General features: G+C 72.9%; 52 protein-coding genes (2 of these 52 running past the window's edge). 19 read left to right on the forward strand and 33 right to left on the reverse strand.

From position 1 onward, the window contains the following. Positions 1-523: the start of a PucR family transcriptional regulator gene (locus tag ACZ6R9_RS19735; RefSeq protein ID WP_465539225.1), read on the reverse strand. It extends 584 nt beyond the left edge of the window; 523 of the gene's 1107 nt are visible here — the first part of the coding sequence; the start codon lies at positions 521-523; its stop codon lies off the left edge, out of view. A 181-nt stretch (positions 524-704) separates the two neighbouring features. Here ACZ6R9_RS19735 and ACZ6R9_RS19740 point away from each other — a divergent pair, with 181 nt between their 5' ends. The 6 genes from ACZ6R9_RS19740 (at position 705) to ACZ6R9_RS19765 (ending at position 5028) form a co-directional block, all read left to right on the forward strand. Further along, positions 705-1379 carry a phosphatase PAP2 family protein gene (locus ACZ6R9_RS19740; protein ID WP_380482569.1) on the forward strand — a complete coding sequence of 225 codons (675 nt, stop codon included), beginning with the start codon at positions 705-707 and terminating at the stop codon, positions 1377-1379. 86 nt (positions 1380-1465) lie between these two features. After that, positions 1466-2551, forward strand: coding sequence for an S-(hydroxymethyl)mycothiol dehydrogenase (locus ACZ6R9_RS19745; protein WP_380482571.1), 1086 nt, complete (start codon positions 1466-1468; stop codon positions 2549-2551). Then, positions 2551-3180 (forward strand): MBL fold metallo-hydrolase, encoded by a 630-nt coding sequence (locus tag ACZ6R9_RS19750; RefSeq protein WP_465539227.1) that lies wholly within the window; start codon positions 2551-2553, stop codon positions 3178-3180. The genes ACZ6R9_RS19745 and ACZ6R9_RS19750 overlap by 1 nt, the downstream gene beginning before the upstream one ends. Before the next feature lie 146 nt (positions 3181-3326). Next, a complete protein-coding gene (locus tag ACZ6R9_RS19755) occupies positions 3327-3872 on the forward strand; it encodes an RICIN domain-containing protein (RefSeq protein ID WP_465539229.1) in 546 nt (181 codons plus the stop codon). Between the two features lie 23 nt (positions 3873-3895). Continuing rightward, positions 3896-4450 (forward strand): RICIN domain-containing protein, encoded by a 555-nt coding sequence (locus ACZ6R9_RS19760; RefSeq protein ID WP_465539231.1) that lies wholly within the window; start codon positions 3896-3898, stop codon positions 4448-4450. Positions 4451-4473: 23 nt separating this feature from the next. Further along, a complete protein-coding gene (locus ACZ6R9_RS19765; RefSeq protein ID WP_465539233.1) occupies positions 4474-5028 on the forward strand; it encodes an RICIN domain-containing protein in 555 nt (184 codons plus the stop codon). A 69-nt stretch (positions 5029-5097) separates the two neighbouring features. On the opposite strand, the gene ACZ6R9_RS19770 is transcribed toward ACZ6R9_RS19765, so the two are convergent. The 11 genes from ACZ6R9_RS19770 to ACZ6R9_RS19820 all read right to left on the reverse strand — a co-directional run bounded on the left by ACZ6R9_RS19770 (position 5098) and on the right by ACZ6R9_RS19820 (position 13540). Beyond that, a complete protein-coding gene (locus ACZ6R9_RS19770; RefSeq protein ID WP_380482580.1) occupies positions 5098-5724 on the reverse strand; it encodes an AAA family ATPase in 627 nt (208 codons plus the stop codon). 60 nt (positions 5725-5784) lie between these two features. Further along, positions 5785-5988, reverse strand: a complete 204-nt coding sequence (locus ACZ6R9_RS19775; protein WP_380482583.1) for a ferredoxin — start codon at positions 5986-5988, stop codon at positions 5785-5787. Between the two features lie 47 nt (positions 5989-6035). Continuing rightward, complete coding sequence (locus ACZ6R9_RS19780) at positions 6036-7235, reverse strand: cytochrome P450 (protein ID WP_380482585.1); 1200 nt, start codon at positions 7233-7235, stop codon at positions 6036-6038. Between the two features lie 282 nt (positions 7236-7517). Further along, positions 7518-7892, reverse strand: a complete 375-nt coding sequence (crcB, locus tag ACZ6R9_RS19785) for a fluoride efflux transporter CrcB (RefSeq protein ID WP_380482588.1) — start codon at positions 7890-7892, stop codon at positions 7518-7520. Continuing rightward, positions 7889-8248 carry a DUF190 domain-containing protein gene (locus ACZ6R9_RS19790; RefSeq protein ID WP_465539236.1) on the reverse strand — a complete coding sequence of 120 codons (360 nt, stop codon included), beginning with the start codon at positions 8246-8248 and terminating at the stop codon, positions 7889-7891. Before ACZ6R9_RS19790 ends, crcB (ACZ6R9_RS19785) begins: the two co-directional genes overlap by 4 nt. Continuing rightward, on the reverse strand, positions 8245-8694 hold the full coding sequence (crcB, locus tag ACZ6R9_RS19795) for a fluoride efflux transporter CrcB (protein WP_380482780.1): 450 nt from the start codon (positions 8692-8694) through the stop codon (positions 8245-8247). The genes ACZ6R9_RS19790 and crcB (ACZ6R9_RS19795) overlap by 4 nt, the downstream gene beginning before the upstream one ends. A 212-nt stretch (positions 8695-8906) precedes the next feature. Then, positions 8907-10601 carry a SulP family inorganic anion transporter gene (locus ACZ6R9_RS19800; protein ID WP_380482591.1) on the reverse strand — a complete coding sequence of 565 codons (1695 nt, stop codon included), beginning with the start codon at positions 10599-10601 and terminating at the stop codon, positions 8907-8909. Between the two features lie 62 nt (positions 10602-10663). Next, a complete protein-coding gene (locus ACZ6R9_RS19805; protein WP_380482593.1) occupies positions 10664-10867 on the reverse strand; it encodes a hypothetical protein in 204 nt (67 codons plus the stop codon). Between the two features lie 171 nt (positions 10868-11038). Continuing rightward, a complete protein-coding gene (locus ACZ6R9_RS19810) occupies positions 11039-11407 on the reverse strand; it encodes an ArsR/SmtB family transcription factor (RefSeq protein WP_380482595.1) in 369 nt (122 codons plus the stop codon). 133 nt (positions 11408-11540) lie between these two features. Continuing rightward, positions 11541-11897 carry a zinc ribbon domain-containing protein YjdM gene (locus ACZ6R9_RS19815; RefSeq protein WP_380482597.1) on the reverse strand — a complete coding sequence of 119 codons (357 nt, stop codon included), beginning with the start codon at positions 11895-11897 and terminating at the stop codon, positions 11541-11543. A 47-nt stretch (positions 11898-11944) separates the two neighbouring features. Continuing rightward, on the reverse strand, positions 11945-13540 hold the full coding sequence (locus ACZ6R9_RS19820; RefSeq protein ID WP_465539239.1) for a M4 family metallopeptidase: 1596 nt from the start codon (positions 13538-13540) through the stop codon (positions 11945-11947). A gap of 199 nt (positions 13541-13739) precedes the next feature. On the opposite strand from ACZ6R9_RS19820, the gene ACZ6R9_RS19825 reads away from it, so the two are divergent. Beyond that, entirely contained in the window at positions 13740-14234 is a 495-nt protein-coding gene (locus ACZ6R9_RS19825; RefSeq protein ID WP_465539241.1) for a pyridoxamine 5'-phosphate oxidase family protein, read from the forward strand. A 26-nt stretch (positions 14235-14260) separates the two neighbouring features. After that, positions 14261-14872, forward strand: a complete 612-nt coding sequence (locus ACZ6R9_RS19830) for a CBS domain-containing protein (protein WP_465539243.1) — start codon at positions 14261-14263, stop codon at positions 14870-14872. A gap of 18 nt (positions 14873-14890) precedes the next feature. Here ACZ6R9_RS19830 and ACZ6R9_RS19835 read toward each other — a convergent pair whose 3' ends face one another. After that, the gene (locus ACZ6R9_RS19835; RefSeq protein WP_465539246.1) at positions 14891-16795 is read right to left on the reverse strand and encodes a VWA domain-containing protein; all 1905 of its coding nucleotides are present in this window, start codon (positions 16793-16795) and stop codon (positions 14891-14893) included. Between the two features lie 125 nt (positions 16796-16920). On the opposite strand from ACZ6R9_RS19835, the gene ACZ6R9_RS19840 reads away from it, so the two are divergent. The 3 genes from ACZ6R9_RS19840 (at position 16921) to ACZ6R9_RS19850 (ending at position 21155) form a co-directional block, all read left to right on the forward strand. Continuing rightward, positions 16921-17580, forward strand: coding sequence for a DedA family protein (locus ACZ6R9_RS19840; protein ID WP_465539248.1), 660 nt, complete (start codon positions 16921-16923; stop codon positions 17578-17580). 130 nt (positions 17581-17710) lie between these two features. Further along, positions 17711-18481 carry a sigma 54 modulation/S30EA ribosomal C-terminal domain-containing protein gene (locus ACZ6R9_RS19845; protein WP_380482610.1) on the forward strand — a complete coding sequence of 257 codons (771 nt, stop codon included), beginning with the start codon at positions 17711-17713 and terminating at the stop codon, positions 18479-18481. A gap of 475 nt (positions 18482-18956) precedes the next feature. After that, the gene (locus ACZ6R9_RS19850; RefSeq protein ID WP_465539388.1) at positions 18957-21155 is read left to right on the forward strand and encodes a M4 family metallopeptidase; all 2199 of its coding nucleotides are present in this window, start codon (positions 18957-18959) and stop codon (positions 21153-21155) included. A gap of 115 nt (positions 21156-21270) precedes the next feature. Here ACZ6R9_RS19850 and ACZ6R9_RS19855 read toward each other — a convergent pair whose 3' ends face one another. Then, the gene (locus ACZ6R9_RS19855) at positions 21271-22902 is read right to left on the reverse strand and encodes an AMP-binding protein (protein ID WP_380482612.1); all 1632 of its coding nucleotides are present in this window, start codon (positions 22900-22902) and stop codon (positions 21271-21273) included. A gap of 197 nt (positions 22903-23099) precedes the next feature. Here ACZ6R9_RS19855 and ACZ6R9_RS19860 point away from each other — a divergent pair, with 197 nt between their 5' ends. Together ACZ6R9_RS19860 and ACZ6R9_RS19865 are read left to right on the forward strand one after the other, a co-directional pair. Beyond that, positions 23100-26660: a right-handed parallel beta-helix repeat-containing protein gene (locus ACZ6R9_RS19860; RefSeq protein ID WP_465539251.1), complete on the forward strand. Its 3561-nt coding sequence runs from the start codon at positions 23100-23102 to the stop codon at positions 26658-26660. Between the two features lie 248 nt (positions 26661-26908). Next, positions 26909-31870: a CHAT domain-containing protein gene (locus ACZ6R9_RS19865; protein ID WP_465539253.1), complete on the forward strand. Its 4962-nt coding sequence runs from the start codon at positions 26909-26911 to the stop codon at positions 31868-31870. Between the two features lie 9 nt (positions 31871-31879). Here the strand turns inward: ACZ6R9_RS19865 and ACZ6R9_RS19870 are convergent, their stop codons facing one another. The 5 genes from ACZ6R9_RS19870 to ACZ6R9_RS19890 form a co-directional block, all read right to left on the reverse strand. Beyond that, positions 31880-32071 (reverse strand): hypothetical protein, encoded by a 192-nt coding sequence (locus ACZ6R9_RS19870; RefSeq protein ID WP_380482618.1) that lies wholly within the window; start codon positions 32069-32071, stop codon positions 31880-31882. Then, entirely contained in the window at positions 32034-32768 is a 735-nt protein-coding gene (locus ACZ6R9_RS19875; protein WP_380482621.1) for a DUF6338 family protein, read from the reverse strand. Before ACZ6R9_RS19875 ends, ACZ6R9_RS19870 begins: the two co-directional genes overlap by 38 nt. 140 nt (positions 32769-32908) lie before the next feature. Then, positions 32909-33658 carry a hypothetical protein gene (locus ACZ6R9_RS19880; protein WP_465539256.1) on the reverse strand — a complete coding sequence of 250 codons (750 nt, stop codon included), beginning with the start codon at positions 33656-33658 and terminating at the stop codon, positions 32909-32911. 116 nt (positions 33659-33774) lie between these two features. Next, positions 33775-34296 (reverse strand): DUF7919 family protein, encoded by a 522-nt coding sequence (locus ACZ6R9_RS19885; protein ID WP_465539258.1) that lies wholly within the window; start codon positions 34294-34296, stop codon positions 33775-33777. A 67-nt stretch (positions 34297-34363) separates the two neighbouring features. Next, positions 34364-35209, reverse strand: coding sequence for a hypothetical protein (locus ACZ6R9_RS19890; protein WP_465539260.1), 846 nt, complete (start codon positions 35207-35209; stop codon positions 34364-34366). A gap of 233 nt (positions 35210-35442) precedes the next feature. On the opposite strand from ACZ6R9_RS19890, the gene ACZ6R9_RS19895 reads away from it, so the two are divergent. The 4 genes from ACZ6R9_RS19895 (at position 35443) to ACZ6R9_RS19910 (ending at position 38124) form a co-directional block, all read left to right on the forward strand. Next, positions 35443-36033 carry a histidine phosphatase family protein gene (locus ACZ6R9_RS19895; protein WP_380482629.1) on the forward strand — a complete coding sequence of 197 codons (591 nt, stop codon included), beginning with the start codon at positions 35443-35445 and terminating at the stop codon, positions 36031-36033. 65 nt (positions 36034-36098) lie between these two features. Next, on the forward strand, positions 36099-36584 hold the full coding sequence (locus ACZ6R9_RS19900; RefSeq protein WP_465539262.1) for a hypothetical protein: 486 nt from the start codon (positions 36099-36101) through the stop codon (positions 36582-36584). 411 nt (positions 36585-36995) lie between these two features. After that, the gene (locus ACZ6R9_RS19905) at positions 36996-37691 is read left to right on the forward strand and encodes a type 1 glutamine amidotransferase domain-containing protein (protein WP_465539264.1); all 696 of its coding nucleotides are present in this window, start codon (positions 36996-36998) and stop codon (positions 37689-37691) included. A 46-nt stretch (positions 37692-37737) separates the two neighbouring features. After that, the gene (locus ACZ6R9_RS19910) at positions 37738-38124 is read left to right on the forward strand and encodes a transposase (protein WP_465539266.1); all 387 of its coding nucleotides are present in this window, start codon (positions 37738-37740) and stop codon (positions 38122-38124) included. Between the two features lie 17 nt (positions 38125-38141). On the opposite strand, the gene ACZ6R9_RS19915 is transcribed toward ACZ6R9_RS19910, so the two are convergent. Together ACZ6R9_RS19915 and ACZ6R9_RS19920 are read right to left on the reverse strand one after the other, a co-directional pair. After that, positions 38142-38867, reverse strand: a complete 726-nt coding sequence (locus ACZ6R9_RS19915; RefSeq protein ID WP_465539268.1) for a DUF6159 family protein — start codon at positions 38865-38867, stop codon at positions 38142-38144. Positions 38868-39191: 324 nt separating this feature from the next. Then, entirely contained in the window at positions 39192-40556 is a 1365-nt protein-coding gene (locus ACZ6R9_RS19920) for an NAD(P)/FAD-dependent oxidoreductase (protein ID WP_465539270.1), read from the reverse strand. Between the two features lie 212 nt (positions 40557-40768). Between ACZ6R9_RS19920 and ACZ6R9_RS19925 the strand changes: the two genes are divergently transcribed. After that, complete coding sequence (locus ACZ6R9_RS19925; RefSeq protein ID WP_465539272.1) at positions 40769-42082, forward strand: ricin-type beta-trefoil lectin domain protein; 1314 nt, start codon at positions 40769-40771, stop codon at positions 42080-42082. Positions 42083-42140: 58 nt separating this feature from the next. Here ACZ6R9_RS19925 and ACZ6R9_RS19930 read toward each other — a convergent pair whose 3' ends face one another. From ACZ6R9_RS19930 to ACZ6R9_RS19985, 12 genes are all read right to left on the reverse strand, one after another. Next, the gene (locus ACZ6R9_RS19930) at positions 42141-42926 is read right to left on the reverse strand and encodes a hypothetical protein (protein WP_465539274.1); all 786 of its coding nucleotides are present in this window, start codon (positions 42924-42926) and stop codon (positions 42141-42143) included. Beyond that, positions 42923-43360: a hypothetical protein gene (locus ACZ6R9_RS19935; protein ID WP_380482647.1), complete on the reverse strand. Its 438-nt coding sequence runs from the start codon at positions 43358-43360 to the stop codon at positions 42923-42925. Before ACZ6R9_RS19935 ends, ACZ6R9_RS19930 begins: the two co-directional genes overlap by 4 nt. A 117-nt stretch (positions 43361-43477) precedes the next feature. After that, complete coding sequence (locus ACZ6R9_RS19940) at positions 43478-44944, reverse strand: MFS transporter (protein WP_465539277.1); 1467 nt, start codon at positions 44942-44944, stop codon at positions 43478-43480. Between the two features lie 178 nt (positions 44945-45122). Then, on the reverse strand, positions 45123-45725 hold the full coding sequence (locus tag ACZ6R9_RS19945) for an endonuclease (RefSeq protein ID WP_380482652.1): 603 nt from the start codon (positions 45723-45725) through the stop codon (positions 45123-45125). Beyond that, complete coding sequence (locus ACZ6R9_RS19950) at positions 45722-46585, reverse strand: Rieske 2Fe-2S domain-containing protein (RefSeq protein ID WP_465539279.1); 864 nt, start codon at positions 46583-46585, stop codon at positions 45722-45724. Before ACZ6R9_RS19950 ends, ACZ6R9_RS19945 begins: the two co-directional genes overlap by 4 nt. Before the next feature lie 75 nt (positions 46586-46660). After that, complete coding sequence (locus tag ACZ6R9_RS19955) at positions 46661-47119, reverse strand: SRPBCC family protein (protein ID WP_380482657.1); 459 nt, start codon at positions 47117-47119, stop codon at positions 46661-46663. 27 nt (positions 47120-47146) lie between these two features. Further along, on the reverse strand, positions 47147-47317 hold the full coding sequence (locus tag ACZ6R9_RS19960; protein WP_380482658.1) for a hydrophobic protein: 171 nt from the start codon (positions 47315-47317) through the stop codon (positions 47147-47149). A 73-nt stretch (positions 47318-47390) separates the two neighbouring features. Next, positions 47391-49667, reverse strand: a complete 2277-nt coding sequence (locus ACZ6R9_RS19965) for a SpoIIE family protein phosphatase (protein ID WP_465539282.1) — start codon at positions 49665-49667, stop codon at positions 47391-47393. Between the two features lie 4 nt (positions 49668-49671). Further along, complete coding sequence (locus ACZ6R9_RS19970) at positions 49672-53526, reverse strand: HAMP domain-containing protein (protein ID WP_465539390.1); 3855 nt, start codon at positions 53524-53526, stop codon at positions 49672-49674. A 169-nt stretch (positions 53527-53695) separates the two neighbouring features. Continuing rightward, positions 53696-54199, reverse strand: coding sequence for an ATP-binding protein (locus tag ACZ6R9_RS19975; RefSeq protein WP_465539284.1), 504 nt, complete (start codon positions 54197-54199; stop codon positions 53696-53698). 23 nt (positions 54200-54222) lie between these two features. Further along, positions 54223-54720 carry an STAS domain-containing protein gene (locus ACZ6R9_RS19980; RefSeq protein ID WP_465539286.1) on the reverse strand — a complete coding sequence of 166 codons (498 nt, stop codon included), beginning with the start codon at positions 54718-54720 and terminating at the stop codon, positions 54223-54225. A gap of 81 nt (positions 54721-54801) precedes the next feature. Further along, the gene (locus ACZ6R9_RS19985) at positions 54802-55671 is read right to left on the reverse strand and encodes a SigB/SigF/SigG family RNA polymerase sigma factor (protein ID WP_465539288.1); all 870 of its coding nucleotides are present in this window, start codon (positions 55669-55671) and stop codon (positions 54802-54804) included. Between the two features lie 503 nt (positions 55672-56174). On the opposite strand from ACZ6R9_RS19985, the gene ACZ6R9_RS19990 reads away from it, so the two are divergent. Then, positions 56175-56474, forward strand: the 5' portion of a protein-coding gene (locus tag ACZ6R9_RS19990) for a plasmid stabilization protein (RefSeq protein WP_380482667.1). Its footprint extends 24 nt past the window's final position; only the first 300 of its 324 coding nucleotides appear in the window; it begins with the start codon at positions 56175-56177; its stop codon lies beyond the right edge, outside the window.

Below are 56474 nucleotides of genomic sequence, written 5' to 3' on the forward strand. Positions count from 1 at the left end.
TGAGTTCGCGTTCGACCCGCCGCACCACGGCGTCCACGTGCCCGTACGGCTGGGCGGCGGCGGCGACCGCGACGGCGTGGGTGCGGGCCAGGCGCAGGCCGAAGCGTTCTGCTCGTTCGGCGAGGGTGCCGAGGTCGCTGCGGCCGTACAGCAGGTCGTCGATGAACTCGCGGCGCGCTGCCTCTTCCTGGCGGACGGCCAGCCGTTGGGCTCGCTCGTGGCCTTCGCCGAGGGCGGCGAGGGCGGTCTCGGCGGCGATCAGCAGGGCCTCGCCGACCTGGCGGAGTTCGCCGACGGTGCCGGCTCCGGCTGTCCCGGGGAGGGTGGGCCAGGCCCGGCGCCCGGCGCCCATGCAGTGGGCGATCAGGTCGCGCAGGCCCTGGCCGGTCTCGGCGCCGCGTTCGCCGAGGGCCCGGAGCGATTCCACCTCCGCCCGGGTCAACCGCCGCCCGGTGCGCGACACTTCGGCGAGCATCCCGACGTACCGGTCGCCGAGTTCCGCGGCCACCGTCTGCTCGGCCATCCTTGACACTCCTTCACCTGCTGTTCGACCGCCGCATCCTAGGGCCTGTCCGACCGGTCCTGCCGGACGGACCCGGCGATCGCCGAGTGGTTCCGACCCTCGTTGTTCGGACCCGTACGATGTCTTCTGCGGTGCGTGGGTTTCCTGCCGGTGCGCCGCTGCGACCTGGGGAGATTCCACGATGGCGGCTGGCCGGAAGGCAGCGGTGGCGCTGGGCTGCTGCTGGGCGGCTTTCGCGGTGGTGGCGGGGCTGCTGGCCGCGCACGGGTGGGCGCCGTTCGGGTTCGAACAGGCCGTGCTGGACTGGTGCGTGGGGCACCGGCCGGGCGGTGCGACCACGGTGGCGACGGTGGTGACGGCGCTGGGTTCGGCGCCGCTGCCGTACCTGATGGCGCTCGCGGCGGGGGCGCTCGCGGTCCAGCAGGTCCGGTGGGTGCGAAGACCGCCGGCGGTGGTGCTGTTCGCGCCGACGGTGTGGCTGCTGCTGGGCCAGGGGCTGCGTCAGCTGCTGATGCACGGCTTCGGCCGGCCGCGGCCGCCGCTCGCGGACCGGGCGGTGCACGCCTCCGGTTTCTCCTTCCCGTCGGGGCACGCGTTCACGGCCGCGGCCGGTGCGGGGCTGCTCGCGCTCGCGGTGGTGCTGGCCCGTCCGGCCGCCGCCCGCCTGGCGACGGTGTGCGCGGTGCTGTTCGCGGGGGCGGTCGGTGCGAGCCGGGTGTACCTGGGGGTGCACTGGACGCTGGACGTGCTGGGCGGCTGGCTGCTGGCGGCGGGGTGGCTCGCGCTGGGTACGCTGCTGGCACGTCAGGGCCGGGAAAGTGGCGCTGTGCTGCTGGATCGTCGGCCCGGAGGCTGAACGGTCCGCCGCGCGGGCAGATCGGCACAGGTTCGGCACCGGCGCGTTTGCGCCGCGAATGCCGTAGTGAAAAGAAGGGTTTCGGGATGGCTCAGGTTGTGCGGGGTGTGATCGCTCGGGCGAAGGGCGCGCCGGTGGAGGTGGTGCCGGTGGTGGTGCCCGATCCGGGTCCGGGCGAGGCGGTGGTGAAGGTGCAGGCGTGCGGGGTGTGCCACACCGACCTGCACTACCGGGAGGGCGGGATCAACGACGAGTTCCCGTTCCTGCTGGGCCACGAGGCGGCGGGCGTGGTGGAGGCCGTCGGCGAGGGGGTCGACAATGTCGTGCCCGGTGACTTCGTGATCCTCAACTGGCGTGCGGTGTGCGGCCGTTGCCGGGCGTGTCGGCGGGGCCGGCCGCAGTACTGCTTCGCCACCCACAACGCGAAGCAGAAGATGACGCTGGAGGACGGCACCGAGTTGTCGCCGGCCCTGGGCATCGGCGCGTTCGCCGAGAAGACCCTGGTCGCGGCGGGCCAGTGCACCAAGGTGGACCCGGCGGCCTCGCCGGCCGCGGCGGGCCTGCTGGGCTGCGGTGTGATGGCCGGTCTGGGCGCGGCCATCAACACCGGCCAGGTGGGGCGCGGCGACAGCGTCGCGGTGATCGGCTGCGGCGGCGTCGGCAACGCCGCGGTGATGGGCGCCCGGCTGGCGGGCGCGTCGCGGATCATCGCGGTGGACGTGGACGAGCGCAAGCTGGTCACCGCCCGCGGCCTGGGCGCCACCCACACCGTGAACTCGCGGGAGACCGACGCGGTGGAGGCGATCCGCGAGCTGACCGGCGGCAACGGCGCGGACGTGGTGATCGACGCGGTCGGCCGCCCGGAGACGTACAAGCAGGCGTTCTACGCCCGCGACCTGGCGGGCACCGCGGTGCTGGTCGGCGTGCCCACCCCGGAGATGACCCTCGAACTCCCGCTGCTGGACGTGTTCGGCCGCGGTGGGGCGCTCAAGTCCTCCTGGTACGGCGACTGCCTGCCGGAGCGGGACTTCCCGATGCTGATCGACCTGTACCTCCAGGGCCGGCTCGACCTGGACGCGTTCGTCAGCGAGACCATCCCGCTGGACGGCGTCGAGGAGGCCTTCGCCCGGATGCACCGCGGCGAGGTGCTGCGCTCGGTGGTGGTCCTCTGATGGCGGCCCGGATCGAACAGCTGGTCACCGCGGGCGAGTTCAGCCTGGACGGCGGCACCTGGCAGGTCGACAACAACGTGTGGCTGGTCGGCGACGACCACGAGGTGATCGTGATCGACGCCGCCCACGACGCGGACGCGATCGCCGCGGCGGTGGCCGGGCGCACGCTGGTGGCGATCGTCTCCACCCACGCGCACAACGACCACATCGACGCCGCGCCGGAGCTGGCGGCCCGCACGGGCGCGCCGATCCTGCTGCACCCGGACGACCAGGTGCTGTGGGACCAGACCCACCCGGACCGCAAGCCCGACGGCGCGCTCGCCGACGGCGGGCAACTGGCCGTGGCCGGCACCACGCTGACCGTTCTGCACACGCCGGGCCACAGCCCGGGCGCGGTCAGCCTGTACGCGCCGGAGCTGGGCACCGTGTTCACCGGCGACACCCTGTTCGCGGGCGGGCCGGGCGCCACCGGGCGGTCGTTCTCCGACTTCCCGACCATCGTCGACTCGATCCGCGAGCGGCTGCTGACGCTCCCGGCCGAGACGGTGGTGCGCACCGGCCACGGCGACTCGACCACCGTCGGCGCGGAGGCCCCGCACCTGGCGGAGTGGATCGCCCGCGGCCACTGACCGACTCCTGAACCGCCCCGGGCTTCCGGTCCGGGGCGGACCCATGCGCCTGTCCATCATCTGTCCAACGGCTTTTCATACCGTCCCCTCACCTGGTCGGCGACGCGAGGGCGTCGCCCGCAGGACAGGAGCAAGGGGGAAAGACAGTGAAGAAAAAACTGGTCGGTGCCGTGGTGGCCGGCGCCGCACTGGCAGCCACCGTCACCGCGGCCGCGCCCGCCGGCGCCGTGGTGGAGCAGGGCTGGGCGCACCTCCGGAACGTGGGCACCGGCCAGTACCTGGACGACTACGCCCACAACACCGACCAGGGCGCCCCGGTGTACACGTACGCGCAGACCGGGCAGTCCAACCAGTGGTGGTGGGTGGCCAACAACACCGACAGCACGGTCACCTTCTCCTCCTACGAGACGCAGCAGTACAGCAGCGTCGGTAAGTGGTGGTACCGCAACCTCGTCCGCGACGGCGGCAACCGCGGTGTCCTCGGCCCGCAGCAGCTCTGGACCGGTGGCGTCGGCTTCGGCGGCCTGCCCGGTGAGGAGCGCTGGTGGTACGCGGCCGGCGACGCCGGGACGTACATCCACTCCGCCGCCTGGAACGGCGACTGCCTGACCGCCCACGCCTGGGGCCAGGTGACGGTGGAGAGCTGCCGCTCCGGCGACCACGACCAGCAATGGAACATCCTCTACAGCTGACCCGCCGGAAGGAAAGTCCCCTCGTGAAGAACGTCCGAAGGATCCTCACCGCCGCCGGCGTGTCCCTGTCCGTTCTCGCCGGCGTGTTCGCCGTGCAGGCCCCCGCCCAGGCCGCCGTGCCCCAGGGCTGGGCGCACCTCCTGAACCTCGGCACCGGCCAGTACCTGGACGACTACGCCCACAACACCAACCAGGGCGCCCCGGTGTACACCTATCCGCAGACCGGGCAGTCCAACCAGTGGTGGTGGGTGGACAACAACGACAACAACACCGTCACCTTCTCCTCGTACGAGACCCAGCAGGGCAACGGCCTGGCCGGCTGGTGGTACCGCAATCTCGTCCGCGACAGCGACAACCGCGGCGTCCTCGGCCCGCAGCAGCGCTGGCAGTCCGACATCCGCTTCGGTCACCTGCCCGGTGAGGAGCGCTGGTGGTACGCGGCCGGCGACGCCGGGACGTACATCCACTCCGCCGCCTGGAACGGCGACTGCCTCACCGCCCACTCCTGGGGCCAGGTGACGGTCGAGGGCTGCCGCTCCGGCGACCACACCCAGCAGTGGCTCATCACCTACAACTGACCCGCCGGAAGGAAAGTCCCACCGTGAAGAACATCCGAAGGATCCTCACCGCCGCCGGCGTGTCCCTGTCCGTTCTCGCCGGCGTGTTCGCCGTGGAGGCCCCCGCACAGGCCGCCGTGCCCCGGGGCTGGGTGCACGTCCTGAACATGGGCACCGGCCAGTACCTGGACGACTACGCCCACAATGTCGACCAGGGCGCCCCGGTGTACACCTACGCGCAGACCGGGCAGTCCAACCAGTGGTGGTACGTCACCATGACCTCCGCCAACCAGGTCGTCTTCTCCTCCTGGGAGACGGAGAAGTGCACCGACGGCTGGTGCACCACCAAGAGCTACCGGAACCTGCGCCGCAGCTTCAACAACACCGGCGAGCTGTCCGAGTACAACCCCTGGTACGACCCGTACGACAACACCGGCTCCAGGTCGCGCTGGTGGTACGCGGCCGGCGACGCCGGGACGTACATCCACTCCGCCGACGGCGACCAGGGCTGCCTGACCGCCCACGCCGGAAGCCAGGTGACGATCGAGGGCTGCCGCACGGGCGACCACAACCAGCAGTGGACCGTCATCTACGCCTGACAGTGCGGGCGTTCACGACCGGTTCCCGGGCAGGTCCGAACCACCTCGGGACGGGCCACTGACCGGCCGTCAGTGCTTCGCCGCTCCGTCCGGGGCGGCGAAGCGGACGGCGGTCAGCCGCTCCCGCGAGCTCTCGTCGGCGAGCAGCACGGACGCCGCGCCCGGGAACGCCGCCCGCCCCCGCTGTTCGACGGCGGCCAGCAGCGCGGTCAGGCCGCGCACGTGGCGGCGGAAGGTGCGCGGGGCGGCGGTGCGGGCGCGGGCGTGCTGGCCGGCCAGCGCCTGCTCGGGGTGGACGGCGAGCAGCACCACGTGCAGCTCGCGCCCGTAGCGGCGGGCCCAGTGCGCGAGGGCGAGCCGCATCCAGCGGCGGCTGCCGCAGTCGTGCACCAGCAGCGGCCCGGGTCGGCGCAGTGCGGCGCGGGTGCGCAGCAGGTGCAGGGTGCGCACGACGGGCCGGTAGACGGGGTACGGGAGCCGGGCGGGCATCGCGGCCTGAGCGGCGAGGCGGCTGGTGCGCGGGTCGAGGACGGGGGCGCGGCCGTCCCAGCGGTGCAGCAGGGTGCTCTTGCCGCTGCCGGGCAGTCCGGCCACCACGACGGCGGCGGCGGGGCCGTAGCGGATCGTCAGCGGTGGGCCGCTCCGCCCGCGCAGGTCGGTGACGCCCTGTGGGGCGAGTTCGCCGGTGGCCTCCACGGTGTGCTCCCCCTCGGCCTGGAACCGTCCCGCCGCAGGTCGGCGGGACGGTTCGGCAGCTTACCGGGCGCCTTCGCTGATCCTGACCGCTCCGGAGGGGCAGGCCGCGGCGGCGTCCTCGACGGCGGAGCGCAGGTCGGCGGGCGGGCGGGCGTCGAGCAGCACGACCACGCCGTCCTCCTCGCGCTGGTCGAACACCTCGGGGGCGTTGCGGACGCACTGTCCGGCGCCGCAGCAGCGGTCCTGATCGACGGAGACGAGCACGGTTCCTTCTTTCGCGGGGTGGCCGGCGCGGGTCGGCGGGGCGGCGCTCACCAGGCGACCTGGAGTTCGTGAACGCCGTAGATCAGCATGTCGTGCCGGAACGGGACGTCCTCGAACGGCACGGCGAGCCGCAGCTCGGGCAGGCGGCGCAGCAGGGTCTCCAGCGCGATCTCCAGCTCCAGCCGGGCGAGCGGCTGGCCGAGGCACTGGTGGACGCCGAAGCCGAAGGCGAGGTGCTGGCGGGTGTCGCGGGTGAGGTCGAGGGTGTCGGCGCCGGGGTAGCGTCCGTCGTCCCAGTTGGCGGTGTTGACCTGCAGGATGACACCCTCGCCGGCCCGGATCGTGGTGCCGCCGATCTCGGCGTCCTCGACGGCGACCCGGACCAGGCCGTTCTGCACGATGCTGAGGTAGCGCAGGAGTTCCTCGACGGCGGCGGGTGTGGCCTCGGGGTGGGCGCGCAGGTGGGCGAGTTGCCCGGGGTTGCGCAGCAGGGCGAGCACGGACAGCGCGGTCATGTTGGCGGTGGTCTCGTGCCCGGCGATCAGCAGCAGGCGGCCCATCGCGCCGATGTCCTCGATGTCGAGCTCGCCGCGGGCGACCAGGCGGCTGAGGATGCCGTCGTCGGGGGCGTCGCGCTTGGACGCGGCCAGGGTGTCGAGGTAGGCGGTGAGGCGCTCGTTGGCATCGACGACGGCCTCGGCGGTGGCGCCGCGGTGCAGCATGGTGCGGCTGCACTCCTGGAAGAAGTCGTGGTCCTGGTAGGGGACGCCGAGCAGCAGGCAGATCACCAGGGACGGCAGCGGCAGCGCGAACTCGGCGACCAGGTCGGCCTGGGTGCGCCCGTCGGTCATCCTGTCGATCAGTTCCTCGGTGATCCGCTGGATCTCGGGGCGCAGCTCGGCGGTCTTGCGGACGGTGAAGTCGCCGGTGAGCATGCGGCGCAGCCGCCCGTGCTCGGGGTCGTCGAGCCGGATGAACGTGGGCTTGACGGTGAGGAGTTGGCGGGCGGCCTCGGTGAGGAACGGGAAGCCCGGGTTGTCGGGGTCGGAGCTGAACCGGTGGTCGGCGAGGATGGCGCGGACGTCCTCGTGGCGGGTGATCAGCAGGGCCGTGTTGCCGTCGTACAGGGTGACGCGGGTGATCGGCTCGTCGCGCCGGGCCTGCTGGTAGGCGGGCGGCGGGGCGAACGGGCAGGTCCCGCGCGGGGCGGGGTGGCTGGTGGGGGAGGTTTCTGCGGCGGTGGCCATCTGGTGCTCCCTTCCCGGAGCTGGGCCGGCGGTGGCGTCGGCGGTCGTGCCTGCGACTGCGCGGCCCGGGCAGTTGAGTGCCTCGGGCAACTAACTCAACGTCACGCTAACTCGCGGTCCGCGTCCACGGGAAGATGATCCTGGCCCGGGTGGGCATTCTGTCCGGATCCGGGCGACGCACAGGCGTTCCCACGGCGGCCGGGAGCCCCGCCCACCAGCCGTGTCCATTTCCGTCAGGGCCGACGGATCATCCTTGCGGCCGATCGAGAACGGGCCACGGGCTCACACCCACAGCGCCTGGGCGATCGCCCACCCGGCGAACGCCGCCCCCAGCCCCGCCACCACGCTGCCCGCCGCGTTCATCGCCGCGTAGAGCCGGGCCCCGCTCTCGGCCAGCCGCAAGGTCTCGTACGAGAACGTCGAGTAGGTGGTCAGCGCCCCGCAGAAGCCGGTGCCGAGCAGCAGTTGGAGCTGCGAGGAGGCCGCGCCGGCGGCGACCGCGCCGGTCAGCAGACCGAGCACCAGGGAGCCGGACACGTTGACGGCGAACGTCCCCCACGGGAAAACCGTGTCGTGCCGGGCCTGCACCGCCCGGTCGGTCAGGTAGCGCAGCGGCGCGCCGACCGCCGCGCCGACGATCACCAGCAGCCAGTTCACCGCGTCTCCCCGCCGGCCCTGCCGTCGTCGAACCGCCGGAGCACCTCGCACGCGTCGAGCGTCACCAGGCACCGGTCGAGCAGGTCGTCCAGCTGCGGCAGGAACGAGCGGACCCGCTCCTCGCGGTCCACCACCACGATCGCCACCGGCATGTCGTCGCCGACCGACAGCAGCCGGGAGGTGTGCACCAGCGAGGACGCGCCGAAGCCCTCGATGCCGCGGAACACGCTGGCGCCGGCCAGCCCCGCGGCGTGCACGCGGTGCACGATCTCGACGTACAGCGGCCGGTGGTGCCAGCGCTCGTCCTCGCCGACCAGCACCGTTATCCGCAGCGCCCCTTCGATGCGTGCCGTCATCGCGTCCTCCGTCCGATCAGCCGGCGGGCCGCCGCCGCGCCGGCCCAGACCGCGGCCATCGCGGCGAGCAGCGTGGCGGCCAGGTAGCCGAGGGCCGCCGGGGCGCGGCCGGCCACCATGAGGCGCTGGATGTCGACCGCGTAGGTGGAAAAGGTGGTGAACCCGCCCAGCACGCCGGTGCCGAAGAACGGGCGCACCAGCCGGTGCGCGCGCCACGCCTCGGTGAGCAGCGTCATGAACGCCCCGATCACCGCGCAACCGGCCACATTGATCACCAGCGTCGCCCACGGGAACCCGTCCGCCGCCGTCGGCCAGGCCTGCGCGATCGCATAGCGGGCGCACGCCCCGAGCACACCCCCGAGGGCCACCACGCCGATCACGGACGCCAGTTCACGGTCCGGCCCGCGCCGCACCGGCCGCTCCCGGGGCCCGGCATCGGCCGTCATCGGCTGCGAACTCTCCACGGGCACACGTCTCCTACTCGCACGGCACCCGAGGGATCCGGGCGCGCCACTGTACAAGTAGGGACCGTTGGCAGCCGACCACTGCGGTTCGTTTCCCGGCGGGCCCCACCGCCGTCGCGCAACCCGATGGGGTGCTGCTGGGCCCACTCTACCGGGCAGTCCGGGCCGCCCGGCGTGCGAGCGGCCCGGGCCGTTCAGCGGGTGCTGACGGCCGGCGCGGGGATGGACGGCAGGCTGTCCCGGGCGTATTCCAGGGCCTCCGCCGAGGTGCCGAACAGCCGCCCTTGGAGCTGGAGTTCGTCCAGCACGCCGAGGGCGTCCAGCGGTCGCCGGTGTTCGTCGTGCAGCCCGGAGACCAGTACCAGGGTGCCGCGGCGGTGCAGGTCGGCGAGCGCCTCGCCGAGCACGGTCGCGCCGCTGGCGTCGATCGCGGTGACCCGGGACATCCGCAGGATCACCACCTCGGCCCGCGCGGCGGCCGTCAGCTCTGTCCGCAGCCGGTGCGCGGCGGCGAACAGCAGCGGGCCGTGCAGCCTGAAGGTGGCGATCCGCCCGCCCGCGTGGTCCTCCTCGGACACCGGCAGCCGCTCCAGCCGTGCGCCCCGGGCGACGGAGCGCAGGGCCAGCGCGCCGGCCAGCAGCAGGCCGACCCCGACGGCGGTGACCAGGTCGAAGGCGAGGGTGGCGACGGCGGTCGCCACCAGCACGGCGGCCTCGCCGCGCCCGGTGCGGGCCAGCGCACGCAGCGCCCCGGCCTGCACCATCCGCACGGCGGTGGCAATCAGCACGCCGGCCAGCGCGGCCAGCGGAATGTCGGCGACCAGCGGCGCGGCGGCGAACACCACCACGGCCAGCACGGCGGCGTGCACCAGCGCGGCCAGTCGGGAGACCGCGCCGCTGCGCACGTTGACGGCGGTGCGGGCGATCGCGCCGGTCGCGGCAACGCCTCCGAACAGCGGGGCGACCAGGTTGGCCAGGCCCTGGCCGAACAGCTCCCGGTCGCTGTCGTGCCGCTCGCCGCCCCTACGGGGGTCGTTCGCGGTCATCGCATCGGCGGCGGTCGCCGACATCAGCGACTCCAGCCCGCCGAGCGCGGCAACCACCAGCGCGGACGGCAGCAGCCCGGGCACGGCGGACAGGTCGAGGAAGCCGAGCGAGGGGCTGGGCAACCCGGCCGGCAGCTTGCCGATGACGCCGACCGGCAGGTCGACGGCCTTGGCCAGCACGGTGGCGGCGACCACGGCGATCAGCGAGAACGGGACGGCAGGCCGCAGCTTCCCGCCGATCAGCATCAGGGCGGCGACGCCCGCGGCGAGCAGCACGGCCGCCCAGTGCGGGGTCTCCGCGAACGCCTTCACGGCGCGGGCGGCGACCACCGCCGGGTTCTCGCCCTCCGGCTTGGCCACTCCGAGCGCGCCGGGTACCTGCTGGAGCGCGATCACACCGGCGATACCGACCGTGAAGCCCTCCACCACCGGCACCGGCACGTACGCCATCCAGCGTCCGGCCCCGGCGAGCCCCAGCAGTATCAGTATCAGGCCCGCGAGCAGGCCGACGGTCAGTACGCCGCCGGTGCCGTAGTGGGCCACGATCGGCACCAGCACCACGGTCATCGCACCGGTCGGGCCGGTGACCTGGAGGCCGGAGCCGCCGAACACGGCGGCGATCGCACCCGCGACCACGGCGGTGGCCAGCCCGGCCGCCGCGCCCGCCCCGGAGGACACTCCGAAGCCCAGTGCCAGCGGCAGCGCCACGACGGCCACCGTCAGACCGGCGATCAAGTCGCGGCGCGGGTCGCGGCCCATAGTGGCCAGCACCTTGCGGTTCGGCAGTACCGCCCGCACCCGCCGTCCGATCACACCCCCGCCGTTCACGCCGCGCCGCCGCATCGGATCGTGGCGAGCGGATCATGGACCTCCGCCTGGGCCTGACACTGCGACGCGGGCACCGTTCAGCTCTCCTTCTGGGTTTCCGGCTCTGTTCCGGACCGGGACGGGACGGCGATGCCGTGCTGCTCCGCGATCCGCAGCAGCCCGGCGATCCGTCCGGCGTGGGCCTGCGCCCCGTGGTCGTCGTCGGCGTCCCGGGCCTCGCGCAACGCCCTTTCGGCGAGGGCGAGTTGCTCGCGGAGCTCGTCCTCGAACACCTCGGTCACGTCCGGCCCCTTCCCCATGTCGGCACGCAGGTGCCCGGGCACGAAGGACCGGCCGGGCACCCGATCAGAATGTATCGACTTGAAGAATTTCGCAAGTCGTTATGTCTGCATGTTCGGAGCGCAGCGAGGCCCTCACAGGCGGGTACCGAACAGTCGGTGCGGACCGGGGCGTCAGCCGTTGTCGGCGGCCCGCAGGTCGGCGAGCAGGCCGGCCTGGTCGGTGATCAGCGAGCCGAGGATGGAGCGGGCGACCCGCAGCAGGTCGGCGACCTCGCCGCTGGCGAGGGTGTAGACCACGGTGGAGCCCTCGCGGCGGGCGTGCACCAGCTTGGCCCGGCGCAGGACGGCCAGCTGCTGGGAGAGGTTGGCCGGCTCCACGCCGACCTCGGGGAGCATCTCGGCGACGGCGTGGTCGCGGGTGCTGAGCAGTTCCAGCACCCGGATCCGCACCGGGTGCCCGAGCGTTTTGAAGAACTCCGCCTTCAGCTGGTACAGCGGCACGCTGGCCACCGGGAGCGACTGCGGGTTCTCGGCGTTCACGTGGTCGTCACCGTCTCGTTCAAGGCCCGGAGGGCACGGGGGCGTCGCGCCGACCCTAGCAAGCCGACCCCGACAATGATCGTGCTCCCGGCCCCGCGCGGGGAGTCCGGGAGCACGGCACGGCAGGCGCCGGTCAGGCCTTCTTGACCACGCTCGACTTGAGCTGCATGGCACCGAACCCGTCGATCCGGCAGTCGATGTCGTGGCCGTCCACGCCGTCCACCAGGCGGATGTTGCGCACCTTGGTGCCGGCCTTGATGCCGGAGGCGCTGCCCTTGACCTTCAGGGCCTTGATCACGGTGACGGTGTCGCCGTCGGCCAGCACGTTGCCGACGGCGTCCCGGATCTCCCGTTCCCCGGCCGGCTGCGCCGCGTCCTCCTCGGCGCCGGGCGCCCACTCGTGGCCGCACTCGGGGCAGACCATCAGGGCGTCCATCTCGTAGGTGTACTGGCCGGCGCAGCTGGGGCAGGGGGGAAGGTTGTCGCTCATCGGGCCAGGATAGCGGCCGATCGGCCGCTATCCGGACGCCCGTGCGGTCAGGCGACGGAGACGGCGCTCCACGCGGCGGCGACCGTCGCGTACTCGGTGGAGCCGGCGCCGTACAGGTCGCGGGCGGCGTTCAGGGAGGCGGTGCGGGCCCCGGCGTAGTTGGTGGTGGAGGTCATGTAGACGGTGAGCGCCCGGTACCAGATGGCGGCGGCCTTCTGGTTGCCGATGCCGGTGACGGTGGAGTTGTTGCAGGTCGGGCTGTTGTACGTGTAGCCGTTGATGGTCTTGCTGCCGCTGCCCTCACTGGCCAGGTAGAACCAGTGGTTGGCGACACCCGAGGAGTAGTGCACGTCCAGCTTGCCGACGGTCTTGCTCCAGCAGTCGGCGGAGCGGCCGTCCAGCGAGGGCTTGTCGAAGCGGCGCAGCCACGGCGGGGTGGACTGGTCGCTGAACAGGTAGTCGGGGGTGTCCACCGCGTTGTTGGCGTACCACTCGACCATGGTGCCGAAGATGTCGCTGGTGGCTTCGTTGAGGCCGCCGGACTCCCCGCTGTAGCGCAGGTTGGAGGTGGCGCTGGTGACGCCGTGGGTCATCTCGTGGCCCATGGTGTCGAGGTCCACCTGCTCGGGATCGGTGGTGCCGTTGCCGTCGCCGGTCATCATGCAGAAGCAGGTGTCGGACCACTGGGCGTTGTCCCAGTTGGTGCCGACGTGGACGAAGACGGTGGCGCCGCGGCCGTCGTTCTTGATGCCCTTGCGGCCGAAGGTGTTGAGGTAGTAGTCGTACGTCCAGGCGGTGTTGGAGTGCGCGTCAACGGCGGCGGTGGCCCGGTCGGTGGAGAACTTCCGGCCGTCGCCCCACACGTTGTCGGCATCGGTGACCACGCTGCCGGAGCCGGCCTTGACGCTGCTCGCGCCGAGGTTCTTGGCGTCCTTGGTGGTGTGGCCGCGGACCGGGTCGATCAGCGCGTAGCTGCCGTCGGTCTGCTGGGTGGTGTCGATCCGGATGTCGCCGGTGTACTCGGAGTGGCCGGTGCCGGCCGCGGACTGCTCGGAGTCGTAGTTCTCGATCGTCTCACCGGTGTTGGCGTCGGTGACGACGACCCGGCCGGCCGGCTGGCCCTGCTTGCCCTCGCCGCTGACGGTGGTCTGCCAGGCGAGGCGGGCGGTGCCGTCGGCGGCCCAGACGACCAGTTCGGGAGTGGCGGTGGCGCCGGACATGCCCTGGGCCTGGCCGAGCGCGGCGGCGGCGCCGTGCTGCGGGGAGACGGCGGGCACCACGGACTTCACCGCCGGGTCGTGGCCCTTGGCGCGGGAGGAGTCGGCGAGCTTGCCACGGGCGTCCTGGTGCACCACCAGGTCGCCGCCGATCACCGGCAGCCCGCGGTAGGTGCGGTCGAAGCGGACGTGCTGGGTGCCGTCCGCGTCGATGATGACGTCCTTGACCTTCAGGCCCTGGCCGGGCCCGAAGCCGAACAGGTCGGCGTGGTGGGAGACGTTCGCCTCCGCGCGGGCGATCGCCGCGTCGCGGCCGGGGGCGGCGGAGGCGGTGTCGACCTGGACGGCGGCGACGAGCAGTGCGGCGCTCGCCGCGAGGGCGCCGGCAGTGAGGGTGCGTCGGCGCGCGGAGGAGGAGGGGCTCACTCGTGACTCCAGTCGGGTAGCGGGGGTCTGGCCGACTGACAGCCTGTCGATGAACACACAAACAGTTCTATGAACAGTTAAGGAACGTAATCGGTTCGTAGCACAGATCTCGTTCCGTGCCGTTCCGGGGACGCTCGACCGGCACGGGAACGACCAACGGCCCTCCCGCCACGCGGGTGCGAGCACCCAGGATCGGAGTATGACCAGCGAACCCGTCTCCTCCCCCGATGGCCTCAGCCTCGATCCGGGCCAGTGCCTGCGCCTGATGGCCCGTCACTCGGTGGGCCGGCTCGTCTACACCAAGCACGCTCTGCCCGCCGTCCTGCCGGTCCGCTACCGCCTGGCGGAGGGCGGCAGCGTCCTGGTCGACCAGCCCGACGAAGAGCTGCTGCGCGCCGTGACCGGCGCCGTCGTCGCCTTCCAGGCCGACCAGGTGGACCCGGCCGACGGCAGCGGCTGGACGGTCACCGTGCTCGGCCACGCCGACGCCGTACACCCCACCGCCGCCACCGGGCCGCCCTCCGTCTCCGTCCGGATCCGCCCCGAGTGGGTGTCCGGCCTGCGGCTGCTGCCGCCCCAGCCCGGCCCCGCCGATCGGCCCCACCGGCCGGGACCTCCGGCCCTCGCACCCGACGCCGCCCACCCCGCAGAGTGGGAACGTCGGCACCGGAGCGCGGACCGAGGAGGCGAATGACGATGCGGCACTGCACCGTCGGAGCGATGATGACCCGTCACGTGGTCACCGTCAGCCCCGGCACGGGCTTCCGCGAGATCGTCGCGCTGCTCGCCGAGTACGACATCACCGCCGTGCCGGTGGTCGACGCCGACCACCGGCCGCTCGGCGTGGTCTCCGAGGCGGACCTGCTGCGCACCCAGCTCACCCAGTACGACCCGGCGTCCCTGCTGCCCGCACCCGTGCAGCTGCGCGGCACCGGCACCACCGCCGCCGACCTGATGACCGCCCCCGCCGTCTGCACCACCCCCGACAGCACGGTGGTCGCCGCCGCCCGCCTGATGACCCGTCGGCGGGTGAAACGCCTGCCCGTGGTCTCCCCCGCCGACGGCCGCCTGATCGGCACCGTCAGCCGCGGCGACCTGCTGCGAGTCTTCCTCCGCGACGACCGGGCGATCCGCCGCGAGATCGTCGAGGAGATCCTCACCAGCGTCGAAGGCACCAGCCCCGCCCTGATCAGCGTGGACGTCGTCCAGGGCGAGGTCACCCTCAGCGGCACCACCGCCCCGCACTGCCACACCCGCGCCCTGCGCGAACTCTGCGCCGCCGTGGACGGCGTGGTGTCGGTCACCGACCGCACCACGCACGCCGCGGCCTGACCGCCGCCCGACCGACCGTCAGCGCAGGATCCCGGCCCGGCGGGCGGCCGTGATCCACTGCGGGAACTCGGACAGCAGCCGGTCGTACAGCTCCGGGTCGGGGAGGGTGCTGATGTCGTCCACCGAGAAGAAGCCGACGTTGTCGACCCGGCGGCCCGGCAACTGGTCGAAGTGCTCCAGCACGCCGTAGTCGGAGCGGCCGAGGCCCACGAACTGCCAGAAGATCGGCTCCTCGACGGCGGCCCGCAGCTGCGCCTCGATCTCGGAGTTGCGGTAGATGCCGCCGTCGGAGAAGAACAGCACCAGGGTGGGCAGCGGCGAGGGGAAGGCACGGACGAAATCCCGCACCTTGGCGATCACCCGGTGCTCCTCGTTCTGGATCCCGACCGCCTTCATGTCCACCCGCCCGTCGGGCTTCGGCGGCCGGATCCGGCGACGGCCGAACAGGCTCTTCAGGGCCGCCTCACCGGGCCTCACGTGCAGGCGCAGCCACTCGGGCAGCCCCGGCAGACTCAGGTCGGGCAGCCGGGCCGGACGAGTGGCGAAGGTCCACGCCTGCATGGTGCCGTCGTCGTCCAACTGCGCGGCCACGGCGGCCATCCGCTCCACCACGTCCGCGACCACGCCCCGCCCGTACAGCCCCATCATCGACCCGGACGCGTCCAGCACCAGCAGGATCCGCGCCACCACGCCCTGCGCACCGTGCTTCTGGAGGCTGACGGCGACCTGCTGCTTGCGCAAGGAGAGGCGCTTGCGCATGTCCACGGGGAGCTGCTGCTCGGCGGCGGAGACGTCCGGCGCGTGGAGCGGCCGCGGCGGCACGGCGGGCGGGAGCGGTTCCGGCGACGGCGCGGACGCGAAGGGTTCCGGCGACGGCGCGGGCTGCGAGGCCGGCGAGGACGCGAACGGGTCGGGAGCAGGCACGGGCAGCGGGGCCGGCGAGGACGCGAACGGGTCGGGCGCAGGCACGGGCAGCGGGGCCGGCGAGGACGCGAACGGGTCGGGCGCAGGCACGGGCGCGGGCAGCGGACGCAGCCTCAGCTCGCGGGTGGCGTCCGGCCGTTGTTCGGGATCGGGCGCCAACTCCGTTTCCGGCAGCGGCTGTTCCACCTGGCGCAGCCTGAGCTCCCGGGTGGCATGCACGGGCACGGGTTCCGGCTCCAGCACAGGCTCGGGCTCGGGCTCCGGCTCCGGCTCCGGCTCCGCTGCACGCTCGGTCTCCTGAGCCGGCTCGGGCTCCAACTCCGGTTCCGGCAAAGGCTCTGCCGCCGGGCGCAGCCTGAACTCGCGGGTGAGAGGTGCGCTCTCCGGCTCCGGCTCCAACCCCGCCACCGTCTCGGGCTCCGGCTCCCGTTCCGCCTCCGGTTCCTGCCCGGCGTCCGTGGGCAGCGTGAAGCCGTAGGAAGTGGCCAGGCCGGCCAGGCCGTTGGCGTATCCCTGGCCGACGGCGCGGAACTTCCAGTGGCCGCCGCGGCGGTAGAGCTCGCCGCCGATCAGTGCGGTCTCCCGGCCGGCCTCGATGGCGAAGCGGGCGAGCGGCAGGCCGGTGCGGGCGTCGGAGATCGCCAGTGTCAGGTCGCGGACCCGGCCGAAGGTGCCCTCGCCGTCGGTGGCGGCCAGCAGCAGGACGCGCTGCACCTCGGCGTCGCGGACGTCGAGCGCCGCGAGGTCGGCCTCGATCCGTTCGACGGGCGCCTCCGGCCCGCCGGTGCGCCCGCGGCACAGGACGGCGCCGGAGCGGTGCGGGGACCGGTGACGCCGGATCAGATCCTCGGCGTCGCGGGCCTGTCCCCCGGCGGTCAGCAGCAGCGCGGCGGCGGTGAGGTCGGGGGCGCCGGGTGCGGGCGTCCAGCTGAGGTCGGCGTGCACGGCGGGCACGTCGATCGGGAGGTTGCTGCCTTTGGCCAGGGATCTCGCGGTCACCGCCACAGTCTGGCCCATCGGGGGCCTGCGACGCGCCCCCCGGGCGGCAGGTTCTGCGGGCGGTGGCGGGCCCGGCGTTACGGTGGGGGCCGGACGGCGGGCGAGCCGGGAGCGAGGTGGTCCGGGTGCACGCGGTCACCGACTGGCTGCGGGGGCTGTCGGGCCCGGTGGTGTACGCGGTGGTGGGGGCCCTGGTGTTCGCCGAGGACGCGCTGTTCTTCGGGTTCGTGCTGCCGGGCGAGACGGCGGCGGTGCTCGGCGGCCTGCTGGCCCATCAGGGCAAGGTCTCGCTGGGCCTGATGGTGCTGGTGGTGGTGTCCGCGGCGATCCTCGGCGACTCGACGGGGTACGAGGTGGGCCGCCGGCTCGGTCCGGCGGTGCTGCGGACGAAGCCGATGCGCCGGCACGCGGACCGGATCGAGGGGGCGCAGGATCTGATCCGCCGTCGGGGCCCGGTGGCGGTGCTGCTGGGGCGGTTCGTGGCGTTCTTCCGGGCGTTGATGCCCGCGCTGGCGGGGGTGTCGCGGATGCCGTACCCGCGGTTCCTGCTGTTCAACGCGATCGGCGGGGTGCTCTGGGGTGTGGGGTTCACCCTGCTCGGCTACTTCGCGGGCTCCGCGTACTCGCGCGTCGAGGGCACGGTGGGGCGTTCGCTGGCGATCGCGGTGGCGGCGGTGGTGGTCGTGGGTCTGCTGGTGTGGCATCTGCGTTCGCGGCGGCGCGAGGCCCGCCGTGAGCACCGGCACGACGGCGGCGGCAACCACGACGAGCCGAAGCAGAACTGACCCGCCGTCGATCATGCCGGCCGACCGTCCCGAAGCGGGCGGGCCCGTCGGCTCCCGGGGGTGGACCGTTCGGCCCTCGGCGCAGAGCGGGCGAGGGAGCAGGCTGGAGTCATCGGGAAAGGAGTTTCTGATGAACCGTCTGCAGACCCGTAGTGTCGCCGAGGTGCTGGTGGAGACCCGCGGCGAGGTTTCGGCCGGCGCCCCCGACTATGCGCGGGTGAAGATCGCGGCCGTGCTCGACCGGATGGACGAGCCGGTCCTCGCGGTCCGGGTGCGGCTGGTGCAGGAGCCCAACCACGCGATGGCCCGGCCCTCGCTCGCCCAGGCCACGGTGGACGTCAACGGACGTCCGGTGCGGGCGCACGTCGCGGCGGCCACCATGCGCGAGGCCGTCGATCTGCTCCAGGACCGCCTGGTGTCGCGGATCGCCCGCCTGCGCCACCACCGCCGGCCGGCCCGTACGCCGCTCGGCTGGGCCGACGGCCTGGACCCGGAGCACCGCCCGCAGCGCCGCCACCGCGAGCCGGAGGACCGTCGGCTGGTGCGGCACCGCAGCTACAGCGCGGCGCGGCTGGGCGCGCTCGACGCGGTGTTCGAACTGGAGGCGATGGACTACGACTTCCAGTTGTTCACGGACGCCGACAGTGGGTGCGACAGCCTGATCTACCGCGGCGCGGCGGGCGGCTACCGGCTGGCCTCGACCGGCCCGCTGCCGCAGCCGGTGCCGGGTCTGGTGGTCAGCCGCCTGACGGTGCCCTGCCTGACGGGTGCCCAGGCCCGGGCCCGGCTGGATCTGAGCGGGCTGCCGTTCGTCTTCTACACCGATGCCGCGACCGGCCGCGGCAACGTCATGTACCACCGTTACGACGGGCACTACGGGCTGATCACGCCCGCCGCGTAGCGGTCTGGCCTCCGGCAGGCGTGGGGGTCTGTCCGGAGGCGGGAAGAGCTCTCGGTGGGTGTGGGGCCCGTCCGGGAGCGCGGGAAGAGGAGTCGGGGACGGTGTGGGGCCGTCCCCGACTCCCGTTTTTTTTGGCGCATTACCTGCCTGCTGACGGCCGATTACCTCGACATTACGTCGGCAACGAAGCATTTCGGCCAACTTGTTGCCGCATGGGTGACGCGTTCCCAACAAAGCTGGCACTGTACCGTCCCATCGCCGCAGCGGCCCTTGCAGACGCACACGCACCACACGATGCGGCGAGCACGTCGGACACCGTCCGACCCGTTCGAACCACCAGCTCTACCGGGCGGCATCATCCCTGCCCTCCCGGCTGACTCCGGCCGTACCCACGCGGCCGTCGCAGAAGGAGTTCCGTGTGACTCGATCCTCCCGAAAGACCGTCACCGCGACCGCGCTGATAGCCGGCGCCGCGATGATCGCGGCCGCCCTGACGTCCGGTGTCGCCGCCGCCGACACCACGGACCAGGCCCCGGCCGAGGTCCAGGCCATCGCCGGCGCGCTGCCGGTGCAGCTGTCGGCGGAGCAGCGCGGCGAGTTGCTGGCCGCGGCGGACGCGTCCAAGGCCGAGACCGCGAGGGCGCTGGGCCTGGGGTCGGAGGAGGCGCTGATCGCCAAGTCCGTGACGAAGGACGCGGACGGCAGCGTGCACACCCGGTACGAGCGCACCTACGCCGGACTGCCGGTGCTCGGCGGCGACCTGGTCGTGCACAGCGCCCCCGACGGCTCGACCACGGGCGTCACCAAGGCCACCGAGGCGGACATCGCGGTCGACACCGGCGAGAAGGAGAGCGCCGACTCGGCGAAGGGCCTCGCGCTGGAGAGCGCCGGGACCGCGAAGGTCGCGGAGCCCGCGGCCGACAACGTCCGCAAGGTCGTCTGGGCCGCGTCCGGCACCCCGACGCTGGCCTGGGAGACGATCGTCACCGGCACGCAGGAGGACGGCACGCCGTCCGAGCTGCACGTCATCACCGACGCGAACACCGGCAAGAAGATCTTCGAGTACCAGGGCATCGAGACCGGCGTCGGCAACAGCCAGTTCTCCGGTCAGGTCACCATCGGCACCACCGCTACGGGCGGCGGCTTCGCGATGACCGACAACACCCGGGGCGGCCACAGCACCTACGACCTGAAGGGCACCAGCGGCTCCACCAAGTCGCTGTTCACCAACCCGACCGACACCTGGGGCGACGGCACCGTCGCCAACCGGCAGACCGCCGCCGTGGACGCCGCCTACGGCGCCCAACTCACCTGGGACTACTACAAGAACGTCCACGGCCGCAACGGCATCAAGAACGACGGTGTCGGCGCCTACACCCGGGTCCACTACGGCACCAACTACGTCAACGCGTTCTGGTCCGACAGCTGCTTCTGCATGACCTACGGCGACGGCTCGGGCAACACCCACCCGCTCACCTCGATCGACGTGGGCGCCCACGAGATGACCCACGGTGTCACCTCCCACACCGCGGGCCTGATCTACAGCGGCGAGTCCGGCGGCCTGAACGAGGCCACCTCCGACATCATGGCCGCCGCCATCGAGTTCTGGGGCAACAACCCCCAGGACAAGGGCGACTACCTGGTCGGCGAGAAGATCGACATCTACGGCACCGGTGCCCCGCTGCGCTACATGGACAAGCCCTCCAAGGACGGCCGCTCCAAGGACGCCTGGTACTCCGGCCTCGGCTCGATCGACGTCCACTACTCCTCCGGCCCGGCCAACCACTGGTTCTACCTGGCGTCCGAGGGCAGCGGCGCCAAGACCGTCAACGGCGTGAACTACGACTCCCCGACCTCCGACGGCCTGCCGGTGACCGGGATCGGCCGGGACGCCGCCGCCAAGATCTGGTACCGGGCGCTCACCACCTACATGACCTCCTCCACCAACTACGCGGCCGCCCGCGTCGCCACCCTGAAGGCTGCCGCCGACCTGTACGGGCAGACCAGCGCGACCTACATGAACACCGCCAACGCCTGGGCTGCGATCAACGTCGGCCCGCGCGTCGTGGACGGCATCATGGTGGACTCCATCGACTCCCAGATCACCGCGGTCGACACCCCGGCCGATCTCCAGCTCCGCGCCACCAACTTCAATCCCGGTCAGCTCACCTTCCACGCGGAAGGCCTCCCCGACGGTCTGAAGCTCCACCCCGTCACCGGCCGGATCACCGGCACCCCGACCACGCCGGGCACCTACCAGGTGACCGTCACCGCCAAGGCCTCCCACCACAGCAGCGTCGAGACGACGTTCACCTGGAAGGTCGCCAGGGGCATCTTCGCGAACGCCACCCGGACGCCGGTCCCGGACGGCGGCGCGGCGGTCTACTCGGACGTGGTCGTCGACCGGATCGCGGGCCAGGCGCCGAGCGACCTCAAGGTGTCCGTGGACATCAAGCACACCTGGCGCGGTGACCTGGCCATCGACCTGGTCGGCCCGGACGGCAAGGTGTACTCGCTGAAGAAGGCCAACATCGGCGACTCGGCCGACAACGTGCTGGAGACCTACACGGTGGACGCCTCCGCCCAGGTCGCCAACGGCACCTGGCGGCTGAAGGTCCAGGACATGTACCGGGGAGACTCGGGCTACGTCGACAACTGGAAGCTGATTTTCTGACGGCTCACCGAGGTGGTCCGGTCGGCTCACTTCGCCGACCGGACCACCTCGCCAAGGTGCGGGACGGCCCGCACCAGGGTCAGCACCCCGCCGCGCCGCCCAGCGCGGCGGCCGGTCAGTCGCCCAGCATCCGGGCCGCCCGCTCGCGCATCTCGACCTTGCGGATCTTGCCGGTGACGGTCATCGGGAACTCCTCGACCACGTGCACGTAGCGCGGGATCTTGAAGTGGGCGAGCCGGCCGGTGCAGTACGCGCGCACTGCCTCGGCGGTGAGCGGGCGGGCGCCCTCGCGCATCCGCACCCAGGCCATCAGCTCCTCGCCGTACTTGGCGTCGGGGACGCCGATCACCTGGACGTCGAGCACGTCGGGGTGGGTGTACAGGAACTCCTCGATCTCCCGGGGGTAGAGGTTCTCGCCACCGCGGATCACCATGTCCTTGCTGCGGCCGGTGATGCTCAGGTAGCCGTCCTCGTCCATCACGGCGAGGTCGCCGGTGTGCATCCAGCCGTCGGTGTCGATCGCCTGCGCGGTCTGCTCCGGCTCGCCCCAGTAGCCGAGCATCACCGAGTAGCCGCGGGTGCACAGTTCGCCGGTCTCGCCGCGCGGCACGGTGGCGCCGGTGGCCTGGTCGACGACCTTCACCTCCAGGTGCGGTCCGACCCGGCCGACGGTGGAGACCCGGCGCTCGATCGAGTCGTCGGCGCGGGTCTGGGTGGAGACCGGGGAGGTCTCGGTCATGCCGTAGCAGATGGACACCCCGGTCATGCCCATCCGGCCGATGACGTCCTTCATCACCTCGATCGGGCAGGGCGCGCCGGCCATGATGCCGGTGCGCAGGCTGCTCAGGTCGTAGCGGTCGAAGTGCGGGTCGGCGAGTTCGGCGATGAACATGGTGGGCACCCCGTACAGCGAGGTGCAGGACTCGGCGGCGACGGCGGCCAGGGTGGCGCCGGCGTCGAACGCGGGCGCCGGGATCACCATGCAGGCGCCGTGCGAGGTGGCCGCGAGATTGCCCATCACCATGCCGAAGCAGTGGTAGAACGGGACCGGGATGCAGATCCGGTCCTGCTCGGTGTAGCCGCACAACTCCCCGACGAAGTAACCGTTGTTGAGGATGTTGCGGTGCGAGAGGGTGGCGCCCTTGGGGAAGCCGGTGGTGCCGGAGGTGTACTGGATGTTGATCGGGTCGTCGGCGGCCAGCTCCTGCGCGATCCCGGCCAGCACCGCCGGGTCACCCTGCCGCCCCGCGCGCAGCAGTTCGTCCCAGTCCGGCCCGTCGAGCAGCACCACGTCCGCGAGGTCGGCGCAGCGCGGCCGGGCCTCGGCGATCATCGCGGCGTAGTCGGAGGTCTTGAACTGCCGGGCGGCGACCAGCAGGCGCATGCCGGACTGCTTGAGCACGTACTCCAGCTCGTGCGAGCGGTAGGCCGGGTTGACGGTGACCAGGATCGCGCCGAGTTTCGCGGTGGCGTACTGGGTGAGCGTCCACTCGGCGCGGTTCGGTGCCCAGATGCCGACCCGGTCACCCCGGCCGACGCCCCTGGCGCGCAGGCCGAGTGCCACCGCGTCGACGTCGGCGGCGAGTTGGGCGTACGTCCAGCGCCGGCCGGTGGCGCGCTCCACCAGTGCCTCGCGCTCCGGGAAGGCGCGGACGGCCCGGTCGAAGTTGGCTCCGACGGTGTCGCCGAGCAGCGGGGTGTCGGACGGGCCGGCGGCGTGGCTCGGCTGGCTCGGGGCGTGCGACACGGGGGCCTCCTGGGCGCGGTGGTGCGGGACGACGAGTACCCATGCTGGCCACCGGGGCGGCCGTTGACCAGTCTCCAAGTGGGGGTGGTGCGCGCCCCGTTGACGGTCCGTCACGTCACATGCGTCGAGGCCGCCGGCTCCTGCTCGCCCGAGCAAATCGCCGAACCGGCAGCCGGGGGCGGGAGTTGGCTGATTTGATGACTCGAAGGGCGGTCGGTGGTTCCCCGGGGGTCGCGATGGTGCAGGAGAGCGAGCAGGTGCGGCTGCGGCCGTCGCCGCAGTACCGGCGGCGGCGGGCGGGGTTCGCGCTGTTCGCGGCCGGCGCGTTCGTCGGGTGCGGGCTGCCGCTGTTCGCCGGGGTGGTGACGCGGCCGGAGGCGGTGCTGGTCGACGGCCTGGCGGCCGTCGTGTGGGCGGTGGTGCTGGTCCGGCAGGTGGTGCGTGCGTGGGCGCCCGTCACGGTGGTGATCGACCCCGGGTATCTCGAACTGCGCGGCGGCCTGCGGAAGGTCCGGCTGCCGTGGGACGCGATCGACGGGATGTGCGTGCTCCCGGCCCGGGGGTACCTGCCCGCCTACGAGGCTCCGCACTTCCGGGGTTCGCTGCTGGTGCGGACCTCGCAGGGCAGCCCGGCCGGGCTGGCCGGGCGCGGCTCGCCGCGCTGGTCGGCTCCCTGGCAGGGCGTTCTGCTCGACCTGGCCCCGCTGGCGCAGCCGGCCGAGCGCCTCGACGAGGTGTTCGTCCCGCGCCTGTCGGACCGCTGGGGCGGGACGACCCGGCTGCCGGACGGCCCCGGCGCGGCCTCGGTGTTCGCGGCCGGCACGCTGCTGTCCTGGCCGGGCCGGGTGCTGCTGCGGGGGTTCCGGGCGGTGCTGATGCTGGTGATCGCCGCCGCCCTCCTCGCCACGGCCCCGCTCGGCGCCTTCGGCCCCGTTCAGCCGCTCCTGGTGCTCCTCACCCTGGTGGTGTTCGGCACGGCCGGCACCAGGTGGCTGGTCCTTCGCCTGTCCCGGCCGTGCGAACTGCGGGTGGAGAGCCGGGGCGTGGTGGTGGCCGTCGGCGGCCGGGAGCGGGCCGTGCCGTGGTCCGAGATCGCCTCGGTGGGCGCCGGGCTGCACACCGTCTCCCGCGCCGGGCAGCGGCTCGCGGTGACGTGGGTGCTCGCCCGGCTCAACCCGGGAGCGAACCCGCCGGCGCCGCTGCCGCACTGGTCCTTCCGCGCCGACGGGCAGGCCGTCCAACTCCTGCCGCTGACCTCGCCGGTGCTCGCCCAGATGCACGGACTCACCGTCTTCCCCGCCCAGTTGGCGAACGCCCTGACCCCGTACGGTTCGAACCTGCTCGCCGGGCACACCGGGCGGGCCGGGTCCGTGACGGGCGAGGCCGTCACCGTCCGGGTCGGTCAGGGGCGCGGGTCGGCGCACCGCAGTCTCGGGTCGGCGCTGCGCACCGCGCCGAGGGACCGGCCGCTGCGCGTGCTGATCGAGCCCGGCCGGTACCGGGAGGCGGGGCCACTGCTGCTGTCCGGCACCGTCGAGGTGGTCCGGGCGGAGGGCGAGGGCCAGGTGGTGATCGAGACCCCCGAGCAGTCCGCCCTGGAGTGCGAGGGCTTCGTCACGCTCGACTCGCTGACGGTGGAGGGCCGCGGCCCGGTCGCCGTCTCCACCACCGGCCGGCTGGAGCTGCGGCAGTGCCGGATCGACGCGCCCGGAGAGTACGCGCTGCTCGCCGCCCAGGGCGCCGAACTGGCGCTGCGGGACTGCGAGATCACCGCGGGCCGGACCGAACTCGCGGGCGCCGGCGGCACCTTCGAGCGCACCACGTTCCGCGCCGCCAAGGGCCACGCGCTGGTGCTGAAGGAACGCGCGAAGGCCGAGATCACCGACTGCACGATCACCGACAGCCGGGGCCGCGGCATCGACGTGACCGGCTCGACGGCGGAGATCCGCGGTTGCGAGTTCCGGGGCACCGGTGACGCCGCGATCGCCGCCGGCGACCACTCCGCGGTGCAGGTCCTGGGTTCCCGGATCGACGAGGTGCACGCCACCGGCCTCGTCTTCGACCACCAGGCACGCGGCTCCGTCCAGGACACCACGGTCAGCGGCGCCACCGTCGGCCTGTACGTCGCGCGGGGCGCCGACCCCACGGTCCGGGACTGCCTGTTCGCGCACTGCCGGGACAGCGGCGTGATCGTCGAGGACCAGGGCCGGGGACGGCTGGAGAGGTGCCGGATCGAGAACGCCGGCGTGCACGGCATCAGTGTCGCCTCCGGCGGCGTCCCGGCAGTCAACGACTGCGCGGTGGCCTTCGGCGGCACCGGCGTCAACGTGCACAAGGCGCGCGGCGACTTCACCCGGCTGCGGGTCCACGACCAGTCCGAGAGCGCCGTCCTGATCCAGGAGGGCTCGGTGGTGGAACTGGCCGAACTGCGCCTGGAACGCTGCAAGAACGGGGTGCACGGCCTCGGCACCGGTGTGACGGTCCGCCTGGTCGGCGCCGTCATCGCCGACGTGACCGCCTCCGGACTGGTGCTCCAGAACACCGCACGCGTCACCGCCGAACACGTCACGGTCGAACGGGCCGGCCTGTACGGCCTGAACTGCCGTGAGAACAGCCGGCTGACCGGGCACGACTTCACGGTCACCAAGGCCGGTGAGGCCGGGCTGCTGGCCCGCGACAGCACCACCGTGGAGATCGACCGGCTGGAGATCTCCGGCAGCCGGGGCAAGGCCCTGTGGGCGTGCGCCAACAGCCAGTTGATGCTCAGCGGGGTGCGGGTGCACGGCGCCGGGAGCGACGGCGTCCGTCTGGAGGCGGACGTGTACGGCAGCCTGACGGACTGCGAGGTCACCGGATGCGCGGGCGAAGCGGTGGTCGCCAACGACCGGGTGCGGATGGAGAACCTGCGCACCGGCGCCACCGCCGAGGACATCCTGCAGCCCGAGTCCGGCCCGATCACCGAACTCCAGCGCATGATCGGGCTCGCCGAGGCCAAGCGGCAGGTCGACGTCCAGGTCGATCTGCTCCGGCTCGCCCGCTGGCGCTCCGACGCCGACCTGCCCCCGCCGCCCCGGGCACACCACCTGGTCTTCTCCGGCCCGCCCGGCACCGGCAAGACCACCGTGGCCCGGCTGTACGGCCAGATCCTGGCCGCGCTCGGCGCCCTGAAGAAGGGCCACCTGGTGGAGGTCGCGCGCGGCGACCTGGTCGGCGAGTACCTCGGGCACACCGCGCAGAAAACCCGCCAGGCGTTCGAACGGGCGTCCGGCGGTGTGCTGTTCATCGACGAGGCGTACAGCCTGGCCCGGCGCTTCGGCGCGAACAGCGACTTCGGCCAGGAAGCCATCGACGTCCTCACCAAGCTGATGGAGGACCACCGCGACGACGTGGTGGTCATCGCGGCGGGCTACACCGAGGAGATGCGGGCCTTCCTGGACTCCAACCCCGGACTGCGCTCCCGCTTCTCCCGCATCCTCGAATTCGACCCGTACGACCCGGCCGAACTCACCGAGATCGTCCTCCGCGAAGCCGAACGGCACACCTACCGCCTCGCCCCCGAAGTCACCGACCGCCTCGTCGAACGCTTCACCCGCCGCGAGCTGCGCGGCGACCCCGCCAACGCCCGCGACGCCCGCACCCTCCTGGAGGAAATGGTCGAACGCCAGGCCACCCGCCTCGCCGGGGCCGGGACGCCGAGCCGGGAGGAGCTGATGATGCTGGTCGCGGACGACATTCCTGCGGAGGGCGGCTGGCTGTGACCGCGGAGGGCGTCCGCGCGGGGCTGTGGGCCGCGAACGCTGACGGCGTCCCTGCGGGGCAGTTGGCCGTGAACCCCGACGGCATCCCTGCGGGGCAGCTGGTCATGAACGCTGACGGCATCCGTGCGGGGCAGTTGGCCGTGAACACCGACAGCATCCCTGCGGGGGATGTGGCTGTGAACACACCGACGAAACTCCCTCGGGGAGCGGCTGGCTGTGACGACCAACGACATCCCGGCGGAGAGGAGGTGGCTGTGAACACCGACGGCATCCCGGCGGGGCAGCCGGCCATGACCGCCGACGAGGCGATCGCCCTGCTGACTCCCTGCATCAGCCTGGTCATGGCGGATCCGGCGGCGGCGGTGATGGCCTGGTTCACCACCCCCGAGGCGTACGCGGCAACGGCCGTACTGCGGGCCGGCGGGGTGCCGCCCGCCACCGACCTCCCGCTCGAACACGCCTTCGCGCTCGGCTACGGCGACCTGTTCGCGTACCTGGCCGACGGCCAGCACGACCAGACGCTGCTCGGCGAGGGGCTGCTGTGCCTGCTCCCCGTGCGGCAGCACATGCCTGAGTGGATCTCACCTGAGCTCGCACCGCTACTGGCTGTGGCCGCCGGGGATGGAACCGCCGACGGACGCGGGCCGAGCACCGACGGATCCGGGCAGGTCCCCGACGGAGGTGGGACGAGTGTCGGGCAGGCCAACGTCGCGGCGATCGGCATGGTGCTGGCGTTCCGACGTTGGCGGTACGCCGGCGCGCCTGCCTCGGCGGTTCGGCTGCTCCGCCGTGTGGTGGCCCAGTGCCCGCCGGGTGTCTCCGCACGGGGCTCGGTGCTGTCCACGCTCGGCGCGGCCCTGCTGGCCGACTGGCTCGACCGCGCCGAGCTGTCCTCGCTCGCCGAGTCCGTGGAGATCGGCCGCGCCGCCGTGGCAGCCGTTCCGGGCGCACCCGGCGAACAGGCCCGCCGGCACGCCAACCTGGGCGTCTCCCTTCGGTTCTGGTCGGACGTCACGCAGAGCGAGGGAGCGATCCAGGAGGCCGTGTCCGAGATCCGCACCGGGCTGGCCCGGTGTCCGCCCGAGGACCCCCAGTGGGCGACAACCCGCCTCGAACTCGGGTTCGTCCTGGCCCATGCCGCCGTGCTGTTCGGCGAACACGCCGTCCTGCCGGAGGCGGCCGACCTGTTGCGCGAGGCGCTGCGCCGGGCGGACGGAGCAGCGGACCCCTCGGGGTACCCGGACCGCCTCTCTTACCTGGGCATGGTGTTGATCGCCCAGGCCGCTCCGGCGCCGGAGTCCGAGCCCGACCCCGAGCCCATGGCCCGGTTGCGGGCCGAGGGCGTCGCGTTGTGCCGGCGGGCCGCCGAACTCGCGCCCACCGAGGGCTTGCGGCTCCAGCACCTGTGCAACCTGAGCCATGTGCTGCTCAGGAGCACCGCCGAGGACGACGCCGGGGCCACCGCCCTCGCGCTGGCCGCCGCGCGGCAGGTGGTCGGTCTCGCCCCGGGCGGGACCGCGCTGTCCGCCGACGCCCTGACGATGCTCGCGCACGCCCTGACCAGGCGTTACCAGGCCGCCCGGGACCCGCAGGACCTGGCGGAGGCCGTCGCCCGGGCCGTGGCGGGGTTCGAGGCCACCTCGCCGCAGTTGCCGGTGCTCCGATTGGTTCGGGGCGCCGCACTGGCGGACCTGCTGGGCCTGCGGGCCGTGGCCGAGGGAAGGGACGCCCCGTCCGCCGAGTCGCTCGCCCTGCTGCGCCGACTGGTCACGGAGCTGGCGCGGCCCACGGCGGAACGCGCGCAGGCGCTGCGTCTTCTCGCCGACCACCTACTCGACTCCGCCGTGCGGGAGGGCCGCGACGAGCGCGCCGCCGAGGCGGTGACGCACTACCGGGAGTGCCTCGAACTGCCGTCCCCCGGCCCCGACTTCGAGGCGGACGTACGCTTCTCGCTCGGGACCGCCCTCGCGCTCGGGACCGGCCAGGACGGCGGGGACGCCTGGCGGCAGGCCGCCGCGTCGATGAGCCGCGCCGCCGCGCTGTTTCCCCCGGGCGACCCACGGCGACTCGACCTGGAGGCCCGGCTCGGCGCCCACTGGATACAGCGTGCGGAGGACACCGGCGACCCGACCGCCTACCGGGAGGGGGTGGCCGTGCTGGGCGCGGTGGTGGCCGCCGACGACGGGTGCCCCGCGTCCGACCGCGTGGACCACCGGCTGCTGCTGGGTGCGGCGCTGCTGGCGCTGCTCGGCCACGGCGGCGAGAACGGGATGCTCGACCGGGCGGTGGAGCACCTCGAACAGGCCCTGGCGATGGCCCCGCCCGGCGCCCCGCAGCGGCTGGCCGTGGTCCACCGGCTCGCCGCCGCGCTCGACTCGTCCGCCGTGCTGCGCTCGGACACCGCCCCGCTCGACCGGGCCTCCGCCCTGCTGTCCGAGGCCCTCGCCGATCCTCGGGGCGACGTGGCCGACCGCGCCGACTGTCTGGTCACCCTCGGCAACAACCTGCGTCTGCGCTTCCAGCTCACCGGGGGCCCGGAGCACCTGGAGCAGGCCGCCGCCCGGCACCGCGAGGCCATCGCCCTGACCGCGCCGGAACCCCACGCGTACGCCCTCGACGGGCTCGCCACCTGCCTCGCCGACCTGTACGGCTTCCGGCCGGACGGGCAGCTGCGCGCCGAGGCGATGGACCATTGCCGTGCCGCGCTGCTGCACCTGCCGGAGCACGCCCCGGAACGCGCCTCCGTCCAGGCGGGCCTCGGCTACCTCCAGTGGTCGCTGGCGGTGGAGTCCGGCTCGGACGAGCGGATGGACGCCGCGCTCGGCACCCTGAAGGCCGCGCTGGCCTCCGCGCCCGAGGGGTACAGCGACCGGTGCCTGGTCCTCACCAACCTGGGTGCGGCCATGCTCGGCCGGGCGGCGCGAACGGGTGACCGCAGCTGGACGATGCAGGCCGTCGCCGTGTTCCGGACGGCGCTGGAGCACACCGCCCCGGGTTCGGCGCGGCGCCCGATGGTGCTGAACAACCTCGGCACGGCCCTGTTCGACCTGTCCACGAGCACCGGTGACGCCGCGCTGCGCGAGCGGGCGCTCGCCCTGCTGAGCGAGGCCGCCGACCAGCGCGGCGGGATGTCGCTGGCCCGGGAGCGCGCCGCGCTCAACCTGGCCACGGTGCGCTTCCAGCAGGCCCGCTCGGCCGAGGACGCCGCGGCCGCCGTCGAGGCCTGCCGGCGGTTGGAGGACCTGGTGGTGGAACTCGGTTCCCCCCATCCGCTGCGGACGCTCGCGCTGGCCCGCCTGGGCTTCGCCGGTCTGCACACCTCGGATCTGCTCCCCGAACGTCCCGCCCGGGCGGCGCTGCGCCGGGCCGCGGCGGCCGCCCGCGAGGCGCTCGCCGACACCACGCACGCCCCGGACCCGATGCACGCCGCGGCCCGCCAGGTGCTGGCGACGGCGCAGCTGCGGCGGGCCGAGTGGGGCGAGAGGGTCGATCTGGCGGAGGCGATGCGGCTGATCCGGCAGACGGCCGAGGACCTGACGCTGCCGCCGCACACCCGCCTCCGCGCGGCCCGGCTGTGGGGCGGCATCGCGGCGGGCACCGGCCGCTCGGCGGAGGCGCTGGAGGGTTTCGCCCACGCGGTGGGCCTGCTGTCGAGCGTGGCACCGCGTCATCTCGCCCGGATCGACCAGGAGGACCGGCTGAGTTCGGGCCGGGGGCTGGCCAGTTCGGCGGCGGCGCTGGCGATCCTGGCCGGCGATCCGGCGCGGGCGCTGGCCCTGCTCGAACAGGGCCGGGGTGTGCTGCTGGCCCAGGGCCTGGAGAACCAGGGCGACCTGTCCCGGCTGCGCGAGCTCGACCCGGTCCGCGCCGCGGAGTTCGAACGGATCCGGGACCGGCTGGGCCGGGAGCACCCCGCGCTGCAGCCGGTGGGCGCCAACGCTCCTGACGCCTTCTTCGTCCAGGGGATGTCGGGCGCCGGGGCGGCCGCCCTGCGGGACGCCGAGGAACGCCACGCGCTGTCCCGCCGCTGGGACCAACTCCTGGAGGAGATCCGGGAGTTGCCCGAGCTCGACGACTTCCTTCGCCCGCCGACCACCCGCCAGCTGCTCTCGGTGGCGGAGCGCGGCCCGGTGGTGGTGGTCAACGTCAGCGGGTACGGCTCGCACGCCCTGATCCTGACCGCCCGGGGCGGCGGCGCGCCGCGCATCGACGTCCTGCCGCTGCCGGACCTCACCCCGGAGGAGGTGGCGGCGGCCGCGCTGGTCTTCGACGAGCGGTGGATCGACGCCGCCTACGGGGACGAGGGCCTGGCACAGGCCAAGCGGGCGATGCAGATGCACGGTTCCGTTCTGGCGTGGCTGTGGGACGGTCTGGCCGCGCCCGTCCTGGACCGGCTCGGGCTGCGCGGGACCCCGCTGGACGGCGAGGAGTGGCCGCGGCTGTGGTGGTGCCCGGCGGGCCGACTGGCGTTCCTGCCGTTGCACGCCGCGGGCAAGGGCCGGCGCCTGCCGGGCACCTGGGTCCTGGACCGCGTCGTCTCCTCGTACACGCCGACGGTGCGCTCCCTGCTGCGCGCCCGGCGCAGGACGACCGTGACCGCCTCACCCCGCCGGCGCCCCGCCCCGCTGGTGGTCGCGCTCGCGCACACCCCGGGCGGCCCCCCGCTGCCCGGCGCCGAGGCCGAGGCCGCGCTGGTGACCGAGCTCTTCCCCGGCGGTGTGCGGCTGGACGGCGCGCAGGCCACCGTGGAGCAGGTCCGCCGGGCGCTGTACCGGCATTCCTGGGTGCACTTCAGCTGTCACGGCGTCAGCGACCCGGGCAGCCCGTCGAACAGCGGCCTGATCCTGCACGACGGCCGGCTCAGCGCCCTCGACCTGTTCGCGCGACGCCCGGTGGACGCCGAGCTGGCCTTCCTGTCGGCCTGTTCGACGTCCCAGGGCGGCCACGATCTGCCGGACGAGGCGGTGCACCTGGCGCCGTCCTTCCAACTGGCCGGTTTCACCCACGTCATCGGCACGCTGTGGAGCGTCTCCGACAAGGTCGCCCGCCGCGTCACCGGGGACTTCTACGCCGCGCTGGCGGCGGACGACGCGGCCGGGCTCCGCCCGTTCGACCCGGCGCCGGCCCTGCACCACGCCGTCCGGTCGCTGCGTGAACGCCTGTTGCCCGCACCGCACTTGTGGGCGGCGCACCTCCACATCGGGCCGTGAGCGGCGGCCTCAGGACTCCGCGCCGCCCGGCTCGGGCGCCTTCTCGCTCTGCGCCGTGCCGGAGCCGCCCTCGGGGCCCCGGTCGGGCTCGGCCGAACCTGCGCCGATCCGGAAGATCCGCCGGCTGGTGTACTCCTCGACCAGGCTCTCCACCGACAGGTCGTCATCGCCGCCGTGCTTGTTCGGGTTGCTCGCTGCCATCACCCTGCTCCCTCCGTGCTGCCGGTACCGGCACCTGCTCCGCCGTGGGTGCTGCCGCGGGCTCCGCTTCGGGCGGTGCCAGCAGTTCCAGCACCTCGACCTCGCTGCCCTTGACGTAGACCCCGGCGGTGCCGGGCACCTTGCCGAGGAACGTCCCGTCGCTGCCCAGGCGCCACTGCGATTCCAGATAGATGTCCTGCTGCTGCGGGAACGCCGACACCGCCGACCGCGAGCCGAGCCAACCGCCCACCCACAGACCGCCCTTGAGCCGGATCCGGACGAAGCAGGGGTCGCGGTCGGCGAACAGGAAGTCCCAGGCCGTCGGCGTCGGCTCGTAGTGCGCCCGCTCGCGCCGCCGCCGTACGGCCGCCGCCGCCCAGGCCGCGCCCGCCGGCACCACCACGACCAGCAGCAGCACGGCCAGCCCCGCCTGCCGGGGGTGCCGCAGCAACCCGACCAGCGGCCCGTCGTCTCCCCCGCGCAGCAGCCGCGCCAGCCAGGGCCCCGCGACCACCGCGTACACGGCGTCCAGCAGCCCGCTGATCGCGACCGCCCGCAGAGCGCGGTTCTGCGGCTCCTGCTCGGCGGCGCGCGGACCGCGCAGGCGGTCGGAGACGGCCTGGTAGAAGATCCCGGGCAGCACGAGAACCACCAGGATGGCCAACTGCTGCACCGTGCTCGGAACCACCGCGTCCATTCCTCCCCCGCCCCCGCGGCGACCGCGTCCGCCGCAGCACCGAAGCGCTGCCTCACCCTAACCGAGCAGGCCATCACCCGGGACGGTTCCGCCGAGTTGACGGAGCGTCAGTCGCACAGTTGCACTCCCCAACTCCCCCGTCAGGCCGGGATGTTGTGCATGACGGCCTCGGTCAACGGCGTGAGCCTGGCCACCAGCTTGTCGAAGCCGGTGGTGCGGCCGTCGGACCACTGCGCCATGCCGACCAGCAGGCCGTGCCCCGACGACCCGAAATTCTGCACCAGCCCACTGTCGGCGGGCAGTTCACGCAGCCCCGAATCCTTGGGCGGAAGCTGAACGGCGACCTGGAACGTCTCCGGATGGCCGGCCAGGTACGTCAGCAGGTGAACCGCTTCCGCCGGGTCCTTCATGGTGAACAGCGCCAGGGTGTACTGGTTGCCGTCGGCGTCCTTGTACAGCGCCAGATCGACGCCGAGACACCCCTTACCCTGCGCGATCATCCCCGCGAGGGCCGTCCCCACCGTGTCCGCGCCGGTACAGGTCGGGTTCTGCACGTCCGCCACCAGCGTGTAGCCCTGCACCTGCTTCGGAAAGATGTCCAGCGGGATCACGGAACCGGCCGCAGGCGCGGGCGCTGCCGCAGCGGGCACCGGCGCAGCCGCGGCGGGCGCCTTCCGGCCCGAGGGCTGCAGCACGTACGCCGTCGCACCCGCCGCCGCCAGCAGGACGGCCGCCGCCGGAAGCACCAGCCACCGCCGCGAGCGCCGCCGCACCGGCCGCCGGGCCGCCGCCGCGCGTTCTGCGGCGCTCGGCTCGCGCACCGCGTTGTTCTTCTCGATCTCGCGGACGAACTCTGCCCACAGGTCGTCGTCGGGTTCACTCGTGGTCACAGCCCCCAGACCCTAGTGATCATCCCCGCCGTTGAAAAGTCTCGCCCCCCACCGCCGAGAGGGCTCCGGCCAGGGAATTGACGGTGACTTCCGGCGCTCACGAATTGACGGTCCGTCTATTCCTCACCTCTCGCTGCGGAGTAGTCGCGCCGCTCCGCGCCGGGCGGCACCCCCGCCGCATCCGGACCTGACATCCACCCCTCGGGACACCCCATCACCGCCTCGACGAACGACGCCGGCGGGAGATACCCGTGCCGGCCCACGTAATGCGCCACCAACGACGGCGCCGCAAAAACCTCACCGCCCCGCCCCGGCACCCGAATCTCACCGGACCCCAGAGCGACCTCACGCCCCCGGTGCTCCACCCGCACCGGCCCCTCCCGCCCTCGCCGCCAGGGCGGACAGAGCCCGCAGACGTGAAAACCCCGCGTGCCGTTCACGCGCTGCCACTGCACGATGTCGAGCAGCCGATCCGCAAAACCCTCCGGGGCGGCACCCCTGGGGTATCTGCGCAGCCTGCTCAGCCACCCCACGTTCACCCTGCGGTAGGTGGGGGCGAACGTCGCGAAATCGAGCCCCTCGGCGACGGTTTCCTGTTCGAAGTAGGTGTACGGACTCAGGTCGCGGAAGAATGTCATGCGGCTCTCCTGTCCTTCAACCGTGGGCCGCGACGGCGCGGACCTGTGGAGCGTGCCGGGCCGACCGTCAGTCGTCGTCGGTCTCGCCGGGCGGAATCGTCCACCGCAGCACCGTCCCGCCGGCCCCGTCCGCCTCGAGGGTCACGGGATGGACCTGGCCGGCCGCGCGTTCGCCGTGGTGGCTCATCGAATGGTCGGCGGCCTCCCAGTCGATGCCGAGCACCTGGCATCCGCCGACCTCGATCGCGCCGGCCAGCAGGGGGTGGTCCGCACCGGCGCGCTGGAACAGGTGGTAATCGGTGTGCTTGTCGGCCATGACGGCGATGCTCTTCCCGCTCCGCAGGCCGCCCCGCCACGCTTCGATCTCTGCCACGAGCGCCTCCGCCTTCGCCACCGGCAGGTCGAGCCAGCCCCAGGAGCCGTCCGCCGGCATCCGCTGCCCGCCGAAGTGCGCGTGGGCGTCCGGCGCGTGGAGCCCCCAGTAGGTGACGTCGGCGAGACCGTCGGCCGGTTCGCCTTCCAGCCCGATCCAGGCGTCGAGGCCCACACCGTCCCCGACGACCATGCCGCCCCGATCGACGGGAAGGTCCCCGAGCGGGACCGGTGCGTCGTCCGGCCCGGTCCAGGGCAGGCCGAGATCGACCTCCAGCAGCGAGATCACCGGTTCCTCGGTGTACCAGGACAGGGCCGTCCGCGCCCGCACCCGCAACTCCCGGTCCCGGGCCGCCGGGACGGCCACCGCCTCGCACTCGCCGTCCCACAGGTGGCCTCCGCCGGACGCCGCGGCAACCCTGGCGCGCTCGGACAGCGGAAGCCCCAGCTCCGGCCAGTAGTCGATCCACGACGCCATGCCGAGCACCAGCACACCGGACGGCGCCGTCACGAACCCCAGGTCGACGAATTCCTCACTCACGCCCCGATTCTCCCATTGCCCCGGGCCGGCCATCCCCCGGCTGATTGCCCCTCTCCCCGTCAGGCACTCAGCGGCTCGGCAACTCCGCGCACCGGCGACAGGGCGGCCGCACAGGTCTGCACCGGAGCCTACGGCGGGCTCAGCACCGGGCAGGTGTTCCCCGTCCCGGCAACCGTCACCTGAGATGCTGCCCACACCTCGGGCGATCACATCCTCGGCTAATCTGCACGGCCATGGGTGAGTTGACAGTGATCAGGCACGGTCAGACCGAGTGGAGCCTGTCGGGCCGTCATGCCGGCCGCACCGACGTCCCGTTGACCGCCGTCGGCGAGGCGACGGCCCGGGCGCTCGCGCCGCGACTCGCGGGCCGCCCCCGGCCGGTCGCGGTGTTCAGCAGTCCGCTGAGCCGCGCCCTGCGGACGGCCGAACTGGCGGGCCTGACCGGCGTCGAGGCCGACCCCGACCTCCTCGAGTGGGACTACGGCGGCTACGAGGGACTGACGGCGGAGCAGATCGAACAGTCCCGACCCGGCTGGGACCTGTGGCAGGACGGCATCGTCCCCGGCGAGGCACCATTCCCCGGTGAGCAGCTCCACCAGGTCGCCGCCCGCACGGACGCGGTACTGGACCGAATCCGCCCCCTGCTGACCGAAGGTGACGTCGCCGTCGTCGCCCACGGCCACCTGGCCCGCATCCTCGCCGTCCGCTGGCTCGGCCTCGACCCCTCCGCCGCCGCCCTCCTCGGCCACCCCCACCCCGGCAGTCTCAGCACCCTCGCCACCGAACACGGCCGCCCGGTCATCGCCGCCTGGAACGTCCCGTAGCACAGTGAGCGCCCCCCGGTCGGCGAGGGTGATCACTGTCCTACCGAAGACTTGGAGCAACTCCTGTGAACGGCACGGCATTCCTCGCATCCGTCATCGCCACCGGCCGACTCCACGGCATCGGGATCGGCTCCCCGATCGCCGACGTGGGTCGGGCCTTCCGAAGCGCGTGGATCGACGACGTCGTGGAAGCGGGCATGTCCCTGCGCCGGGACTACGGTCTGGTCGAGCTGTACTTCAACGGCCCCGAGTGGACCGTCGTCGGCGGCTCGGTCGAGCTGCACCGCCTCGCCACCGTGGCCGGGCTGGCCGAGGAGTGGCGGAAGGCCGAAGGGATCGAGTTCTCCGAGTACCTCCCCTGGAGCGAGGTGGAGACCGCACTCGCCCAACTCCCTGACGCCCCCGGCCCGACCGTGGACCGCCGCCAGCGCGGCTACGTCGAGTACCGGGCGCAGGCCCTGAGGGCCTCGGCGCTGGTCATCGACAACCACGAGGAGCGCAACGGCCGGCCGGGGCACGGCGACGTGTTCTGCGTTGCCCTGGGTCAGTAGGGGCTACCCACCAGTGTGCCCACTGCTGTTGGCCCGTGAGCATCGTTCTCTCGTGCGCCATTAAAACCCGATCGGCCCACTTGGGTTGCCATTCCCAGCGGACTGCGTCGATCGTAATTGTGCAACACTCCCGGGCCAGAACGCTTCGCTTTTACCCAGAGGGGAAACACTGCGAACCAATTGAGCGCGAGAGGAAGCGTTCGGCATGGCGAATACAGCGCTGAGGAAGGTCCTTGTCACGGGAGCCGGCACCGGCTTCGGATTGGGAAGATGACCCGTCGCAGCGGCTCTTTGACTACTCCAAGCATTCCTACGAGATGCGGCCGGAGACTCCTGTCACCAAGTGACCCCACCTCCCGGGCAGCCGTTTCACCGCTATCGGATTCCTCCAACCTTCAGAGGCGTTCTCTCATGGCCAAGATCCTTTTCGTGATGACCGGAGCAAGCTACTGGACGCTCAAGGACGGCCACCGGCACCCCAGCGGGTACTGGGCCGAGGAGTTCACAAGTCCGTACAGCGTTTTCACCGGGGCCGGCCACGAGGTCACCATCGCCACCCCGGGCGGTGTCGTACCCGTCTGCGACACGATGAGCCTGCGACCCCAGTTCACGGGGGGAGAAGATGCATCCGTCAAGCAGGAAGGCATCATCGAAGAGGCCGAGCAGCTCCGCCACGCCATCCCGATCAAGGACGTGGACCTCCGCGACTACGACGCGGTCTACTACCCAGGAGGCCACGGCCCCATGGAGGACCTCTGGTGCGATGCCGATTCCGGGCTGCTGCTGAGGAGGGCCCTCGCGTCCGGCAAGCCGCTGGGCCTCGTCTGCCATGCCCCGGCGGCACTGCTCGCCACCCGGGACGAGAAGGGTGACACGCCGTTCTCCAACTACCGCGTCACCGGATTCACGAACGACGAGGAGGCGGGCGTCGGCTTCGCCGACAAGGCCAAGTGGCTCATGGAGGACGAGGTGAGAAACCTTCCCACGGACTACTCCCGCGGCCCGATGTGGGAGTCGTACACGGTGGTTGACCGCAACCTGTACACCGGACAGAATCCGGCGTCCTCCGGCCCGCTGGCCACGATCATGCTCAAGAACCTCTCCTAGCCCCGACGACATCGGCTTCGCCACCAAACCACAACTCGCCCAGCAGATGATCGAACGCGCCCTGGATGCCGGAGTCCCAGCCGCCTGGGCAGCCGGCGACGAGGTCTACGGCGACAACCCGAAACTGCGTGCAGCCCTGGAGAAACGGCAGCTCGGCTACGTGCTCGCGGTCTCCAGCAACCGCCGCACCGGCGAACTCGCCCACTACCATTGCTACTCGCCCCGGCTGGCCCCCCACTGTCCACCCTGGTCAAGATCGCCGGAAGCCGCTGGACGGTCGAGGAGACGTTCCAGAGCTCAAAGACCCTGGCCGGATTGGACGCAGCCCGCTCACGACCTCGCCCACCGACTGCGCTGGTCCACCTGGCGCCGACGCCACCAAGCTCGCGCACACCGCAGCCACTATCGCGGCCAAGTCGGCCTGCAACCATGACGATCACATCTGGAGTATTAGGCTGCAGTCGAAGCGTCCCGGTAAAGCATGGTGCGGAAGATCCCGGAGACCGTGGCCCCCACCAGAAGTGCGCAGATCAGGAGCAGGGCAGCGATCAGTCCGCCCGCAATGGCAGGCCCCACGCTGTTCGACTCCACTCCGAGCATGAATGCCAGGAATCCGATGACCACCGAGAGGACCATGGGCAGCGCGATCCACAGCGAGCCGTACACCTGCCGGGAGAAGGTCTCGCGCAGCATCCGCGCCGACCGGCGGGTGCCCTCCGTCACCCCGAGGCCGTCGATCATCATGGCCGGCAGCGCCAGGTAGGTGGCGACGGCCCATCCGGCGCTGAACAGTTCGTCCATGATCCAGCCGACGGCCGGGATCCGCTCCAGCTGTCGGATGAGCAGCAGAACCGTCGTGTTGAGCAGGCTCCACGCCAGCAGCCGTCGCCAATGCCGCAGGGCTCGCCGATAGTTCACGCCGATCCGGGCGGGCTCTCCCCGCAGCACGCCATCGACCGCGCAGATCATCGCGGCGCTGGAGAGGGTGAGCGCGAATCCCAAGAGGAGATAGCCGACGCCTATGGAGATCACATCGAAGGTGGACGGTGACGGCTCGGCCCAATCCCGAAGGAACGCCGGCACTGCCACGCCACCGGAGATCAGCGCCAGCGCGGCACCGCTGAGTAGCGGGAACACCAGCAGGCGGCGGTTGTTTCGCAGCACCCCGAAGGACACACGTACGGGTTGAACGGTACTCACGAGAGGGTCCCCACGGGTGGTCATGTTTCGCTGACGCGCCACAGGCTATGCCAGTCGTCATGCCGCTCACCACGGAGGCGCCACCGTCACAAGCCGGAGCGATTCGTGACACAGACAACACATCGCTCAGCCGGCCCCTGGACGCTCGCCGGCACCTCCGAATGATCATTCGTTGGTTGAAGTCGGCTCCGCGTCGAGTCCCACCAGTTCCTACCCGGAGATCACATCTGCGACTGGAGTACCAGGCAGAACACCTTCGAGCCGGCCGGGCTCGTGGCGGGTGCGGCTCGTGTGGCGCCGTCAGCTCTCGGCCGGCTCGCGCGGCCAGTTGCGCAGCATCGCGGTGATGATGTGGGGGCGGGCGAGTTCGGCCGGGGAGCCGGTGAGGCTGACGGCGTTCCAGACGGCCGTTGCGACCTTGGGGTCGGTGGCTGCGGCTCGCATGGTGGCCCGGAAGGACTTGGCCAGCAGGGCGGACAGGGCGGGACGGGTGCCCGGGACCTGGGGCATGGATTTGTCGGCCAGGGTGGAGAACAGCCAGGAGAGGTGCAGGGCTTTCGCGGCGGACCGGTAGAAGCGCCGGGGGAGGTTCCGGGTGCCGTCGGCGAGGAGGCATTCGCGTAGGGCGGCGGCTTCCAGTGCGGCGACCGTCATGCCGGCGCCGTAGATGGGGTTGAGGCTGCAGATCGCGTCGCCGATGGAGATCAGGCCGTCGGGAAGGCGGCGGAGCCGGTGGAAGTGCCGGCGTACGGCGTGGGGGTGGGCGAACGAGGCGACGTCGGTGACCGGCTCGGCGCGCCGGAGGGCTTCGCGCGCGTCCGCGGAGGCCAACTCCTGGGCGAAGAGCAGGAATTGATCCGGCGCGGTGGGCGGGTGGTGCGCGCGGCCGAAGCCGTACAGGGAGAGCACCCAGATGCCGTTCTCCTGGCTGGTGAGGACCAGGCCGCGCGGGCGCGCGGGGGTCGCGCCGACCAGGAGGGCCTTGTCCGGGCCCATCGCACCCGGGGGGAGCCGGTAGCGGCGGCTCGCGTAGGCCACGTCTACGCGCAGGCGTTGCTCCGCGGGCTTCTCGTACCCCAGCGTGGCCAGCCAGGTCGCGCCTCGGCCCGCCCGGCCCATGGCGTCGACCACGAGGTCGGCGTCGATGTCCTCGGTGCTGCCGGGCGCCCCCGGGCGGGCCGTCCGGACTCCCGTCACCCTGGTGCGGTCGGACGTGGTGAGGGGGGCGGTCGCCTCCCGGCCGTCGAGCAGGGTGACGTTCGGCGCCGCGCAGACCTTGGCCCGCAGGCGGTCCTCCAGGAAGGGGCGGCTCGCCTGGAGCACCGTGCCCAGCGGCACTTTGCGCAGCAGGGAGCCGAAGAACACGATCTCGACCTCGCTCAGCGCGGTGGCCAAGGTGGCACCGTCGGCGGCGAGTTCGCCGACGAAGCCCGGGAAGAACTCCTCCAGGACGTTCGCGCCGCGGACCGTCAGCGAGTGCACGTGCGCCCCCTGCGGCGCGCCCCGCCGGACGGCACCGTCGCCCGCGAGAGTGTCCCGTTCGACGAGGGTGACCCGGTCGAAGACCTCGGACAGGGCCCGGGCCGTGCAGAGGCCGCTGATGCCGGCACCCAGCACCAGGGCATGGCCAGTGCGCGTCTCGGTACCGCGGCGTGCCAGGTTCATCGTGGGATCCGATCTACGAGGGGGTCACAGGGGGCCCGTGCCCACAACCCGCGCCGCTCACACCCGGCGATCACTTGTGCACCCTCGGTGACCGGAGTTGACCGCGCGGAGGTCGCCTCCTTGACATTGCCATGGCGAGGAGGCGTTCGTACCATCAGGCCTAGCGGCGGCGGTTCGCCGTCAACGAGCGCTAGCAGGAAGCGGGTTCATCCATGACTGCTGCACCGCCCACCCGCCGTCGGCCCTTCGGCGGCCTCGCCCTCCTCCTGGCCGCCGCGCTGTTCGGCGCCACCCCGGCCGCCACCCCGGCCTCCGCACAGCCGAACACCGCACCACAGGCCGCCGCACCACCGGCCGCCGCGCAGCAGATTGCCGCGCAGCAGGTTGCCGCGCAGAGTTGGGGCGACGACTTCGACGGCCCGGCCGGCGCGGCGGTCGATCCCGCCAAGTGGACGGTGGAGACCGGCGGTTCGGGCAACGGCAACCACGAGCTCCAGTACTACACGGCGGGTGCGGCGAACGCCGCGCTGGACGGCCAGGGGCATCTGGTGATCACGGCGCGGCGCAACTCCGATGCGGGGCTCGCCTGTTGGTACGGCACCTGCCAGTACACCTCGGCCCGGCTGAACACGGCCCGCAGCTTCGCCCAGGCGTACGGGCACTTCGAGTCCCGGATCAAGATCCCGCGCGGGCAGGGCATCTGGCCGGCGTTCTGGATGCTCGGCAACGACATCGGCACGGTGAACTGGCCGAACAGCGGCGAGATCGACGTGATGGAGAACATCGGCCGCGAGCCGGGCACCGTGCACGGCACCATCCACGGGCCGGGCTACTCCGGCGCGGGCGGCATCGGCGCGCCGTACTCGCTGCCGGCGGGGCAGTCCTTCGCGGACGACTTCCACGTCTTCGCCGTGGACTGGAGCCCGTCCGCCGTGACCTGGTCGGTGGACGGCCACGCCTACCAGACCCGCACCCCGGCCGATCTGGGCGGCAACCGCTGGGTGTTCGACCACCCGTTCTTCGTGATCCTCAACCTGGCCGTCGGCGGCGACTGGCCGGGCAGCCCGGACGGGTCGTCGGCCTTCCCGCAGACCATGGTGGTCGACTACGTCCACGCCACCGCCTCGAACACCGTCCCGCTGCCGTACACCGGCCGGATCACCGGCCCGGGCGGCATGTGCGTGGACGTGGCGGGGGCCTCCAGCGCCGACCGCACGCCGATCCAACTGCACAACTGCACCGGCAACGCGGCCCAGCAGTGGACGGTCGGCACCGACGGCACCGTCCGCGCCCTCGGCAAGTGCCTGGACGTGGACGCCGCCTCGCACAACGACGGCGCGGCCATCCAGCTGTACACCTGCAACGGCACCGGTGCCCAGCAGTGGTCGTACGGCGCCGGGCGCGCCTTCGTGAACACCGGCTCCGGCAAGTGCCTGGACTCCCCGAACGGCTCCTCCGCCGACGGCACCCGGCTCCAGCTGTGGACCTGCAACGGCACGCCTGCCCAGCAGTGGACGCTTGGTTGACGCACCGCCGGTCGGCGGCCTGCCCAGCGCCGTCGGCCGCCGGCGCTGCCCGGCGACCTCAGCCGGTGACGGTGCCCAGCGGGCTGACCTCGATGGTGATCCGGCCGGTGTGCGACGGCTCGGTGTCGTCGAACGCCACCTCGGTGATCCTCGCGGCCACCAGCGTCCGGCGGTCGGTCACCACGCAGATGGTGGCGTCCTGTTGCACGCCGGACCGTTCGAGCGTGGAACGGTTGGTGTTGGAGATCTGGAATGTCGTCAGGGAGCCGCTGTTCGCCGCCCGCAGGCAGGAGTCCGGGGTGGCCTGCTCGCCGGGCTTGAGCACCCCGGCGGTCCGGCCGCTGCCGGGCGCGAGGTCGAACTCCGCCCAGGAGGCGTTGGTCGTCCACAGGTCGAACTGGGCCTTCGCGCCGGCGTCGCGCAGCCGCCACTCCTCGTCGGTCATCCGCTTCGAGCGGCCGGACGGCAGGTCCAGGTCGATCATCTGCAGCTCGCCGAGCGCGGACCGCTGCAGCACGATCCGCTCCGTCCCGGCCCCCGGGGCGACGGGGGTCAGGCCCGGACCGGACGCCACACCGGTGCCCTGCGCCGTCACCGCGGGAGCCGGGCCCGACGCCGCGGGGCGGTCCTCGTGGCGGTTGGCCAGGTACAGCCCGAACACCAGGCCGCCCACGGCCAGCACCGCGACCGCCGCCAGCGCGGCCCGGCCGCGCCCCGAGTCGTGGTGGTGCACGGTGCTGGAGTTGTGCACGGTGCTGGAGTTGTGCACGGTCTGGTTCTGGCCGGCCTGGTACGCGTTGCCGTCGGTGACCTGCGCGTCGAAGGTCTTCTCGGGACGGGTCACTGGTGGAAGACCTGGTCGCGTCCGGCCTGGTAGACGTTGCCGCCGGTGACGGTGGCGTGGAAGACCGTGGTGCCGCCGGCCGCGGGGCGCTGCTCGGGCGGCAGGGCGGGGGTGAGTTCCTCGTCGAGGACGCGGCGGATCTCGGCGGCGAGGGCGGGGTTGTCGCCGATCAGGCGGCGGAAGCGGCTCTCCCAGTCGCCCGCGAGGGAGGCCAGTGTCTCGTCCTCGGTGCCGGCCGCGCGGGCCCGCAGCAGGTCCTCGCGGGTGTCGTCGAGTTCCTGCGAGATCGACTCGGCCCGTTCGGGGCGCAGCCGTCGCCACGCCCCGGTGACGGCGCTCTTGGCGCCCTCCCAGGCGTCGGTGGCCAGCAGGCCGACCACGGTGGTGGCCGCCTGTCCGGCGAGCATGGCCACGGTGAGCTGGTCCGGTTCCATCTGCACTCCCCCGTCCGTCGGAAGTGCACATGATAGCGACGATCTTCCCGTGCTCTCACCGGGGTTGACGTGCCGTCACGGCCCGGGGCCGGACCTGGCTGAGTGGGGCGGCTGCCGTCACGGCTCGGACCGGACCTGGCTGAGCGGGGCGGCCAGCGATTCCAGGCTGCGGCGTTCGGCCTTGACGCCGATCAGCGCCTCGACCAGGCCCGCCAGCGTCATCAGGGCGGCGCCGATGCAGAACGCCAGTGTGGCGTCGCCGACCTGGCCGCTGGAGACCAGGCCGTTGAACAGCAGCGGGCCGGAGATGCCGCCCGCGGCGGTGCCGACGGCGTAGAAGAACGCGATGCACAGCGCCCGGGTCTCCAGCGGGAAGATCTCGCTGACGGTGAGGTAGGCGGCGCTGGCCCCGGCGGAGGCGAGGAACAGCACGGCCGTCCAGCAGGCGGTCATGGTGGTGGCGTCCAGCGAGCCGCGCTGGAACAGCCAGGCGGTGCCGAACAGCAGGACGCCGGAGCCGATGTAGCTGCCGGCGATCATCGGTTTGCGGCCGACGGAGTCGAAGAGGTGGCCGAGCAGCAGCGGGCCGAGGAAGTTGCCGACGGCGATCACCGCGAAGTAGTAGCCGGTGTCGCCGGTGGGGACGTCGAAGAAGGTGGTGAGGATGGCGGCGTACCCGAAGGTGACGGAGTTGTAGAGGAAGGACTGGCCGATGAACAGCGCCAGGCCGAGGACGGTGCGGCGCGGGTAGTGCGAGACCAGGGTGCGGGTGATGGTGCCGAAGCCGATCGGGCCGCGTTCGCGGATCCGGATCGGTGGTTCGTCCACCGGCGGCAGGGGCTTGCCGGTCTCCCGTTCGACGGTCTTCTCGGCGGCGGTGACGATCTCCTCGGCCTCCCGGCGGCGGCCGTGGGTGAACAGCCAGCGCGGGCTCTCCGGGACGTGCCGGCGCACCAGCAGGATGACCAGGCCGAGCACCACGCCGATGCCGAAGGCGAGCCGCCAGCCGATGTCGGTGGCGAACAGCGCGGTGTTGAGCAGCGCGATCGAGGCGAACGCGCCGATCGCCGCGCCGATCCAGAAGCTGCCGTTGACGATCAGGTCGATCCGGCCGCGGACCCGGGCGGGGATCAGTTCGTCGATGGCGGAGTTGATCGCCGCGTACTCGCCGCCGATGCCGAAGCCGGTGAAGAACCGGCACAGGAAGAAGAACCAGGCGGTCCAGGAGAGTGCGGTGACGGCGGTCGCGGCGAGGTACACCGCGAGGGTGAGCATGAACAGCTTCTTGCGGCCGCGCCGGTCGGTGAGCCACCCGAAGAACAGCGCGCCGCAGCAGGCACCGGCCACGTACAGCGCGGCGGCGGTGGTGGTGACCTGGGCGGTGCTGATGGTGATGCCGCTGCCGGGTTCGGCGAGCCGGGCGGCCAGGTTGCCGACGATGGTGACTTCCAGGCCGTCCAGGATCCAGACGGTGCCGAGGCCGATCAGGATCCGCCAGTGCCAGGGCGACCACGGCAGCCGGTCGAGTCTGCCGGGGACGTCGGTCTCCACGGCCACGGCGGACTGGCGTTGCGGTGCGGACATCTCGGCCTCCGTCGAGCTGTCCCCCCGCGCCCGGCCGGTCCGGACGCGCCGTCAGCGCGTCTGCCCAGCATGCCCCCTGCGGCACACCTGGCCGACCCCCGACCGCCGAACGGCTCAACGCCTCAACGCCTCAGCGCCTCAGCACCTCAGCGGCTCAAAGGCTCAGCGGCTCAGCGGCTCAGCGGCTCAGCGTGGAGCGGACCAGTGCGGTGGAGAGCCGGGCCAGCTCGCGGGCGGGGACCAACTCGGCGAGCCCGTCCGGGGTTTCTGGCAGGCCGAGGCGGGCGGCGGCGGTCAGGGCGCGGCGGTCGAAGAACGGGCGCAGTTCGGGCCAGACCGACTGTGCTTCGCGGCGGAAGATGTCCGCACCGACGGGGCCGATCCGGGGCACCTCGCGCAGCAGCCGTCCGATCGCGGCCGGGTCGCGGCCGGCCTCCTCGCGCAGCCGCCGCAGGTCGCCGCGCCAGCGTTCGCGGACGAGGTCGGCGCCTTCGCCGAGCGCGGTGGCGGTGCTCTCGTCGTAGCGGACGTAGTGGGCGCGGCCGAGCGCGTCCACCCGCTGCTGCCAGCTGGAGTCGGTCATCGCGCGCGGGGTGCGCAGCCCGTCGGCGAACAGTTCGCGGGCGGCGTCGGCCGCGGTGTCGGCGCGGATCCGGATCGCGCACAGCTGGGTGAGGACCAGCAGTTGGTACAGCGGCGCGGGGGTGTCGCGCAGCCGGATGCCGGCCTGTTCGGCGTAGGTGCGGCCGTGCCGGTCGAGCAGGTCCTGGACGGCGGTCACAGCGGTGGCCGGGCTTCCAGCCGGTCCGCCAGCACCCGGGTCTCGAAGCGCGGCTGCGGGGCGGTGGCGGGGCCCTGCACGGGGTGGCCGTCGCTGAGCCGGAACCGGGAGTGGTGCACCGGGCACTGCACGCAGCCGTCGATCAGTTCGCCCCCGGCGAGCGATCCGGCCATGTGGGTGCAGCGGTCGGCGAGGACCGTCCAGCTGTCGTCGGAGCCGTGCACGACGACCACGGCGACCTCGCCGAGGTGGCGGCGCACCGGGACGTCGGCGGGGAAGTCGGCGGTGGCGCCGAGCGGGTGCCAGTCGGGTGGCGCGAGCCGGAGTTCGGCCTCGGCGTGGGCGGCGCCGGCGGCCTGCCGGTACGCCAGGTGCCCGCCGAGGGCGGCGGCGAGTCCGACGGCGGTGGTGCCGCTCAGTCCGAGCACCCGGCCGCGCGCGGCGTGGCCGTGGCAGCGGGCGCGCAGCGAGCTCGCGTGCAGCAGGGCGCCGGTGACGGCGCTCACGGCGTGCACCAGCCCGGTGCGGCGCTGGGCGGGCGGCAGCCGGGACCAGTCCACCCAGCCGGACCAGATGACGGGCGGCAGGCTGACCAGCCCGACGGCGGTCAGTGTGCGGACGGCCCGGTCGTCGCCGCCGGTGAGGTCGAGCAGCCCGGCGGCCAGCCAGCAGCCGATCGGGGTCTCGACGAGCGCCGGGTGCAGTGGGTGACCGAGCGGGACGCCGTGCAGCACGTCGCGGACCCGGCCGAGCGGCAGGGCCTGGATGAAGTCGGCGAGGCGCTCCGCGACCGGGTCGAGGAACGTCCAGCGTGAGGGGACGTCCAGCCAGTCGGCGGGGCCTGAGTGCAGATTTTCCATGCCGGGGCGGCTGTCCACTCCCCGGAAAGCCAAACACCGCCCCCGGCCGGGGGCGGTGAGGGAACGGCGGTGCGGTCAGCTGGGGCGGATGCGGCCGCGCCAGCCGCCCGATTCGAGGCCGCGTTCCTCGATGAAGGACTTGAACCGTTCCAGGTCGCCGCGGACCCGCCGGTCGATCATCCCTATCGTGTCGGCGGCGTGTTCGGCCATCCCCTGCGGGTCGTAGTCCATCGCGAGGCGCACCTCGCAGCGGTCGTCGTCGAGCCGGGCGAAGCTGACCACGCCCTTCTGCTGGACGTCGCCGCCGGTGGTCCGCCAGGCGATCCGCTGGTCGGGCAGCTGGTCGACGATCTCGGTGTCGAACTCGCGGCTGACCCCGGAGATCTTGGTGTGCCAGTGGTTGTGACGCTCGTCGATCTGGGTGACCCGTTCGACGCCGTCCATGAAGCGGGGGAAGTCCTCGAACTGCGTCCACTGGTTGTAGGCGGTGTGCAGCGGGACGTCCACCTCGACGGTCTCCTGGACCATGCTCATGCGTTCTCTCCTCCGTCTCTCGTCACGTCACCACCGGTACCAGCGGGAGCGTCGTCCACCGCTCTCGGCGCTGCGGGCGAAGAAACCGATCAGCCACAGCACCAGCACGGCGAGGGCGATCCACCACAGCACCTTCACGGCGAAGCCGGCTCCGAACAGGACGACGATCAGCAGCAGCACCAGCAGCATCGCGAGCATCGCGGTCGTACCTCCTCGGTCGGGGGCCGGGCCCGGTTCGGGCCTGCTGTGCGTCTGACCGTTTCGGTGCGGATCAAACCGTTCTGCCCGCTTCGCCGTTCACTGCGTCGAGGACTTCGACGGCGATCAGGCAGGTGTCGTCGTCGGTGTCGGCCACGCTCAGTTCCAGTGCCCGGTCGAGCAGGGCGTCGAGGTCGGCGGCGGGTTCGGCGAGCACCTGGGCGAGGTGGGCGAGCGGTTCCTCGACGGACTGGTCGCGTCGTTCGATCAGGCCGTCGGTGTACAGGACCAGGACGTCGCCGGGGCGCAGGGTGAGGCTGGCCTCCTGGTACTCGGGGTGGTCGGCGGCGCCGAGCAGGATGCCGTGCGGCATGGGCAGCGGGCGGGCGGCGCCGTCGCGCAGCAGCAGCGGCGGCAGGTGGCCGGCCCGGGCCCAGTGCAGGGTGCGGGTGTCGGGATGGTAGCGGGCGCAGACGGCGGTGGCGGTGGCGTCGGTGAGGTCGGCGGCGGCCTCGTTGAGCCAGCCGAGCAGCCGACCGGGCCCGGCTCCGGTGTGGGCGAGGCCGCGCAGCGCGTTGCGCAGGGCGACCATGCCGGTGGCGGCCTCGACGCCGTGTCCGGCCATGTCGCCGACCACCAGCAGTGCGGTGCGGTCGGGCAGCAGGGTGGTGTCGTACCAGTCGCCGCCGACCCGGTCCTGCTTCGAGGAGGGGCGGTAGCGGACGGCGGCGCGCAGTCCGGCGGCCGCGAGCGGCGGCGGGGCGGGCGGCAGGATGGCCTGTTGCAGGCGCAGCGCGAGGCGGTGGTTGTCGGCGGCTTCCTGCCGGGTGTCGGCGAGGCGTTCGGTGGTGGCGGCGAGCGCGGTCTCGGTCCAGTGCTGGGCGGAGACGTCCTGGTAGGCGCCGCGGACGGCGGCGGTGTGCCCGTGCACGTCGGGGACGGGTTCGGCGACCAGGCGCACGTAGTGGGTGTAGCTGCTGAGGTGCCGCATCCGGAACACCGCGGAGTCGGCGCGGCCGTGCCGGACGGCGGAGTTGACGACCCGGCGGACGGTCTGTTCGTCGTCGGGGTGGACGTGCGCGGCGAGGGCGGCGAGCGGGACGGGGGCGGTACCGGCGGGCAGGCCGAGCAGGTCGGCGGTGCGCGGCGTCCAGTGGATCTCGCCGGTGCGCAGGTCCTCCTCGAACCCGGCGAGGTGGCTGAGGCGTTGGGCGGCGCGCAGCAGGTGGTCGGTGCGGTCGGTGCCGGCGGCGGGCTGCCAGCTGAGCAGCAGGCGGTTGCCGTGCCGGGCGGCGGCGAGTTCGAGCAGGACGGGGACGGGGCTCTGGCCGGCCAGGAAGGTCAGGGCGAGGCTGTCGTGGTGCAGGGGGCGGCCGGTGGCGTGCACGTCGAGCAGCAGGTCGAGCAGGCCGTCGGCGCAGGCCAGCGGGTAGGTCTCGGTGAGGGTGCGGCCTTCGAGGCGGTGCGGGGGCCGGTCGGCGAGGTCGGTGAAGGCGGCGTTGACCCGGGCGAGGCGGAAGTCGGCGGGGGTGCCGTGGGCGGGTTCGGGGTCGAGCAGCACGGCGGGGGCGAGGGCGGCGTCGAGGGCGGAGGTGTCGGTGGGTGCGGGGTCGAGCGGCACGGCGTCGGTGAGGGCGAGCGCGCAGACCTCGGCGGTCGCCTGCAGGCGGCGGCGTTCGGCGGTGGTGGGGTCGCCGGGGCGCTGCGGCCAGGCGAGTTCGAGGACGGCGGCGGGGCCGTCGGCGCGGTGCACGGGCACGGCGAGGCGGTAGGGGGCGCGGGCGGCGCCGAGGGTGGCGGTGACGGGGCCTTCGGGGCCCTGGGGGCTGCGTCGTCGCAGGGCGCGCCCGGCGGGGGTGTCGAGGCCGGGCGGGACGTGTTGCCAGTTCGCGCGTTCGGTGTCGCTGAAGCCGGGTGCGGCGGCGGGGTGCAGGACGCCGCCGGGGCGGGCGGTCCACAGCACGGCGGCGGTGGCGGCGACCATGGCGGCAGCCTGGGTGAGGGCGGCCTCGACGGTGGGTTCGGGCCGTCCGGGCAGCCGGCTGGGCGGGCCGGTGGCGGCGGGCGTGGCGTCGCCGTCGGCGGGGCCGGGCAGTGTGGTGAGGATGTCGGCGGCGAGTTCCTGCGGGGTGAGGCGGGCCCGTTCGGCGAGGGTGAGCAGTTGGCTGCCGGCTTCGGCGGGTCCGCAGCCGAGGCGTTCGGCGAGGACGCCGGTGGCGAGGGCGGTGAGCGGGCGGGCGGCGAGGGCGGCGCGCAGGTCCTCGGTCTCGTCCTGGGCCTGGCGCAGCCGCAGGGCGAGCAGGTGGCGCGGGTCGGTCCCCCGGCGGGTGGGCTCGCGGGGTTTCGACACGGTGTCAGTTCTCCAACCAGTGCAGGACGGTGGCGATCAGGTGGTTGGCGTCCACGGGTTTGGTGAGGTGGTCGTCGGCGCCGGCGGCGAGGCTGCGGGCGCGGTCGTCGGGCAGGGCCTTGGCGGTGACGGCGATGATCGGGACGGTGGCGTGTTCGGCGCTCTCGCGGATCGCGGCGGTGGCGGCGTAGCCGTCGAGTTCGGGCATCATCAGGTCCATCAGCACCAGGTCCACCTCCGGGTGGGCACGCAGCAGGGCGAGTCCGGTGCGGCCGTTGGCGGCGTGCAGGGCGGTGGCGCCCTCGAGTTCGAGGGCGGTGCTGAGGGCGTACACGTTGCGCGAGTCGTCGTCGACGACCAGGACGGTGCGGCCGGCGAGCCGGCCTTCGGGGGCGGGTGCGGGGGCGGCGGGTTCGGCGCCGGGCGGGCCGGCGGCCTTGCCGATGCGTTCGCGCAGTTCGTCCAGCCCGGTGGTGATCTCCAGGTGCTCGCCGTCGGGCAGCGGGGTGTCGGGGCGGGTGGTGTGGCCGATCACGGGGACGGGGTGGGGGCGGCGTTCGAGCGCGGCGAGCAGCTTGCGGGCGCCGTCGTCGGGCAGGGCGAGGTCGAGCACGAGCAGGCGGTGCGGGGCGCGGTCGAGGGCGGCGAGGGCGCGGTCGGGGTCGGCGGCGCTGTCCACGGCGGTGGCGGGCGCGCGGTCGGCCACGGCGCTGCGGGCGAGCAGGGTGAGCAGCGCGGGCGGGTCGGGTTCGACCACCAGGATGCGGCGCTCGGCGGGGGCGGCGGGTTCGGGGGCGAGTGGGGCGGGCAGCAGCAGGGTGAAGCAACTGCCTTCGCCGGGAACGGATTCGGCGCTCACCGCGCCGCCGAGCAGCCGGGCGAGTTCGCGGCTGATGGACAGCCCCAGGCCGGTGCCGCCGTACCTGCGGCTGGTGGTGCCGTCGGCCTGCTGGAAGGCGCCGAAGATGGATTCCAGGTGGTCGGCGCCGATGCCGATCCCGGAGTCCTGGACCCGGAACGCGAGCGCGCCCGACTCGCCCTGCCCGGCGGGCAGCCCGGCCGGTGCTTCGCCCGGCCGGGCGGGTTCCACGGTGAGTTCGACGAAGCCGCGGTCGGTGAACTTGACGGCGTTGGCCAGCAGGTTGCGCAGGATCTGCCGCAACCGGGCCTGGTCGGTGCGCAGTTCGGCAGGCGCGCCGGGGGCGGCGGTGATCCGGAAGTCGAGGTTCTTCTCGGCGGCCAGCGGGCGGAAGGCGGTGTCGACGTAGTCGAGCAGTTCGCGCAGCGGGAACTGCTCGACGGTGACGTCGAGTTTGCCGGCCTCGACCTTCGACAGGTCGAGGATGTCGTTGATCAGCTGGAGCAGGTCGGAGCCGGCCGAGCGGATCACTTCCGCGTACTCGACCTGCTTGCCCGTCAGGTTGCCCTCGGAGTTCTGGGCGAGCAGCTGGGCGAGGATCAGCAGGCTGTTGAGCGGGGTGCGCAGTTCGTGGCTCATGTTGGCCAGGAACTCCGACTTGTACATCGACGCGGACGTCAACTGGCGGGCGCGGTCCTCCAGTTCGCGGCGGGCCTGTTCGATCTGAAGGTTCTTCGCCTCGATGTCGCGGTTCTGCGCGGCCAGCAGTTCGGCCTTCTCGCCGAGTTCCGCGTTGGAGCGCCGCAGCTCCTCCTGGCCGTCGACCAACTGCTCGGACCGGGCCCGGAGTTCTGCGGTCAGCCGCTGCGACTCCTGGAGCAGTTCGTCGGTCCGGGCGTTGGCCAGCAGGGTGGCCAGGGTGGTGCCGATGTCCTGGGCGAGGCGTTCCAGGAAGTCCCGGTGCAGGTCGGTGAAGTGGTGCAGGGTGGCGACCTCGACCACGCCGAGCAGCCGGTCCTCCATGGTGATCGGCTGGATCAGCAGTTCGCGGGGCGTGGCGGAGCCCAGCGCGGAGCCGATCTCCGCGTAGCCGGGCGGCAGGTCGGTGAGGACGATCGGGCGGCGGCTGCGCCCGGCCTGGCCGATCAGCGACTCACCGAGACCGAACCGGCGCGGGCGGTCGCCCGCCCGGTGCCCGTAGCCCGCGGCGCGCACCAGCACCAGCTGTTCCGTACCGTGCGGGGCTCGGCCGTCCTGGGCTCGGCCGTCCTGGGCTCGTCCGTCCTCGGCTCGTCCGTCCTGGGCTCCGCCGTCCTCCGCGAGGTAGTCGGCGGCCAGGTAGCAGGTGCCGTACTGGGCGTCCAGCAGCGGGCAGAGTTCGTCCATCAGCAGTTCGGCGACGGCGGCGGGCTCGCGGCGGCCCTGGACCAGGCCGGTGAGCCGGGCCAGATGGGTCTTCAGCCAGTCCTGTTCGCGGTTGGCCCGGGTGGTCTCGCGCAGCGACTCGACCATCACGTTGACGTTGTCCTTCAGGTCGGCGACCTCGCCGGACGCCTCGACGGTGATCGACCGGGTCAGGTCGCCGGCCGTGACCGCGCCGGTCACCTCGCCGATCGCCCGCACCTGCCGGGTCAGGTTCCCGGCCAGTTCATTGACGTTCTCGGTGAGCCGCTTCCAGGTGCCGGAGACGCCCTCCACCTCGGCCTGCCCGCCGAGCCGGCCCTCGGTACCGACCTCGCGGGCCACCCGGGTGACCTCGGCGGCGAACGAACTGAGCTGCTCCACCATGGTGTTGACGGTGTTCTTGAGCTCCAGGATCTCGCCCCGGGCGTCCACGTCGATCTTGCGGGTCAGGTCGCCTCGGGCGACCGCCGTGGTCACCTGCGCGATGTTGCGGACCTGGCTGGTCAGGTTGTGCGCCATGAAGTTGACGCTGTCGGTGAGGTCCTTCCAGGTGCCCGCGACGTTCGGCACCCGGGCCTGGCCGCCGAGGATGCCGTCGGTCCCGACCTCCCGCGCCACCCGGGTGACCTCCGCCGCGAACGCCGACAGGGTGCCCACCATCGCGTTCAGCGTGTCCACCAGTTCGGCGACCTCACCCTCCGCCTCGACGGTGACCCGGCGCGACAGGTCGCCGCGCGCCACCGCCGTCGCGACCTGCGCGATCGACCGGACCTGCCCCGTCAGGTTGGACGCCATCACGTTGACGTTGTCGGTCAGGTCGCGCCACGTCCCGGACACGCCCCGGACGTCGGCCTGCCCGCCGAGGATGCCCTCGGTGCCGACCTCGCGGGCCACCCGGGTCACCTCGCCGGCGAACGAACTCAGCTGCTCCACCATGGTGTTGACGGTGCTCTTCAGTTCCAGGATCTCGCCCCGGGCCACCACGTCGGTCTTCCGGGTCAGGTCGCCCCGGGCCACCGCCGTCGCCACCTGGGCGATCGAACGGACCTGCGCGGTGAGGTTGCCCGCCATGAAGTTCACGCTGTCCGTCAGATCGCGCCAGGTGCCGGAGACCCCACGGACGTCGGCCTGGCCGCCGAGCATCCCTTCCGTGCCGACCTCGCGGGCCACCCTGGTCACCTCGGCGGCGAACGAACTGAGCTGCTCCACCATGGTGTTGACGGTGTTCTTGAGCTCCAGGATCTCGCCCCGGGCGTCCACCGCGATGGTGCGGGTCAGGTCGCCTCGGGCGACCGCCGTGGTCACCTGCGCGATGTTGCGGACCTGCGCGGTGAGGTTGCCGGCCATCGCGTTCACCGAGTCCGCGAGCTCCCGCCACGCGCCCACCGCCTGCGGCACCTCGGCCTGCCCGCCGAGCATCCCCTCGGTACCCACCTCGCGGGCCACCCGGGTCACCTCGGCGTTCAGCCGGGCCAGCCGCTCCGCCATGTCGTTGTAGACCCCGGAGATCTCGCCCAGCACGCCGGGCGCGTCCGGCAGCCGCAGCGACAGATCGCCGTCCCGGACGGCGGTCAGCCCGGCCAGCAGGCGGCGCAGCGCGGCGCTGTCGTGGTCCGGCTGCTTGCCGTACGCGGGCTCGGGCGGGAGCTCGGGCGGGGGCTCGGGCGAGGGCTCGGGCGAGGGCTCGGGCGAGGGCTCGGGCGAGGGCGAGTCCGGCGGGTGCGGGTCGGGTGCGCTGTCCACGTGGCCACCACCTCGTCTCCGGTCAGCGGGGCCGGAGCCGGCGGGCGGGGCCGGGTCCCGGCTGTTCACTGTGGCACCCCTCCACTGTGGCACCGTCCCGGTCCGGGGTCCGCCGGGGGCGGAGCGTCTCCAGCCACACGCGTTTGCCGCCGCCGGGAACGGGTTCGCTGCCCCATGCCGCGGCCAGCCGGTCCACCACCCGCAGCCCGTGACCGCCCGGCCGGGCGGGGATGTACGGGGCGCGCAGCACCGGCATCCGGTCGTCGCTGTCGCGCACCGCGACCCGCAACAGCGGTCCGCACCTGGTCAGCTCCAGTTCGTAGGGGCCGGCCGCGTGCTGGCAGGCGTTGGTGACGAGTTCGCTGGTCATCAGCAGCACGTCGTCGGCCGCCGCCCGCCCGTCGGCGTCGGGCGCGGGCAGCCAGCCCCACGCCCGCAGGGCGAGGCAGGTGAACTCGCGGCTGCGCGCCACGGCCCCGGGCGCGGATTCCAGCGGCAGGCTGCGGCGCTCGGTGCGACCCTCCACGGGCTCCTGCACGGGCCGGCCCGTCATCGCTGCTCGCCCGCCCCTTCCGCACCGCCCGAGGCTCCACCGTCCGAGGCCACACCGCCCGACGGCAGACCGCCCGACGGCAGACCGTCCGGGGCCACGCCGTCCGGAAGCGCACCCTCCGGCCGCACGGCCGCGTCGTCGCCGAGCGCGTCCTCGACGCTCGCCCGGACGGCCAGCACCTGGTCCGCGCCGGTGATCTCCAGCATCCGGAGCACCACCCGGCCGGGGGCGGCCAGCAACAGCGGGAGGCCGACCTGTTCGGCGGCGGCGTGTGCGCGCAGCAGCAGGTTGAGGCCGGTGGAGTCGCAGAAGTCGAGGCCACCGCAGTCCACCACCAGCCGCCCGGGCGGATTGGCGACGGCCCGCTCCAGGGCTTCGCGGAGCGGGCCGACGCTGTCGTGGTCGAGTTCGCCCTCGGGGCGCACCACCAGTGCGCCTGGGGGACGTTGCAGCGCGACGGTCAGGGGGGCACCGACGGCGGGTTGCGGGTCCACGGTACGAACACCTCCTGCCGAGCGGTGCGGCTATCCACCCGTAGGTGGCTCGGTCCGCGCGGCTACCCGGCCTGGCGAGGCTCAATCACTCGCGGTGTCCGTACCGGGTTCCGTCTCGCCCTCGATCTGTTCGCGCAGCCCGGTCAGGGTGGCGGCGAGGATCCGCGAGACGTGCATCTGCGAGACGCCGATCTCGTGGGCGATCTCGCTCTGGGTGAGTCCGCCCCAGAAGCGCAGCAGCAGCACGGTGCGCTCCCGTTCGGGCAGCCGGCTGAGGAACGGCTTTGCCGCGACGCGCAGTTCGGCGAGTTCGAGTCCCGGGTCGCAGGAGCCGAGCCGGTTGATCAGCGCGCTGCCGGTGTCCTCGGATTCGTCGTCGCGCAGCGAGTCCAGGGAGTCGCAGCGGCACAGCCGTCCGGCGTCCAGCCCTTCGGCCGCCTCGGCCTCGGTGAGGTGCAGTTCCTCGGCGAGTTCGGCGGTGTCGGGCAGTCGGCCGAGGTCCTGTTCGAGCCGGTCGGAGGCGCGGGCGGCGGCCAGGTAGCGTTCCTGGACGCTGCGCGGGACCCGCAGCGGCCACGAGGTGTCGCGGAAGAACCGCTTGATCTCGCCGGAGACGGTCGGGATCGCGTAGGTGACGAACTCGACGCCGCGATCCGGGTCGAACCCGTCGACCGCCTTGATCAGGCCGATCGTGCCGACCTGCAGGATGTCGTCGAGTTCCTCGGGGCGGTGCCGGAACCGGGCGGCGACGAACCGCACCAGCGGCATGTTGAGTTCGATCACGGTGCCGCGCACGTAGCTGGACTTCGGGTCCTCGGGCGGCAGTTCGGCCAGCCGCCGGAACAGCGCGTCGCTGAGCCCGCGGGCTTCGAACTTGCCCATGGCACGCATCTCGCGCCGCGTCGGCCGGTACATCGGGTCGATGTCGAGCACCTGGTCGGTGTCCCGCATCGGGTCAATGTCGCGGCCGGTCGTGGCGCGAGGGTGGTCGGTGTCGCGGCCCGTCGTAACGCTGTCGCGGCCCGTCGTAATGCTGTCGCGGCCAGTCGTGGCGCACGGGTGGTCGGTGTCCGGTCGGGTGTCGGCACGGCGCGCCGACGGGTGGCGTGGGGTCATGGTGGTCACTGGGAGTCATCTCCCGGGGACGGCGTGGGCCCGCTGCGTCGCCCCGGGCGGGCGGTCCGCCGGGCGTCGGACGGGGGCGTCGGACGGTCGGCGGCCGCGCGGGGCGGCGGAGAGGCGGGCGGAGAACCGTGGTACCCGGCTTCTTCAGGTGACGGCTCCCGGCACGCGGCTCGCATGCCGTGGCTGGCGACCTTGCGGGTCGGCCGCACCGGGCGCGCGCTCGATGCGACGCCCCACTCGTACCCGATCGGCCGCGTTTGAATCGGATTCGCCCCGATTGATCCGGGTATGCGTCGGCGTGACCCCCCGGCAACGGAAGGAGAGCGGTCATGCCTGCCGGATCGAGCCCCAAGCGGGAGCGCCAGTACGAACACATCAAGGAGAGCCAACTGAAGCGCGGCACCAGCGAGAAGCGCGCCGAGGAAATCGCCGCGCGGACCGTCAACAAGGAACGTGCCCGGCACGGCGAGAGCCGGACTGCCTCGCGCACCTCGGTGAAGGACGTCTCCTCCGGCCACCGCGGCGGCAAGCGGTCGCACAGCGGGGCGCAGGGGCCGACCAAGGACCAGCTGTACAACGAGGCCCGGCAGCGTGGCATCAAGGGCCGTTCGAAGATGAACAAGCACCAG

Source organism: Kitasatospora sp. NPDC048662 (assembly GCF_055587065.1).

Coding starts and splice junctions, on each gene's coding strand:
- ACZ6R9_RS19740 (WP_380482569.1), top strand. CDS start 705: ATGGCGGCTGGCCGGAAGGCAGCGGTGGCGCTGGGCTGCTGCTGGGCG.
- ACZ6R9_RS19745 (WP_380482571.1), top strand. CDS start 1,466: ATGGCTCAGGTTGTGCGGGGTGTGATCGCTCGGGCGAAGGGCGCGCCG.
- ACZ6R9_RS19750 (WP_465539227.1), top strand. CDS start 2,551: ATGGCGGCCCGGATCGAACAGCTGGTCACCGCGGGCGAGTTCAGCCTG.
- ACZ6R9_RS19780 (WP_380482585.1), bottom strand. CDS start 7,235: ATGGCCACCGCCGCAGAAACCTCCCCCACCAGCCACCCCGCCCCGCGC.
- ACZ6R9_RS19790 (WP_465539236.1), bottom strand. CDS start 8,248: ATGACGGCACGCATCGAAGGGGCGCTGCGGATAACGGTGCTGGTCGGC.
- crcB (WP_380482780.1), bottom strand. CDS start 8,694: ATGACGGCCGATGCCGGGCCCCGGGAGCGGCCGGTGCGGCGCGGGCCG.
- ACZ6R9_RS19800 (WP_380482591.1), bottom strand. CDS start 10,601: ATGCGGCGGCGCGGCGTGAACGGCGGGGGTGTGATCGGACGGCGGGTG.
- ACZ6R9_RS19815 (WP_380482597.1), bottom strand. CDS start 11,897: ATGAGCGACAACCTTCCCCCCTGCCCCAGCTGCGCCGGCCAGTACACC.
- ACZ6R9_RS19825 (WP_465539241.1), top strand. CDS start 13,740: ATGACCAGCGAACCCGTCTCCTCCCCCGATGGCCTCAGCCTCGATCCG.
- ACZ6R9_RS19830 (WP_465539243.1), top strand. CDS start 14,261: ATGATGACCCGTCACGTGGTCACCGTCAGCCCCGGCACGGGCTTCCGC.
- ACZ6R9_RS19845 (WP_380482610.1), top strand. CDS start 17,711: ATGAACCGTCTGCAGACCCGTAGTGTCGCCGAGGTGCTGGTGGAGACC.
- ACZ6R9_RS19850 (WP_465539388.1), top strand. CDS start 18,957: ATGATCGCGGCCGCCCTGACGTCCGGTGTCGCCGCCGCCGACACCACG.
- ACZ6R9_RS19860 (WP_465539251.1), top strand. CDS start 23,100: ATGACTCGAAGGGCGGTCGGTGGTTCCCCGGGGGTCGCGATGGTGCAG.
- ACZ6R9_RS19870 (WP_380482618.1), bottom strand. CDS start 32,071: ATGGCAGCGAGCAACCCGAACAAGCACGGCGGCGATGACGACCTGTCG.
- ACZ6R9_RS19875 (WP_380482621.1), bottom strand. CDS start 32,768: ATGGACGCGGTGGTTCCGAGCACGGTGCAGCAGTTGGCCATCCTGGTG.
- ACZ6R9_RS19885 (WP_465539258.1), bottom strand. CDS start 34,296: ATGACATTCTTCCGCGACCTGAGTCCGTACACCTACTTCGAACAGGAA.
- ACZ6R9_RS19895 (WP_380482629.1), top strand. CDS start 35,443: ATGGGTGAGTTGACAGTGATCAGGCACGGTCAGACCGAGTGGAGCCTG.
- ACZ6R9_RS19905 (WP_465539264.1), top strand. CDS start 36,996: ATGGCCAAGATCCTTTTCGTGATGACCGGAGCAAGCTACTGGACGCTC.
- ACZ6R9_RS19910 (WP_465539266.1), top strand. CDS start 37,738: ATGATCGAACGCGCCCTGGATGCCGGAGTCCCAGCCGCCTGGGCAGCC.
- ACZ6R9_RS19920 (WP_465539270.1), bottom strand. CDS start 40,556: ATGAACCTGGCACGCCGCGGTACCGAGACGCGCACTGGCCATGCCCTG.
- ACZ6R9_RS19925 (WP_465539272.1), top strand. CDS start 40,769: ATGACTGCTGCACCGCCCACCCGCCGTCGGCCCTTCGGCGGCCTCGCC.
- ACZ6R9_RS19935 (WP_380482647.1), bottom strand. CDS start 43,360: ATGGAACCGGACCAGCTCACCGTGGCCATGCTCGCCGGACAGGCGGCC.
- ACZ6R9_RS19940 (WP_465539277.1), bottom strand. CDS start 44,944: ATGTCCGCACCGCAACGCCAGTCCGCCGTGGCCGTGGAGACCGACGTC.
- ACZ6R9_RS19950 (WP_465539279.1), bottom strand. CDS start 46,585: ATGGAAAATCTGCACTCAGGCCCCGCCGACTGGCTGGACGTCCCCTCA.
- ACZ6R9_RS19955 (WP_380482657.1), bottom strand. CDS start 47,119: ATGAGCATGGTCCAGGAGACCGTCGAGGTGGACGTCCCGCTGCACACC.
- ACZ6R9_RS19960 (WP_380482658.1), bottom strand. CDS start 47,317: ATGCTCGCGATGCTGCTGGTGCTGCTGCTGATCGTCGTCCTGTTCGGA.
- ACZ6R9_RS19985 (WP_465539288.1), bottom strand. CDS start 55,671: ATGCGGGACACCGACCAGGTGCTCGACATCGACCCGATGTACCGGCCG.